28 protein-coding genes and 1 pseudogene are annotated in these 45,809 nt (G+C 66.9%); 9 read left to right on the top strand and 20 right to left on the bottom strand.

Annotated features, from left to right (window positions below):
* Positions 1-94: 94 nt before the first annotated feature.
* The 7 genes from DS837_RS29505 to DS837_RS29475 all read right to left on the bottom strand — a co-directional run bounded on the left by DS837_RS29505 (position 95) and on the right by DS837_RS29475 (position 12,093).
* Positions 95-673 carry an AbiJ-related protein gene (locus tag DS837_RS29505; protein WP_149168006.1) on the bottom strand — a complete coding sequence of 193 codons (579 nt, stop codon included), beginning with the start codon at positions 671-673 and terminating at the stop codon, positions 95-97.
* 153 nt (positions 674-826) lie between these two features.
* Positions 827-1,801 (bottom strand): recombinase family protein, encoded by a 975-nt coding sequence (locus DS837_RS29500; protein WP_149168005.1) that lies wholly within the window; start codon positions 1,799-1,801, stop codon positions 827-829.
* A 760-nt stretch (positions 1,802-2,561) separates the two neighbouring features.
* The gene (locus DS837_RS29495; protein ID WP_247890195.1) at positions 2,562-3,959 is read right to left on the bottom strand and encodes a glycosyltransferase; all 1,398 of its coding nucleotides are present in this window, start codon (positions 3,957-3,959) and stop codon (positions 2,562-2,564) included.
* Between the two features lie 473 nt (positions 3,960-4,432).
* Positions 4,433-5,320 (bottom strand): ParB/RepB/Spo0J family partition protein, encoded by an 888-nt coding sequence (locus tag DS837_RS29490; RefSeq protein ID WP_149168003.1) that lies wholly within the window; start codon positions 5,318-5,320, stop codon positions 4,433-4,435.
* A complete protein-coding gene (locus DS837_RS29485) occupies positions 5,310-6,317 on the bottom strand; it encodes an AAA family ATPase (protein ID WP_247888480.1) in 1,008 nt (335 codons plus the stop codon). The genes DS837_RS29490 and DS837_RS29485 overlap by 11 nt, the downstream gene beginning before the upstream one ends.
* Positions 6,318-6,484: 167 nt before the next feature.
* Positions 6,485-8,797, bottom strand: a complete 2,313-nt coding sequence (locus tag DS837_RS29480) for a DUF4347 domain-containing protein (RefSeq protein WP_149168002.1) — start codon at positions 8,795-8,797, stop codon at positions 6,485-6,487.
* 431 nt (positions 8,798-9,228) lie between these two features.
* Positions 9,229-12,093 carry a DUF4347 domain-containing protein gene (locus tag DS837_RS29475; RefSeq protein WP_149168001.1) on the bottom strand — a complete coding sequence of 955 codons (2,865 nt, stop codon included), beginning with the start codon at positions 12,091-12,093 and terminating at the stop codon, positions 9,229-9,231.
* Between the two features lie 560 nt (positions 12,094-12,653).
* Between DS837_RS29475 and DS837_RS29470 the strand changes: the two genes are divergently transcribed.
* Positions 12,654-13,772 carry an NAD(P)/FAD-dependent oxidoreductase gene (locus DS837_RS29470; protein ID WP_149168000.1) on the top strand — a complete coding sequence of 373 codons (1,119 nt, stop codon included), beginning with the start codon at positions 12,654-12,656 and terminating at the stop codon, positions 13,770-13,772.
* A 27-nt stretch (positions 13,773-13,799) separates the two neighbouring features.
* Here DS837_RS29470 and gmhB read toward each other — a convergent pair whose 3' ends face one another.
* From gmhB to DS837_RS29430, 8 genes are all read right to left on the bottom strand, one after another.
* Positions 13,800-14,339, bottom strand: coding sequence for an HAD family hydrolase (gene gmhB, locus DS837_RS29465; RefSeq protein WP_247890194.1), 540 nt, complete (start codon positions 14,337-14,339; stop codon positions 13,800-13,802).
* Between the two features lie 390 nt (positions 14,340-14,729).
* A complete protein-coding gene (gene rfbA, locus DS837_RS29460) occupies positions 14,730-15,593 on the bottom strand; it encodes a glucose-1-phosphate thymidylyltransferase RfbA (RefSeq protein ID WP_211102437.1) in 864 nt (287 codons plus the stop codon).
* A gap of 27 nt (positions 15,594-15,620) precedes the next feature.
* Complete coding sequence (gene rfbD, locus DS837_RS29455; protein ID WP_149167997.1) at positions 15,621-16,520, bottom strand: dTDP-4-dehydrorhamnose reductase; 900 nt, start codon at positions 16,518-16,520, stop codon at positions 15,621-15,623.
* Positions 16,517-17,572, bottom strand: a complete 1,056-nt coding sequence (gene rfbB / locus DS837_RS29450) for a dTDP-glucose 4,6-dehydratase (protein ID WP_149167996.1) — start codon at positions 17,570-17,572, stop codon at positions 16,517-16,519. The genes rfbD and rfbB overlap by 4 nt, the downstream gene beginning before the upstream one ends.
* Before the next feature lie 19 nt (positions 17,573-17,591).
* The gene (rfbC, locus tag DS837_RS29445; protein WP_149167995.1) at positions 17,592-18,143 is read right to left on the bottom strand and encodes a dTDP-4-dehydrorhamnose 3,5-epimerase; all 552 of its coding nucleotides are present in this window, start codon (positions 18,141-18,143) and stop codon (positions 17,592-17,594) included.
* Between the two features lie 84 nt (positions 18,144-18,227).
* Positions 18,228-20,072 (bottom strand): glycosyltransferase family 2 protein, encoded by a 1,845-nt coding sequence (locus DS837_RS29440; protein WP_149167994.1) that lies wholly within the window; start codon positions 20,070-20,072, stop codon positions 18,228-18,230.
* Between the two features lie 25 nt (positions 20,073-20,097).
* Positions 20,098-21,213 carry a CDP-glucose 4,6-dehydratase gene (gene rfbG / locus DS837_RS29435; RefSeq protein WP_149167993.1) on the bottom strand — a complete coding sequence of 372 codons (1,116 nt, stop codon included), beginning with the start codon at positions 21,211-21,213 and terminating at the stop codon, positions 20,098-20,100.
* Positions 21,210-21,578, bottom strand: coding sequence for a glycosyltransferase family protein (locus DS837_RS29430; RefSeq protein ID WP_149167992.1), 369 nt, complete (start codon positions 21,576-21,578; stop codon positions 21,210-21,212). Before DS837_RS29430 ends, rfbG begins: the two co-directional genes overlap by 4 nt.
* 775 nt (positions 21,579-22,353) lie before the next feature.
* Between DS837_RS29430 and DS837_RS29425 the strand changes: the two genes are divergently transcribed.
* The 8 genes from DS837_RS29425 (at position 22,354) to DS837_RS29390 (ending at position 39,841) form a co-directional block, all read left to right on the top strand.
* Complete coding sequence (locus tag DS837_RS29425; RefSeq protein ID WP_170296043.1) at positions 22,354-23,220, top strand: ABC transporter permease; 867 nt, start codon at positions 22,354-22,356, stop codon at positions 23,218-23,220.
* Positions 23,210-24,634: an ABC transporter ATP-binding protein gene (locus DS837_RS29420; RefSeq protein ID WP_149167990.1), complete on the top strand. Its 1,425-nt coding sequence runs from the start codon at positions 23,210-23,212 to the stop codon at positions 24,632-24,634. Before DS837_RS29425 ends, DS837_RS29420 begins: the two co-directional genes overlap by 11 nt.
* 96 nt (positions 24,635-24,730) lie before the next feature.
* Complete coding sequence (locus DS837_RS29415; protein ID WP_170296042.1) at positions 24,731-33,142, top strand: rhamnosyltransferase WsaF family glycosyltransferase; 8,412 nt, start codon at positions 24,731-24,733, stop codon at positions 33,140-33,142.
* Positions 33,143-33,336: 194 nt separating this feature from the next.
* Positions 33,337-34,419: a lysylphosphatidylglycerol synthase transmembrane domain-containing protein gene (locus DS837_RS29410; protein WP_170296041.1), complete on the top strand. Its 1,083-nt coding sequence runs from the start codon at positions 33,337-33,339 to the stop codon at positions 34,417-34,419.
* 82 nt (positions 34,420-34,501) lie between these two features.
* On the top strand, positions 34,502-36,385 hold the full coding sequence (locus DS837_RS29405) for a hypothetical protein (protein WP_149167987.1): 1,884 nt from the start codon (positions 34,502-34,504) through the stop codon (positions 36,383-36,385).
* 254 nt (positions 36,386-36,639) lie between these two features.
* Positions 36,640-37,677, top strand: a complete 1,038-nt coding sequence (locus DS837_RS29400; RefSeq protein WP_149167986.1) for a glycosyltransferase family 2 protein — start codon at positions 36,640-36,642, stop codon at positions 37,675-37,677.
* Positions 37,674-39,107 (top strand): FAD-binding oxidoreductase, encoded by a 1,434-nt coding sequence (locus DS837_RS29395; RefSeq protein WP_149167985.1) that lies wholly within the window; start codon positions 37,674-37,676, stop codon positions 39,105-39,107. The genes DS837_RS29400 and DS837_RS29395 overlap by 4 nt, the downstream gene beginning before the upstream one ends.
* Positions 39,104-39,841, top strand: a complete 738-nt coding sequence (locus DS837_RS29390; RefSeq protein ID WP_149167984.1) for an SDR family NAD(P)-dependent oxidoreductase — start codon at positions 39,104-39,106, stop codon at positions 39,839-39,841. The genes DS837_RS29395 and DS837_RS29390 overlap by 4 nt, the downstream gene beginning before the upstream one ends.
* 30 nt (positions 39,842-39,871) lie before the next feature.
* On the opposite strand, the gene DS837_RS29385 is transcribed toward DS837_RS29390, so the two are convergent.
* The 5 genes and pseudogenes from DS837_RS29385 to DS837_RS29365 form a co-directional block, all read right to left on the bottom strand.
* Positions 39,872-42,301 carry a hypothetical protein gene (locus DS837_RS29385; protein ID WP_149167983.1) on the bottom strand — a complete coding sequence of 810 codons (2,430 nt, stop codon included), beginning with the start codon at positions 42,299-42,301 and terminating at the stop codon, positions 39,872-39,874.
* A 27-nt stretch (positions 42,302-42,328) separates the two neighbouring features.
* The gene (locus DS837_RS29380; RefSeq protein ID WP_247890193.1) at positions 42,329-43,435 is read right to left on the bottom strand and encodes a glycosyltransferase family 4 protein; all 1,107 of its coding nucleotides are present in this window, start codon (positions 43,433-43,435) and stop codon (positions 42,329-42,331) included.
* Positions 43,436-43,629: 194 nt separating this feature from the next.
* Complete coding sequence (locus tag DS837_RS29375; RefSeq protein ID WP_149168007.1) at positions 43,630-44,568, bottom strand: replication protein RepA; 939 nt, start codon at positions 44,566-44,568, stop codon at positions 43,630-43,632.
* A gap of 120 nt (positions 44,569-44,688) precedes the next feature.
* Complete coding sequence (locus DS837_RS29370; protein ID WP_170296040.1) at positions 44,689-45,387, bottom strand: hypothetical protein; 699 nt, start codon at positions 45,385-45,387, stop codon at positions 44,689-44,691.
* A gap of 302 nt (positions 45,388-45,689) precedes the next feature.
* Positions 45,690-45,809 (bottom strand): annotated as a pseudogene (locus DS837_RS29365) (IS5/IS1182 family transposase); the annotation flags it as partial.

Here is a 45,809-nt window from a genome sequence, read left to right as displayed (position 1 = left end):
AACGACTCGCCCGAGCCCGTCCCCGTCGATCCCATCCTCGCCTCCCGCAGCTGATCGGTACGCGCGGAAGACTACGGACCGGCTGAAACCTGGGCTACGTGGGGAGGCGATGCCGGATACGATGAAGCAGAGCCTCCAGGAAACGGAAGAACCGGCGTTGCGAGCAGGTATAGGCACCAACGGCCTCCAGGGCCTCATCGTTGTCCATGTCTGCGTTTCGGCGCATGTGGCGCTCAAGGTCATCCTGCACCGTTCCACCGGAATAGAGACGGGACGGCAGGCGGTCGATCGGCCAGATGTCCCGCAGGAACTCGAATATTGGCACATGGCCGGAAAGGTCGAATGGGATAAGCGCCCGGCCGATCGATCGCCGAAGGAGTTCGGAGATCAACCGCTCGCCAGCCTCCTCAACCCGCCCCACGGCCTCTTCCAGCTCATAGTTTGGGCCATCCTGCAAAAGCTGGTACGCAAGCTGAAGCAAACGCTCACGTGATAATCCGCTGATCCGCCCCTGCACATAGTTGCGCTTGCTGGCGAACGCCTCCTCGCGGTCGCCGGACGCGAGCCCCAGTCCCTCACACACCACCGGCAGGATGTTGGCGCTGGTCGGATACAGGGCTTCGACGATGGCACTGCGCAGCGGAGCAAGCGGGGCGGAGGGAGGCGGTGGCATCAGGACAGTCCAACCGTGAGGGGAATACGAAGCTTAAGCTGAAGCCATGCTACCAACAACGCCGAGGTATCAGCCCGTCATGACCGTGTCGCTTGGGAGATACGGTGAAGACGCTCGGGCTGCTCCCCTGACCACGGGTATTGACTGTCACTGTTATGGGATGCTTTGCAGGCCTTTGAGCGATTTGGGCGGACGCCCGCGCCGGCGAGGCGATTCTGGTGCAGGGAGAGGCCGATCTTCCAGAAGACCCTGTGCGACGGCCTGACCCAACAGGTTTTGAACCGACGAGACCGACCAGCGCGTTTCTCCGCGGGGCGTCCGGCAGTGCAGCTCTTCAAGGTGCCGGGCAATGTTGGTCAGGGTTGGGTTGTCCAGCGTCTTTACCGCCGAAGCGACCAGGGTGACGAGGTCGTCGCTGTCCCGCCGCCGCGGCGTACGCTCCAGCACCCGGTCGTCCACGAACCCGTCCCGCGCGAGGCGACGCACGGCACGCGCCAGGGCCGGCCCGGTCCAGGGGCCACCGTCGGGGCGCCGCGAGCCGTTTCTAGCCAGGCTGCGGGCCACGGTTGCCCAGGAATAGCCGGGCCGCATCGCGCGGACGTGCGGCAGGATGTCGTCGGCCACCCGCAGCACATCGGCGTCGCGCCGCGCCTCGCGGGCGTCGTTGACGGCGCGCACCGCCGCCGCGGAACGGAAGCGCAGGCCCGGATTACCGCCGATCCGGCCACGCTCCCTGGCGGCCTTCAGCCCGGCCTTGGTGCGCTCACGAATGAGCGCGCGTTCGAACTCGGCCACCGCGCCGAGGATCTGCAAGGTGAAGCGGCCCTGCGGGCTGGTGGTGTCGATGGGATCGCCCAGCGAGCGGAAGTCCGCCCCTTGGGCGTCGAGCGCCTCAATGATCTCCAGGAGATGGGCGAGCGAACGGGCCAGCCGGTCGATGCGCACGACGACCAGCACATCGCCGGCGCGGCAGCGCGCGATGGCACGCTTCAGCTCCGGGCGCGACCGGTCGCCGCCGGACCCATGCTCCCGGTGAATCGTTGAGCAACCGGCCGCCTTCAGCGCGTCGAGCTGCGGGTCGGTGGTTTGCTCGTCGGTCGACACGCGGGCGTACCCGATCAGGGCCATGAACCTCTCCCAGCGCAGCGGTCCGGAAACGGTGCACGCCGCCGAATTTTACCCGATTAAGCTTCAGACACCCTCGCCCGGCGTCCGCCTGGGGCGTTTTACCAAATACGCAAACGTTACGTAACGGTCGTTTGGTAAAATATATAGGCGTTGCGGGCCGCCGTGCGCTCCGCTGATCGCCCGGAGCCGTCAGCCGGCACGAGACAAGATGCCAAGCGGCGCCGGCCCCCATAGCGTTGGGACATCAGGCAATGAACGGCCCTCAGGCGGAGCGCGTCTTCAGCTGCCTTCCTGAAAGAACGTCGGCTTTTCAACGACATGAGGCGACGCCCCGCGCGCCGACAAGGAGCTTTTCGCATGAACCGCCCACATTTCGCACGATCCGGTCTGCAAAACGGGGGCAGGCAGCGTGTCGAACCCCTTGGAATCCGGCTTTTCGCACGAACCACCCGACAACGACACACTGCACCGCACCGCAGGACGCGATCGTGAACAACGGCGGACAGCACCGGCAGACCACCCACTGACGGAAGTAAAGATGGGAAACAGTATCGCCACCTGTGACGACGAACGCTTCCGGGCTCGGCTCCGACATGCCGAAAGCAGCCGAGAGTGTCGACACTTCCGTGATAACCGGATGGACGGGCAGCAAGACGCACCGCCGTGACGATACGCCCCGCTCCCGGTGCGCAGTCACACGCGCGATTCCTCGCGCCCGCCCCTCCTCAGAAGGGGCAGGTCCTCGCCTTGCCGGGGATGATCAAAGCGCCTTCAGCTTTTTCCAGGCGAACAGCACCATCCGCAGCAGCAGCCAACCGTGGGTGAAGCGGCTGATCTGCGTCTCGCCATAGCTGCGGTCGGCGTAGCGGATCGGCACCTCGACGATCTCCAGATTGAGCTTCGACGCGCCGAAAATCAGGTCAAAATCGCCGAACGGATCGAAGTTGCCGAAGTAATGGCGATTGGCGACGATCTGGTCGTAGTCGCGCCGCCAGAGCACCTTCGTGCCGCACAGCGTGTCGGTGAAGCGCGTGTTCAGCAGGAAAGAGAAGATGCGGGCGAAGGCGCGGTTGGCGATCCAGTTCAGGAAGCGCATGGCCTCGTCGTCCATCGGATAGACCAGCCGGGTGCCGTTGATGAACTCCCCCTGCCCGGACGCGATGGCGCGGTAGAATTTCGGCAGGCTTTCCGGCGGCACGGTCAGATCGGCGTCGAGGATCATCAGAATGTCGCCCCGCGCCGCGGCGAAGCCGGCCCTCACCGCGTCGCCCTTTCCCTTGCCCGGCTGCTTCATGACCTTGATGTCCCAGTCCGGATAGGCGGCCTGGACGCGAAGACATTCCTCGTAGGTGTTGTCCTGGCTGTTGCCCTCGACGTAGATCACCTCCACATCCGGGCAGAAGCGCGGCATGCGACGGATGGCGTTCTCTATGTTGCCGCGCTCGTTCCGGCAGGGGATCAGCACGGTGCAGGACGGCTGCCGTTCCTGTGCCCTGGCAATCGGGCGTCCCACGACATAATTGCGCAGGCAGAGTTTTCGGACCCCCGGCAACGGGGCGATGCTGCGATTGATGAGCGTGCCGAGACCGAGCAGCCGGCGCGGTACGAGCTGCCGCCATTCCCGCTTCACCGGCTGCCAGCCAGCGAGGGTCAGCAGGCCGGCGATGTCGGCGCTCGACAGCCAATTCATCTGCCCCTGTGGCATCTTCAGGCCGAACCGCTCGGCGGCGGCCAAGACTGGCTCCCACAGGCGGGAATGGTAGCTGACGATGATGCGCGTCTGCGGCGTGGCGAAGCGATGGAGCTGGCGCAGCGTCTCCTCGATGTCATCGAGGAAGCCGACGGTGTCGGACAGCAGGATGACCTCGAAGCACCCTTCGATCTCCGCCAGGACGGCGGGGTCCTCCGCGTTGCCGGTGTGGAATTCCAGCCCTGGATGGCGCTGCCGTGCCCGTTCGATCATCGCCGGGCTGAGGTCGATGCCCACCCCACGCGACGGCTCCAGGAAGGCCAGCGTGTCGCCCGTGCCGCAACCAATCTCCAAAATCGACGCGTTTTCCGGAATGAGGAAACGCAGATAGGCGCGGTCGGCCTTATGAAAGGCCCTGTTGCGCTCGACCCAGCGGTCGCGCTCGGGAGCAAGGCTGTCGAACAGCATCCGCACGCTCTCCTGACGGGGCGACAGGGAAGCTGCGTCACCGGTTCGGGTGGGAGCACCGGCTGCAGTGTCCTCGAAACTCTCAACAGTCATGAATAGGGTCCGTGACAACGTGTTCGGAAGCAACCGGGCCTCCGCCGAACAGGGCAAGCCAAGCGCGGCAGCCGGCAAAGGCCGGTGGTCCGGACGACAGTCCAACGGGCGGGCGCCACAGTGATACCGATCCCAGCAAAATGCAACCGGGGTGTGGAGGCGCTTCCCAGAGGACACAAACGGGGATTTCGTCACCCGGCGGCAGCGCGGACCTCCTGGAAAGTGACGCGCTGCGACAAGCCCCGGTCATAAGGTCCTCGCCCTTGAACCGGAGCATTGGTCAAAGATCATCGCCGCCGGAAAAGGCGGTCTCCGGACGGTGAGAATTCTCACCGCTATGTCCACAAAGGAATAACGGTGAGAATTCTCACCACCGCATGTCACTCCGGATCGTCGTCCAGGATGGCGTCGATGGTGCTGCGCAACGCGCGCAGAACCTCGCGGTCCACACCATCCAGCCGCTTCGGCTTTTCCTGAAACGCCTGCAGAGCGTCCCGTGTCCGCAGGATGTTGCGGGACACGCGCAGGCTGAAGGCGCTCAGCACGACCTCGGGCTCGTCCTCCCGGCGGACCGGCCGCTGCATCGGTGCGCCGGCATCCCCGGCTTGGGGCGGGACGGCGGGCAGGGGATCGCTGACCAGCATGTCCCACAGGCGCAGCTGCGCATCCGGATCGTCGAGGGCGGCGACCTGATACAGCTTGTAGCGCGCGAGCTTCCTGGGAGCGGTTTCATACCGCTCGCGCACCGCGGCGGACACCTTCGTCAGGGCGATGGTCCGGGTGATCTCGGCCCGGTCGCGCCCCATGATCTGGCCGAGGTCGGCGTGGGAGTAGCCATGCCGCTCGACAAGCGCCACGAAGGCATCCGCCTCTTCGAACGGTGTCAGCTCGGCGCGCAGCACGTTTTCCACCACCGCCACCTCGGCGGTGTCGATGCCGTCCGGCACCAGGATGCAGGGGACTGTCTGTTGGCCGAGCGCGCGGACCGCACGCAGGCGCCGCTCTCCGAAGACGAGCTGGAAGCGGCTCGGTCCCAGCTCCCGCACCCCGATCGGCTGCTGCAGGCCGTGCTTGCGGATGGAGTCCGTCAGCGCGGCGAGGTCCGCCTCGTCGAAACGGCGGCGCGGCTGGTCGGGGTTGGCCTCGATCCACTCCACGTCCGGGTAGACGAGCCGGACGCCCTGCTCGGGCTCCGCAAAGACGGCGAGCGCGCCGCGGCTCATGGCGTTCAGCCGGGCGAGGTTCCCGGTCCCAAGTTTACGCGACATGGGCCACCTCCACACGCTTGTGGCGCTCCGCGGCGATGGCGTCGGCGAGCGCCCGGTAGGAGGACGCTCCCGGCGCGTCGGGCACCGCCTCCAGAGCGGCGCGGCCGGCAAGGGCGGCGTCACCGTAAATGGTCGCCCGCGGCACCGGCGGGAAAATGCGCAGCGTGCCGCCCAGCGCGCTGTGAAGCTGCTCCAGGGTCACCTGATGCTGGTTCAGCCGGGCATTGTGCATGGTCGGCAGGATGCCCAGGACGGCGAGGCTGGGGTGGCAGCGCCGCTTCAGCTTGTTGATCGTCTTCAGCAGATGGTTCACGCCGATGGAGGACAGATACTCGGTCTGGCAGGGGATCACGATGACGTCCGACGCGACCAGACCGTTGGCCGTGCACTGGCCCAGGTTCGGCGGGCAGTCGATGAAGATGAAATCGTAGGCAGCCCGCGCGTCCTGCAGCCGCTCCCGCAGGGCCATCGGGCCGCTGGGATCGGCGGTCAGCTCCACCTCGACCGACGCCAGCTCGATGCTCGACGGGGCGATCTCCAGCCCGATGTCGCCCACCGGAACCACGATGTCCTCGACGGCGACCTCTTCGCGCAGCACGTGGGCGAGCGACTTGCGCCGGCCCTCCTCATACTCGATCAGGTCGATGCCGAGATGCGCCGTGGCGTTGGCCTGCGGGTCGGCGTCGATGATCAGCACGCGGTAGCCTTCGCGCGCCAGGATGCTGGCGGTGTTGACCGTGCAGGTGGTCTTGCCGACCCCGCCCTTCTGGTTGGCGAGGCAGACGACCAGCGCCGGGCCGTGCTTGCCGTCCACCACCGTCGTCTCCTTCAGCAGGAAACGGACCACCGCGTCGGGGATCTTCTCGCTGTTGCTTTCCCAGCGGGAGATCTTGGACCGGTCGTAGCGCCGCTCCAGCCGCTCGTTCAGCCAGGCCGCGAAATCCGGCTGTGAAAGTTTGCGCTCCTCGCGCAGGAGCCTCATGTCTTCGCCACGCACGTCAACCTCCACAGCGAATGCGCTTGCCGTGTTCAACCGATACGACGGAGCCCCGAATCGGTCAAGGTTGACAGTCATCCCTGTTGCATCAACAGCTGGCATCAACAGAAAAAAGCCGACCTGGGGGATAGCGTCCCCCGGGTCGGCGCGTTTGGAACCGCCTCGCCTTACAGATTGATGAAGGCGACGTAGTTCTGGCCGTCCACCGAACCGGTGGTTATGCTCATCGCGCCCACGGCCTTGCCGGTGAAGGTCATGCTGGCGTCGATGGTGCCGTTGCCGTCGATGTCGCAGTGGACCGTGGCGCCCTTGTAGCCTTCGGCGCCGCCCATCTCCTCCCAGGACAGCTTGGAGACGCCCTCCTGATAACCCCAGAGGGTGGACCACTCGCCCTGTTCCAGATCGGTGACGGTGGACCAAGTCGTCGCGCCGCCGCGGCCATCGACGAAGAAGGTGTCCTTGCCCGAGCCGCCGATCAGCCAGTTGGAGCCCGCGCCGCCGTCCAGCACGTCGTCGCCCGCCCCGCCCCAGGCCGCGTCGTCGCCGCCCAGCAGGTTGAGGAAGTCGTTGCCGTCGGAGCCGCCCAGCACCTCGCCACGGTCGTCGCCCAGGAAGCTCCACTGCAGACCCGAGAACGGACCGTCGTAGGCGTAGGCCTTCACGTCCTCCGTCACGCCGTCCACCGTGCGCTGCAACGACGCGAAGGGACGGTCGTCCACCGGCGGTTCGGTGCCGGTCGGCGGGGTGGTGGTCGGCGGCTCCGTCGTCGGGGGAGTCGTGGTCGGAGGTTCGGTGGTCGGCGGCTCCGTCGTCGGAGGAGTCGTGGTGGGGGGTTCCGTGGTCGGCGGCGGCGTGGTGGGCGCATCCACCAGCGTGACGGTGCTTCCGCTGATCTGGAACTGCCCGGCGGTGAAGCTGCCGGCAAAGCGCAGGGTGACGTCGGCGCCCGCTGTGGCGTCGGTGCCGATGTGCAGCAGGGTGACGCCGTCCACCGTCTCAGCCTGGACCTGCCCGGTGGTCAGCTGGCTGCCGTTGCCGGCGGTCGTCGTCCCGGTCATCGCCGTGCCGGTGATGGTGAAGGCGTCGCCCACCATGGCCCCGGTGATGCCGCTGGTGAATCCGTTGGCCTGGGCGTTGGTCATCGTCACCGTGTGACGGGCACTGCCGACCAGATCGAGATTTTCCACGCTGGTCAGGGTCATGCCGGAGAGGTCGATCTGCGGCGTCGCCGTGGTGATCTTGCCTTCCGGATCGGTCACGTCGTCGGAGCTGATGCGCAGCGTGTCGGTGCCGGTGCCGCCGTCGTAGGAGACCGTGCCGGCGTCACCCTGGGCGGCGATGATGAAGGTGTCGTTGCCGGCCCCGCCCTGGATGACGTCGGCCTCGTCCATGGTGCCGTGTTCACCGCTGTAGAAGACGTCGTCGCCGTCGCCGCCGATCATCGTGTCGGCGTCCCAGTCACCGATCAGCGTGTCGTTGCCGGCCCCGCCCATGAGGCTGTCCTTGCCGCCGCCGCCGACCAGCAGATCGTCGCCGTCGTCGCCGTAGAGCATGTCGTCGTCGGCGCGCCCGAAGATCTGGTCGTTGCCGGCGCCGCCATGGACGGTGTCGTTGCCGTTGCCGCTCTCCAGCGTATCGTTCCCGGCACCGCCGGTCACCGAATCGGCGCCGTCATGGGCCCAGAACCACACGGGGTCGTTGCCGGCCACCATGGTGTCGTCGAAGTTGCTGCCGACCCAGCGCTCGATGTCGATGAAGGTGTCGCCCGCGGCGTCGCCCGTGCTGTTCCCCGGAGTTAGCAGGTCGAGCACGAGGCCCGTTGTGGCGGTCTCGTAGGACGCCTCGTCGAAGTCGGCCCCACCGTTCAGCACGTCGGCGCCGGCACCGCCGATCAGCGTGTCGTTGCCGCCACCGCCGACCAGCGTGTCGTTGCCGGCGCCGCCCTCGATGACATCGGGCTCGTCGTCGCTGGTCAGCAGGTCGGGCCCCGCCGTCATGGTGCCGGTCACGGCCAGCACATGGGACCAGCCCTCAGCGCCGGCGAAGGGGGAGGGGGTGACGACGGGCGCGGTGCTCTGGTCGAGGGTCCAGGACGCGCCCAGCGCATCCGGGCCGACCGGACCCGAGGCGGCGGCGACCGTGGCGCCGGTGGCGGCGGCCAAGCGGTCGAGGAGCAGACGGCCCGCCGCGCCCGCGCCGGCATGGCAGGCGTGGATGTGGATCTCGGTGCCACGCGCGTCCGGCCAGGAGCGGTCGAGCAGCGACCGCGCGTCCAGCGGGCTGGAGCCGATCAGGACTCGCCCCGGCTCGCCATGGGCCACCAGATGCAGGACGGACGGACGCGCGGCGAGAGCCGCGGCCAGCACGGCATGGCCATCGTCGGCGGCGGAGACGAGGGTGACCTGGACGTCGGAACGGCGGCGGCTGAGCAGCCCGTCGAGATCCTCAAGTCCAGCGTCCGCGATGATGACTTCGGTCAAGGGAGACTCTCCGTGGATTTTGTTGTGATCGCTGGGGCGCCCGGTCGCATCGTTCACGGATACGGGGTAGCGCGACACCCATTCACATGCGCCTTCGGAGATGCATCCTGCAATTGCCCAAGAGGAAATAACACATCCTCGTAGTGACAACTTAATTTGTGCGTTATCTTACTTGATAACAAAAAACTCGTTATTCATATGATCAGCATGTTCTTTATGATGAACAGATAGTTGATTTATCCATCAAGGTTTGATTGAGGGAAATATGGCGAATTCGACCTGGATTTTTGGGGAATGATGCCCACAAAGGAATTAACCCCAACCAGGCGGAACGACGAAAAAAGCCGGCCCGGAGCGGTCTCCGGGCCGGCCCTTTCGAACCGTCTCATGGCGTCGAGCGTCAGCGAGGGCTGACGCTCGACGGTCGCTGATCACAGATTGATGAAGGCGATGTAGCTCTGGTCACCCACCGAACCGGTGGTCATGCTCATCGCGCCCACCGACTTGCCGGTGAAGGTCATGCTGGCGTCGATGGTACCGTTGCCGTCGATGTCGCAGCGGACCGTGGCGCCCTTGTAGCCCTCGGCGCCGCCCATCTCCTCCCAGGACAGCTTGGAGACGCCCTCCTTGTAGCCCCAGAGGGTGGACCACTCGCCCTGCTCCAGATCGGTGACAGTGGACCAAGTGACCTGACCGCCACGGGCGTCGACGAAGAAGGTGTCCTTGCCTGCGCCGCCGATCAGCCAGTTGGAGCCGGCGCCGCCGTCCAGCACGTCGTCGCCGCCGCCACCGGCCGCCGCATCGTCGCCGCCCAGCAGGTTGAGGAAGTCGTTGCCGTCGGAGCCGCCCAGAACCTCGCCACGGTCGTCGCCCAGGAAGCTCCACTGCAGGCCCGAGACCGGGCCATCGTAGGCGTAGGCCTTCACGTCCTCGGTCACGCCGCCCACCGTGCGCTGCATCGGCGTGAAGGGACGGTCGTCCACCGGCGGGGTGGTGGTGGGCGGAGTGGTGGTCGGCGGTTCCGTCGTCGGGGGAGTCGTGGTCGGAGGTTCGGTGCTCGGCGGGGTCGAGGGCGTCCCGCTCAGGGTGATCCCGCTGCCGCTGACCTGGAACTGGTCCGCCGTGAAGCCGCCGGCGAAGCGCAGGGTGACGTCGGCGCCGGCCGTGGCGTCGGTGCCGATGTGCAGCAGGGTGACGCCGTTCACCGTCTCCGCCTGAACCTGCCCGGCGGTGAGCTGGCTGCCGTTGCCGGCGGTGACGGTGCCGGTCATCGCCGTGCCGGTGATGGTGAAGACGTCGCCGCCGGTGGCCCCGGTGATGCCGCCGGTGAAGCCGTTGGCCTGGGCGACGCTCATCGTCACCGCGTGGCGGACGCTGCCGACCAGTTCCAGCCGCTCCACGCTGGTCAGGGTCATGCCGGAGATGTCGATCTGCGGCGTCGCCGTGGTGATCTTGTTCTCCGGATCGGCGACGTTGTCGGAGCTGATGCGCAGCGCGTCGGTGCCGTCGCCGCCGTCATAGGAGACCGTCCCGGCGTCGCTCTGCGCCGCGATGATGAAGGTGTCGTTGCCGGCGCCGCCCTGGATGACGTCCGCCTCCGGCAGGGGATCGTGCGCGCCGCTGTAGAAGACGTCGTCGCCGTCGCCGCCGATCATCGTGTCGACGCCCCAATCGCCGATCAGCGTGTCGTTGCCGGTGCCGCCGTCGAGCATGTCGTTGCCGCCGCCGCCGGCCAGCAGGTCGTTGCCGGCCTCGCCGTACAGCATGTCGTCGTCGGCCCGACCGAAGGCCCGGTCGTCGCCGCCGCCGCCGTAGATCGTGTCGTTGCCGATGCCGCTTTCCATCGTGTCGTTGCCGGCGCCGCCGATCTCGAGATCGTTGCCGCCGTGGCCCCAGAACCAGACGCCGTTGTCGTTGCCGATCAGCTGGTCGTCGAACTCGCTGCCGATCCAGCGCTCGATGTTGGTGAAGCTGTCGCCCGCGGCGTCGCCCGTGCTGTTCGCCGGGTTGCGCAGATCCAGAACGATGCCCGCGGTCGAGTTCGCGTAGGTCACCTCGTCGAAGCCGTCGCCGCCGTCGAACACGTCGGCCCCGGCGCCGCCCTCCATGGTGTCGTGGCCGATGCCGCCGATCAGCGTGTCGTTGCCGTCACCGCCGTACATCAGGTCGTTGCCCTGGCCGCCGTCCATGCTGTCGTCGCCGGCGCCCCCGTACATGGTGTCGGTGTCCCCTTCACCGAACAGGGTGTCGTTGCCGGCGCCGCCGTCGAGCATGTCGTTGCCCCAGCCGCCGTAGATCAGGTCGTTGCCGTCCTCGCCATAGAGAACGTCGTTGTCGGCGCGGCTGTAGATCTGGTCGTCGCCGGCGCCGCCATAGACGGTGTCGTTGCCGTCGCCGCTCTCCATCGTGTCGTTGCCGGCGCCGCCGATCTCCACATCGTCGCCCGCGTGCCCCCAGAACCACACGGGGTCGTTGCCGGCCACCATGGTGTCGGCGAAGTTGGAGCCGATCCAGCGCTCGATGCCGGTGAAGCTGTCGCCCGCGGCGTCGCCCGTGCTGTTCGCCGGGTTGCCGATGTCGATCACCATGCCCGTGGCGGCGTTCTCGTAGGTGACGACGTCGAAGCCGTCACCGCCGTCGAACACGTCGGCACCGGCGCCGCCGTCCATGGTGTCGTGGCCGACCCCGCCAATCAGCGTGTCGTTGCCGCCGTTGCCGAACAGGATGTCGTTGCCGACCCCGCCGTTGATGTTGTCCGCCGCGTCGTCGCTGGTCAGCGTGTCGTTGCCGTCGGTCGGGGTGCCGGTCACGGCCAGCTCATGGGCCCAGCCGCGGGCGCCGGCTCCCTGGACCCCGGCGAAGGGGGAGGGGGTGAAGACGGGCGCGGTGCGCACGTCGAGCTTCCAGGAGGCTCCCCGCTCCGCCGGGCCGACCGGCCCCGAGGCGGCGGCGACCGTGGCGCCGGTGGCGGCGGCCAAGCGGTCGAGGAGCAGACGGCCCGCCTCGCCCGCACCGGCATGGCAGGCGTGGATGTGGATCTCGGTGCCGCGCGCGTCCGGCCAGGAGCGGTCGAGCAGCGACCGCGCGTCCAGCGGCCGGGTGCCGATCAGGACCCGTCCCGGTTCGCCATGGGCGACCAGATGCAGGACGGACGGGCGCGCGGCGAGAGCCGCGGCCAGCACGGCATGGCCATCGTCGGCGGCGGAAACGAGCGTGACCTGAACGCCGGGACGGCGGTGGCTGAGCAGTCCGTCGAGATCCTCAAGGCCAGCGTCCGCGATGATGACTTCGGTCAAGGGAGACTCTCCGTGGATTTTGTTGTGATCGTTGGGATGCCAGATCGCCTCCTTCGCGGACATTGGGAAGGCGGCGACATCCTATGACATGAATTTTGATGGTGTATTCCTGCAATCCTCTAAGAAGAAATAATCCAAGCTCCTCCGTATTACGGTAAGATGCCAAAGGAAAAGGCCATCCAAAGTGAGTTCATCAGTCGCATAATTTTTATTTTATTGGTGACACCCGGATAATCCGGAACCTCCGGAAGGGGCAAAGGGAGGGGTTAACGCCCTCCCTACTCCGCATTTTCGAAGGGAGTGGACAGGCCGGACGACCGTCATACGGATGCGTCCACCCTCCCATCGCGGTACGCTCAACCCCTCTTCGGTACCCCGATCGCCGCGCCGCCTTCCGACCGGGCGGCGCGGGAGCGAAAACCCGCCATCCTCCGAGAGAGGGATCGCGCGTCGCCGGAACGTCGGTGCGCGACCTTCTATGGCCTTGTGCGGCTGGGCCGGTCTGGGCTTTCTATGGTCATGCCCAGTGGATCGGACACCGTGAATCGAAGGGAAACGCGATGGAGCGGGTGGACTGCGTGGTGGTGGGGGCCGGGGTGGTCGGGCTGGCGGCTGCCCGACGGCTGGCCCGTGCCGGTCGGGAGGTGGTGATCCTGGAGGCGGCCGACGCCATCGGCACGGGCACCAGTTCGCGCAATTCAGAGGTCATCCACGCCGGCATCTATTATCCCACGGGAAGCGTCCGGGCGCGGCTGTGCGTGGCCGGGCGCGACGCGCTGTACGCCTACTGCGCGGCGCACGGAGTCGAGCACAAGCGCATCGGCAAGCTGATCGTCGCCACCGACGAGGCCCAACTGGCCAGGCTGGCGGCCATCAAGGCGCAGGCCGCGGCCAATGGGGTGGATGACCTGTACGAGATCTCCGCCGCCGAGGCGATGGCGCTGGAACCCAACCTGCGCTGCGTCGGCGCCTTGATGTCGCCCTCCACCGGCATCATCGACAGCCACGGGCTGATGCTGGCCCTTCAGGGCGACGCGGAGGAGGCGGGCGCCATGCTCGCCCTGCTGAGCCCGCTGGACCGCGCCCACCGCACCGCCGACGGTTTCGAGCTGGAGGTCGGCGGGACGGAGCCGATGCGCATCGCCTGCGCCACCCTGGTCAACGCCGCCGGGCTGGGCGCCTGGACGGTGGCGCGGAACCTCGACGGGTTTCCCGCGGATCGGATCCCGCCACGCGTGCTGGCCAAGGGCAACTACTACGCCCTGGCCCAGGGGCGTTCTCCCTTCTCGCGGCTGGTCTACCCGGTTCCGGTGGAAGGGGGCCTGGGCGTCCACCTGACGATCGACCTCGGCGGCCAAGCCCGCTTCGGCCCCGATGTGGAATGGCTCGCCCCCGAAGCTTACGACCGCATTGACTATGCGGTCGATCCCCGGCGCGCCGACGGCTTCTACGGCGAGGTCCGGCGCTACTGGCCGGGCCTGCCCGACGACGCCCTCGTGCCGGCCTACTCCGGCGTCCGTCCGAAGCTGAGCGGTCCCGGCCAGCCGCAAGCCGACTTCCTGATACAGGGACCGGAGACGCACGGAGTCCCCGGCCTCGTCAATCTGTTCGGCATCGAATCGCCGGGCCTGACCTCCTGCCTCGTCATCGCCGACGAAGTGGCGGCGCGGCTCGCCTGAGCCTGCCACGGCCGGCGCCCGACACCATCAGGACAGGTGCGGGATCAGGTCCGCGGGACGGGCGATCGTCAGGGTCTCCGCCGTTCCTTCGAGGCCTTGGGCAGGAACGTGGCCAGCCTCCGCCAGCAGGATGCGCCGCCCCACGCCGGCCGCCAACGCCGCCGCCATGTCGGTCGGTTGATCGCCCAGGAACGCCGAACCGGCCAAGGCAAGGTCGAGCCGACGGGCCGCTTCCAGGATCATTCCAGGGTTCGGCTTGCGCCAGAAGCTATCCCGGGCGTAGCGCTCCACCACGCCATCGCGGTGATAGGGGCAATGGAAGACCCCGGCGAGTTCCACGCCATGGCTTCGGAAGACGTCCCCCATCCAACCGCTCAGATTTAGGAAATCCGCTTCGGTGTAGCGGCCGCGAGCGATACCGGACTGGTTGGTGATCACGGCGATGCGAAATCCCCGGTCCACCGCGTGCCTGGCCAGAGGAAAGATGCCGTCCACGAACTCGAACCGGTCGCGATGGCCGACATAGCCATGATCGATGTTCACCACGCCATCACGGTCGAGCAGCAAAGCGCGGTAAGACATGCCCTTGTTCCCCTCACCTTAGGGCACGGACTCTTTGCGTGACCATGAAGCCTTCATGGTGGAGAGCCGATGAAACCGCGATTGGTTGCCCACCCACCCGCCGGCTCGTGTCGTCCATGCGGAAGAGGCTCGATTTGGCACCCCATATCCACACCGCAATGCACTTTCAATGACGAACACGTCGATCTGCCGCCCAGCATTCCCGGACCCGCAAGCGCCGAGTCGTCGACGGCCGCCGTGGAGGCGGCAGCGATCGCCTAGGTCGTCCGATCCGCCGGCACCGCGGTTCGCCACGAGCCGCTGCATGTGCTCCGACATCAAGCTCAACACCAGCCCGCCGCCCTGGTCCGAAACGGACCGGGACGGTTTTTGGAGTCACTCGGTCAGGCTCAGCAGGTAGCGGCCGTATTCGTTCTTCTTCAGCGGTTCGGCGAGGCGGCGCACCTGCTCGGCATCGATCCAGCCGGAGATGAAGGCGATCTCCTCCGGGCAGGCGATCTGCAGCCCCTGCCGGTGCTGGATGGTGCGGACGAACTCCGCCGCTTCCAGAAGACTGTCGTGGGTGCCGGTGTCGAACCAGCCGTAGCCGCGCCCCATCTGCTCGACCGACAAGCGGCCGGCCTCCAGGTAGGCGGCGTTGACCGAGGTGATCTCCAGCTCGCCGCGCGGCGACGGCTTCACCGCCGCGGCGATGTCCAGAACGTCGTTGTCGTAGAAGTACAGTCCGGTGACCGCCCACTTGGAACGCGGGTTGACCGGTTTCTCCTCGATGCTGAGCGCGCGGCCCTGCTCATCGAACTCGACCACGCCGTAGCGCTCCGGGTCGCGGACGCCGTAGGCGAAGACGCGGGCTCCCTGGGTGTTCTCGCCGGCCGCGCGCAGCAGGCTGGTCAAGCCGTGGCCGTAGAAGATGTTGTCGCCGAGCACCAGCGCGCAGCTGTCATTGCCGACGAACTCGCGGCCGATGATGAAGGCCTGGGCGAGTCCGTCCGGTGAAGGCTGCGCCGCGTAGGTCAGGTTGATGCCCCACTGCGACCCGTCGCCGAGCACGGTCTGGAACAGCGCCTGATCGTGCGGCGTGGTGATGATCAGGATATCCTGAATCCCCGCTAGCATCAGCGTGCTGAGGGGGAAGTAGATCATCGGCTTGTCGTAGATCGGCAGGAGTTGTTTGCTGATCGCCCGCGTCACCGGATAAAGCCGGGTGCCGGACCCGCCGGCCAGGATGATGCCCTTCATGATCACGTCGCCTGTCGTGGAATCGTCTTAGGATGCGGGGGGTGAAAGCAGCTCGTCGAGCACGCGGTCCAGGCTGTCTTCCCAGCGTGGTGCCTCGATGCCGAAAGCGGTCCGGATGCGGGTGCAGTCCAGGCGGGAGTTGGCCGGCCGGCGGGCCGGGGTCGGGTAGTCGGCCGTGGCGATGGCCTGCAGGCGCGGGCGCCGGCCGGTGGCCGTCTCCAGCCGCTGAAAGACGCGCTCAGCGAAGCCGTGCCAAGTCGTCTCGCCCGTTCCGGTGAAGTGGTAGGTACCCCAGGGAACGTCGTTTCCGGTGTCCTTGGTCACAGCGATCCGCCCGGCGATGGCCACGATGGCGGCGGCGATGTCGGCCGCCGCCGTCGGCGCGCCGTGCTGGTCGGCGACCACGCGCATCTCGTCGCGCTCGCGCCCGAAGCGCAGCATGGTCTTGACGAAGTTGGCCCCGTGCGCGGCGTAGACCCAGGAGGTGCGCAGGATGACGTGATGCGGCAGGGCGGCGCGCACCGCCGCCTCGCCGGCCTCCTTGCTGGCGCCGTAGGCGCCGAGCGGAGCGACCGGGTCGTCCTCCGTGTAGGGCGCCGGCTTGGTGCCGTCGAACACGTAGTCGGTGGAGATGTGGACCAGCGGCACGCCGCGCGCGGCGCAGGCCGCGGCCAGCCGGGCCGGGCCGTCGCGGTTGACGGCGAAGGCCGCCTCGCGGTCGCTCTCCGCCTTGTCCACGGCGGTGTAGGCGGTGGCGTTGACGACGAGGTCGGGAGCGTGCGCCGCCACCGCGGCCTCCACCGTCTCCGGCCGGGCCATGTCGACGTCCGGCCGGGCCAGCCCGACCAGCTCCGTGCCCGGCGGCCAAGCGGCCCGCATCAGCTCGGTGCCGACCTGCCCGCTGGTGCCGAGGATCAGGATCTTCATGCCGCGTCGAGCCCCAGACGTTCGCCGCGGTAGGAGCCGTTCAGGATGGCCTCCCACCAGGACCGGTTCTCCAGGTACCAGGCGACCGTCTTGCGCAGGCCGGTCTCGAAGGTCTCCTCCGGTTTCCAGCCCAGCTCGCGGGTGATCTTGGAGGCGTCGATGGCGTAGCGCTTGTCGTGGCCCGGCCGGTCGGCGACGAAGGTGATCAGCCGGTCGTGCGGCGCGCCGGCCGGGGCCAGCTCGTCCAGCAGGGCGCACAGCGTCCGCACCACGTCCAGGTTGGTGCGCTCGTTGTAGCCGCCGATGTTGTAGCTCTCGCCGATCACGCCCTTCTCCAGCACCAGCCGCAGGGCGCGGGCGTGATCCTCGACGTAGAGCCAGTCGCGGACGTTGTCTCCCTTGCCGTAGACCGGCAGCGGCTCCCCCTTCAGACCCTTCAGGATCATCAGCGGGATCAGCTTTTCCGGAAAATGGTAGGGGCCGTAGTTGTTCGAGCAATTGGTCAGGACCACGGGCAGGCCGTAGGTCTCGTGCCAGGCGCGCACCAGATGGTCGGAGGACGCCTTGCTGGCCGAGTAGGGCGAGTTCGGGCTGTAGGCCGTCGTCTCGGTGAAGAAGCCCTCGTCACCCAGCGTGCCGAACACCTCGTCGGTGGAGATGTGGTGGAAGCGGAAGGCCGCTCGCTCGTCGGCCGGCAGCCCCATCCAGTAGCCGCGCGCCGCCTCCAGCAGGCGGAAGGTGCCCACGACGTTGGTCTGGATGAACTCGCCCGGCCCGTCGATGGAGCGGTCCACATGGGACTCCGCGGCCAGGTGCATGACCGCGTCCGGCCGGTGCTCCGCGAAGACGCGGCGCAGCTCGTCGCCGTCGCAGATGTCGACCTTCTCAAACGCGTAGCGGGGATTCTCGGCCGCGCCCGGCAGCGAGGACAGGTTGGCGGCGTAGGTCAGCTTGTCGACGTTGACGACGAAGGAGTCGGTCTCGGCCAGGAGTTGACGGACGACGGCCGATCCGATGAACCCGGCCCCACCCGTGACGAGAATGCGCTTCATCAAGACACCTGCCCCTTCGTCAGAAACACTCGCCGAGTTCGGCAAGCCGCGGATGCTTGAGATCCTTGTCGGAGAGCAGGGCCTTGTCGGCCGCGACACGCCAATCAATCCCCAGATCCGGATCGTTCCACAGCAGACCGCGGTCATGCGCGGCCGAATAGAAGTTCGTCACCTTGTATACCACTTCGGTATTAGGTTCCAGCGTGCAGAATCCGTGCGCGAAACCGATCGGGACGAGAATCTGGTTCCATTCCTCGGCGCTGATCACCGCGCTGACGTGCTGGCCGAAGGTGGGCGAGCCCCGGCGGATGTCGACCGCCACGTCCAGGATGGCGCCGCGGACCACGCGCACCAGCTTGTCCTGCGCGAAGGGCGGCAGTTGGAAATGCAGGCCGCGCACCGTGCCCACCTCCGCCGAGAGGGACTGGTTGTCCTGCACGAAATCGTAATGCAGCCCCGCCGCCTCGAACGTCTTCTTGTTGTAGGTTTCCGAGAAGAAGCCGCGGTGGTCGCCAAATTTCTTCGGCCGGATGATCTTCACGTCGGGAATGGAGAGAGCGACGACATCCATGGTCGGTGACCTTTTTGGTTCAATGTTTCGGCGTTCGGGGTTGCGGCGTTCGGGGCGGAAAAGGGCTTCGGTCAGCAGAGGGGGTCAGCAGAGGGCGAGATCGAAGTTCGGCGGCCGGGCGGCGAAATACGGGCTGTAGAAGGGGTCCGTCTTGACGCGCTCGCCCCAGCGTTCCAGGAAGATGGCCTGTTCGTGCGCTGCAACGGACCGCTCACGGTTGCGACTCTCGAAATGGAACAGCTCCGCCTGCGCCGTGTAGACGATGCGCAGGCCGCGCTCCCAGACTTTTAGGCACAAATCGATGTCGTTATAGTTAACGGCGAGCGCCTCCTCGAAGCCGCCCACCTCCTCGAACAGCGCGCGCCCCAGCAGCATGCACGCCCCGGTCACGGCCATGTAGTTGCGCTGCCCCACCGTGCTGAAGAAATAGCCGGGATCGTCGCCGCTGAAGCCGCGCCGGATGTGGTCCGGCAGTCCGGCGCAGAAGGTCACGCCCACATGCTGGAGGGTACCGTCCTCGAAATACAGCTTCGCCCCGACCACGCCCACGCCCGGCCGCTGCGCCAGGCTCAGCATGGCCTCCAGCCAGTCGGGGTTGATGACTTCCGTGTCGTCGTTGAGGAACAGCACGTAATCGCCCGTGGCGGCCCGCGCGCCCAGGTTCATCTTGACGGCGATGTTGAACACCGGATCGGTGTAGTGGACGTACACCACCCCGTAGGCGTCGAGCGCCGCCACCGTCTCGGGCCGCAGGTCGCCGTTGTGCACCACGATCAGTTCGAGGTTGCGGTAGCTGGACGTCTGCGCGATCGAGCGCACGCAGTTCACCACCAGGTCGACCATGTCGCCCCGGATTTCGCTCGGCCGTCCGGCCGACGGGATGACGATGGAGACTTTCGGCTCGCCCTCGACCTGGCGGCGCACGTCGAAGCAGCCGCCATAGCGGTTCGGGCGCACGAAGGCCAGGCGGCCGGTGCGCTCGATGTGCTCGGTCAGCGCGCGCACCGCGGCGTCGATGACGTAGTCCTTGTTGTCCATCGAGGCCGCGGTCGAGCCGGGGATGGCGCGCCAGTGATAGAGGATCTTGGGAATGTGCGCGGCCTTGCCGATGTGCTCGACGAAGCGCAGCACGAAGTCGTAGTCCTGCGCCCCGTTGAATTCCTTGCGGAAGCCGCCGACGCGCCGGACGATGGACGTGCGGTAGCAGGCGAAATGCGCCGTGTACATGCAGGATTCGAGATACTCGGGCGACCAGTCGGGCTTGAAGAAGGGCTCGTAGCGGATCTGGCCGTCCGCGGTGATCTTGTCCTCGTCGGAATAGATGAAGTCGAGGTCCGGATCCGCGTCGAGGGCGAGCGCGAACTCGTAGAGGGCGTTGGGGGCGATGGTGTCGTCGTGGTCCATCAGGCAGATGAAATCGCCCGAGGCCATCTCCAGGGCAGTGTTAGTGGCCTCGGCGATGTGCCCGTTCGTCGGGCGGACGGTGACCTTGATCCGGGGGTCGCGGGCGGCGTAGCGCTCCAGCGTGGCGCGCACATGCGGCTGCTTTGACGCGTCGTCGGCGATGCACAGCTCCCAGTCCGGATAGACCTGGGCGAGAACGGAGTCCAGGAAGGGCGTGAGCACCTCCGGCGCCGTCTCGTAGGTCGGCACCACGATGGAAAAGCGCGGACGCCGGGAGAGGGCCGCCACGTTCGCCCGCATCGCCTGCAGGCTGGCCGGATCCAGGCACTCGTGCGCCGCGATCCAGCGCTCGTACGGAACCTTGGTTTCGAACTGGCGGAGGAAATCGTCGAGCAGCAGGTCCGTGTGCTTGGCGTGGGCCAGGCGCGACAGGTTGCGCGTCAGCCAGCGGGGATCCCACACTTGCGCGGCGATGTGACGCAAGGCCTTGCGGGAGGTCAGCAGGCGGCTCAGGGGTTTCAGCATCGCGGTTGCCGGCGGCGGCTCTTGCTCACGGGGTTCTTCCGTCCATTTGCACACTCGTCCGCCCAGCCATCCCCTGGTAGCGTTCGATCTGGTCGAGGGTGACGCGTTCGATGTTTTCGCCGGCGTGATAACGGCGGAACCACTCGACGGTCCAGTCCAGGCAGTCGGCGAGGCCGAGCCGCGGCTCCCAGCCAAGTTGCATCCGCGCCTTGGAGGAATCGACGCGCAGGTAGGTGGCCTCGTGCGGGTGGTCGCCGCCGATCAGCTCCCACGCGGCGCCATCGCCCCAGCGCTCCACCACATGGGAGGCGATCCAGGAGACGGGGCGCGCGTCGCTGTCGGAGGGACCGAAGTTCCAGGCGTCGGCGTGGTCCGCCGGATCGTCCCAGAGCTTCTCGGCCAGCAGCAGGTAGCCGCCGAGCGGTTCCAGCACATGCTGCCAGGGGCGGATGGCGTGCGGGTTGCGCACCGGGATGGTGCGCCCGGCCATCAGCGCGCGCATGCAGTCGGGAACCAGCCGGTCGAGCGCCCAGTCGCCGCCGCCGATCACGTTGCCCGCGCGCGCCGACGCGATGGCCGCAGACCCCGGCTTGCCGAAGGCCCCCGGCTTGCCGAAGAAGGACCGCCGCCAGGCCGAGGTGACCAACTCGGCGCAGCCCTTGCTCGCGCTGTAGGGGTCGTAGCCCCCCATCGGCTCGGTCTCGCGGTAGGGCCAGGGCCACTCCCGGTTCTCGTAGCACTTATCGGTGGTGACCACGACGCAGGCGCGCAGGCTGGCGCAGCGGCGCGCCGCTTCCAGGACATGCACCGTGCCCATGACGTTGGTCGCGACGGTTTCGACCGGCTCGTCGTAGGACAGGCGGACCAGCGGCTGGGCCGCCATGTGGATGAGGATCTCCGGCTCCGCCGCGCGCACGGCGGCGTCCACGGCGGCCGGGTCGCGGATGTCGCCGATGCGGGAGTCCATCCGGCGCTCCAGCCCGGCGAGCGCGAACAGGCTGGGCTCCGTCGGGGGATCGAGCGCCAAGCCGGTGACCTCGGCGCCCATGCTCAGCAGCCAGAGGCTCAGCCACGAGCCCTTGAAGCCGGTGTGCCCGGTGACGAGCACCCGCTTGCCGTTCCAGAAGGCGGGGTTGGTCATTGCCGGACGTTCCAGGGCGTCGCGCAGCCAGGCCATAACTCTTGCGAGTGAACCCGGTTGCCGGCAAAGCCGTGCACGCACCGGTCCGCGGCGGCGCCATGGCCCAGGGCGGGCGAAATTCCGGCTGGATCGGACTTCTCCCCCGCCATGTGCGGGCAATCGTTCGAGAAACAATCTTTAATAAGATAACCTTCGCCACCCCGACAATTGGAGAAATCTTCAAACGGGAATTTTGAGCAGATTTCCTCAATATGCCTGAAAAACAGCGCCCCACCATTCTTGACTAGCGGCTTCGGCTTGATTTTCATTTCCACAGCCAAGCGGGTGCCCGTGCCGCCGGCGAAAACCCCCGCTTCCCAGACCATGCTCCCTCACAAACCCCCAATCACGTCTTCAACACCGGGACTGCTTCCAGTGCCGAGCGGCCTGTGGTTAGCACAAACCGCCCTTAAAATGGATAGCGCTTTGTTCAGACCCGCGTGATTCACTCCATCCTGCGCAACCTTGGTCACCATCACAGATGCACCCGGATATTCATCGCGCTCAAGCCGGGATCATGATCAGGATCGCGACATTTACGCACAGCCATACATCCTCCGGCAAAAGGGATGCGCCCCAACCCGCGGTGTTTCCGAGCCGGCGTTGAAAGCGTCCACCCGTTCCGGAAAAGCCGGCCGTCCCACAAGGGATTGGTGCCGTTGGAGTTGATCCCCAAGCTTGACCGAGATAACTTCGGCCGCCTGCACGCCGCCATCCGGCCGTCTCGTATTCCGGCCCCGTTCAACCAAAGGCAGGTACCTTTGCAAAATGGTTCATGGTACTACCCGCGCCTCGAATTGATGGGACACCAGGTCGTTTCGCTTGGGAATTCCCTCGCTCTCATGGTGGATCGGCACAGGACCGGAGCTTGCACCACGATGCGTCCCCTTTCGCTTTTGATCGCGTCCTTCCTCTGGAAAAAGCCAGCCGCCCACAACAGCATTCCACGCCCCGCTTTCGGGGCCGGGACCGGGGCAGGACGGCGCTTCGGCGGGACCGGGCGGAGGGTTTGATGGACGCTCCAGGCCGACCCGGCCTCTGTGACGGCGGGGCTCCGCACACAGGTCCATGCGCACGCTTTCAGGATTGGCGCCTCCCGGAATGACCGACAGAAAAATTGAAATCGTCCACTCGGCTCGCCGCAGCGAGTTCTCGTCCGGGATGGGGAGCATCGCCCGCACCTTGTTCCGTTACCGGTCCCTGACCGCCACCCTGGTGCGCAAGGAACTGGCCACGCGGTTCGTCGGCTCGGTCTTCGGTCTGCTGTGGTTCGTGATCACCCCGGCCATCCAGATCGCCATCTACACGCTGGTGTTCGGCACCGTGTTCCAAGCGCGGATGCCGTTCCGCGCCGCGGCTGAATCCTCGCAGCAGGAGTTCGGCGTCTATCTGTTCTCCGGACTGCTTATCTTCGGCCTTCTGGCCGACGTGATATCGCGCTCCCCGTCTCTCATCGTCACGAACCCGAACTTCGTCAAGAAGGTTATTTTCCCGATCGAAATACTGCCGGTCGTCGCGGTCCTGAGCGCGCTGGTCAGCGCCGGGATCTCCTTCCTGCTGCTGGTCGCCGCCCTGTTGCTCATCATGGGCTCGATCCCGCCGTTCATCCTGCTTTACCCGTTCTGCGTCCTGATCATGGTGCCGATGCTGCTTGGACTGTCGTGGTTCATGGCCGCGCTGGGGGCTTTCGTGCGCGACATCGCCCAGGTCGTCGGGCTTGCCCTGACGGTCCTGATGTTCATCAGCCCGATCTTTTCGCCCATCACGGCGTTCCCGCCCTGGCTCCAGACCTTCATCCTGTTCAACCCGATCTCGCTTCCGATCGAGTTCGCCCATCAGGTCCTGTTCCTGAACCAATTGCCCGAGCCGGTCGCCGTGGCCGGCTATCTCCTCGTCAGCGTCGTCGTCATGGCGGTCGGCTGGAGGTTCTTCCAGAAGACCCGCGGAGGGTTCGCCGATGTCCTCTGACCCGATGTCCTCTGGCGCCATTCCCGTGATCGAGGCGACCGGCCTTGGCAAGGTCTATCACATCTACGACCGGCCGGAGCTTATGCTGCGCCAGATGCTCGTGGGGAACCGGAAGACCTATTACCGGGAGTTCTGGGCGCTCCGCGATGTGGATTTCTCCGTCCATCGCGGCGAGACCGTGGGATTCTTGGGGCGCAACGGGGCCGGAAAATCCACCTTGCTCCAGCTCGTCTGCGGAACCCTGACGCCGAGCGAAGGGCAGGTCGTCGTCCGCGGGCGCATTTCCGCCCTCCTGGAACTCGGCTCCGGCTTCAACCCGGAACTGTCGGGCCACGACAACGTCTACATCTACGGCGCGCTTCTGGGGCTTTCGCGCAAGGACATCGACGAACGCTACGACCGCATCCTCGGCTTCGCCGACATCGGCCAGTTCATCAACCTGCCGGTCAAGACCTACTCCAGCGGCATGATGGTGCGGCTGGCCTTCGCGGTGGCCATCAACGTCGATCCGGAAATCCTGGTCGTCGACGAAGCGCTCGCCGTGGGCGACGCCCGCTTTTCCGCGCGGTGCATGACGCAGATCCGCCGGATGCAGGAAAGCGGCGCCTCGGTCCTGTTCGTCGGGCACGACACGCAGGCCGTGACGCGGCTGTGCAGCCGGGCCTTCGTCCTGCACGACGGCCGGCTCGTCCGGCAGGGGCAGCCCGGCGAGGTCGCCAGCTGGTATCTGGCCCTGTCCTCGGCCGACTTCGACCTCGCCCGGATGAGCCGGTTCGACCAGGACCCGGGATTGGAGAGTTCCGATGAGCCGGCCATCGACGCGGCGCCCGACGACAACGAAGCTTTGATCGGTGCCGAAAGCGCCTCCTCCATGGAGGGCGGCAATGCGCCCACCGATTTCAAGCTGTTCCGCTACGGCGACGGCACCGCCGCGATCACCTCCTGCTCGATCCGGAACCTGAAGGGACAGCGCATCCAGCAGGCGGTCATCGGCAGCAAGATCGTCGTAGAGATTGCCGTTGCGTTCCATGAGGAACGCTTCGAGCATCTGATCGGCTTCTACATCAAGGATCGCTTGAACATCGAAGCCATCGGCATCAACACGCACCAGGAAAAATTCGCAACACCTTTCGTGAAAAAAGGGGATACCCTCATGTATTCCTTTGAAATCAACATAGATCTGCGACCGGGTTTTTACTCGATTTCTCCGTCCATTGCCTACAATCAGACAGAAGGCCGATGGATGGATTACATCGAGAACGCAACAATATTCCAAGTCATCGACAAGGATCCCGGGCGGACGGTGTTCGGCGTCTGCCTCCCGTCCCACCGCGTGGTCTCGGTCAAGGCTGCGAACTCCACACCGGCTCCGGCCCGCTCCGATGCGGGGCTCGGGGTGCAGGATGGCCGATAACGTCGAGTGAAACACATGTCCTCTATGTTCGATCTCAAATCACTTCAGCACGACATTTATATCCGTTACGCCTTTCTTGGAGACGTTGTCCGGGCCGTGTTCTTCTCCGGGAAGACCGTTTCCGAGAGCGAACCGCCCAAGCCGCTCCGCATCCTGGACCTCGGGTGCGGGCCGGAACGGCTCACCGAGCGGTTCCTGCCGGACGGGATCGCGATCGTCCGCGCCGACGTCGACAGGTTCAGCGACGACAGCGTGGTCCTGCTCATCCCGGGAGAGCCGCTCCCGTTCGAGGACGACGCGTTCGACATCGTGCTGGCGATGGATGTGCTTGAGCATGTGCCGCCCGAAGGCCGGGACGCCCTTCTGGCGGAGTGCCGGAGGGTGGCGGCGCGCGCCGTTATCCTGTGCTGCCCGACGAACGATTCCGCCGTCGTCCAGGCCGAGCGGGACTTTCAGGACGCGGTCCGGCACCTCACGGGAACCAACCTTCCCTTCCTCGACGAGCATGCCGGGTTGGGCCTGCCGAACGCGGAAGCGGTTGCGGCACGCTTTCCCGCGGACTGGCGCGTCCATGTGCTGGAGAACGCCCCGCTCGACCAGTGGCTCCTGTTCAACCTCGTCGACTTCATCTACGCCATCGATCTCGGCAACGGTCCGCAAAAGAACGCGTACAACGCAGCGGTCAACGGCGCCAGCTGCTTCCAGGCTCGGGGCCAGGCCCACTACCGGCGCTTCTTCTGCGCCTTGCGGGACGAGACGGACCGCGCCGCGATGGCCGCGCATCTCCAGGTCCTGGAAGAGGCGGCTGCGGCCTGCGATCCCGCGGAGGCGTCCCATGTCTTCGCGCGCCACCTCCCGATCTTGCGCAACGATCTGCGCAACGATCTGCTGGAGGCGCTGGTGAGGAAGGAGAAGGAGCTGGCCGCGGCGCTCATCGACCGGAAGCCGGCGTCCGGCCCGGCCGACGCGCAGGCGTCCATCCCGCCGGAGGATGCCGCCGGCACCGCGGCGGACGTCCTCCCTGATCCGGTCCCCGCACCGGAGCGGCGGGGATCCCTCATCGAGAGGGTGGAAAACCGCCTCAACCGGGAGGCGCGCCACGCCAGGACCTTCGCGCGGTTCGCGTTGCCGATCCTGCACAGCCGCAACGGTGTGCGGGGCTGCTGGGGCATCGCCCAGGCGCTCACGGCGCTCGGGGACAATCCGCTCTTCCAGGAAGACTATTACCGGGCGCAGAACCCGGACGTCGGCGCCGGCGGCGTGCACCCTCTCGTCCATTACCTCCAGCACGGTTGGCGCGAGGGGCGCAAGCCGCACCCGCAGTTCGACCCGGCCTTCTATCTGCGCGAGCACCCCGACGTCGCCGCCAGCGGAATCGAGCCGCTGGAGCATTTCACCCGGCTGGGGTGGCGCGAAGGGCGCCGTCCGGCTCCCGTTTTCGCGGCCGCTCCCTTTGCCCCCATGGACATCGGCGCCGCGCTTTCCGACGAACACGTTCCGGTGGAAGCCCCCCCGTCGCCTCCCAAGTTCATCTACCCTCCCGATTGGTTCCAGCTGTACCCGGGAGCGCAGATCATCACGAACTCGGCAAGCCTGGCCCGCGGAACACGCATCGAGGTCCTGGAACGTGTCGATTTCCTTGAGAACCGGCACGACACCCCGGCCGCGATCCTGTCCATATCCAGGCGCCTCGGCGACAACGCCGTGGAATGGCGCCTTGGGGAGGACCTTCCGGCGGGCGAGTATGTCCTGAAGCTTGTCGAGGACGGGCAGGCGCTGGACTGGCGCGGCGTCATCGTGTCGGCCCCGCGCGGCCGCTGGGCGCAGGCGTTCAACAGGCGGACCCGCCGGACGGAAACCCGCCCGCCGCCTGCCCGGGCGTCGGCACTGCCGCTCTTCTCCATCACGACAACGGTGTACGACACGCCGCCGCTGTTCCTGCGGGAACTGGCCACCTGCATCCGCGACCAGGATTTCGGGGATTTCGAGTGGCTGCTCCTCGACAACGGGTCGAAGGATCCGCAGGTCGTCGATGCCGTCCGGAAGATCGCGGCGAGCGATCCCCGCTTCCGGTATTTCCGCGTCGAAGACAACATACACATCATCCCCGGCAATTATTATCTGCTGCAGCGCGCGGCCGGGCGCTACATCGTCCCCGTGGATTCCGACGATTACCTGTATCCGTTCGCGCTGAGCACCCTCGCCGCACGGCTCGACGCGCCCAACCCGCCGAAGATCCTGTTCAGCGACGAGGCCAAGCTGTCGCCCACCGGAGAGCCGGCGGAACCCATCCGGCGACCCGAATATTCGCGCACGACGGCGCTGTCCACCTGCCCGGCGGCCCATGTGCTGGTCTTCGACCGGCTGCTCGCCCGGACGCAGGGCGTCTACAGCGAGGTCTACGCCCAGGGCAGCCACGACTGGGACACGATGCTCCGTCTCACGGACGCCGGCGCCTCGGTCGGGCAGGTGCGCGCCTGCCTGTACGGGTGGCGCATGCACGCCACGTCCACGTCGCTGAGCGACGGGACAAAGGAATACATCCGATCCTCGCAGGAAGGCGTGATCGAGGCGAGCCTGCGCCGCCGTGGTCTCCTGAACCGTTTCCGCATCGCCCCGCTCAGCGCGCTCGGCTACTACACGCTGCACCGGCTGCCGGTGCAGCCGGTGCCCGTCGAGATCGACCTGCTCCTGCGCAGCGCCGATGAGACGGTGATCGGAAACGCCAGTGCAAACATCAGGGCCTGCCGGTACCCGATGGTCACGCGGGTCCGGATCCTGTGCTCCGGCACGCTTCCGGACGACCGGTGCCGCCAGATCCTGGTCGACGAGGCCGCCGCGGCCGGGCTGCCGCAGCCGGTGTTCGGCGTTACCGACGCGCCCGCCAGCCTGCTCGGCGAGCATTTCCCGGTTTCGATCATCAAGCTGGTCATCGGGACCGACGGTCGGATCGCCGGCCCAGACGACTGGATCTGGGAGGTGGTCGGCACGCTGGAGCTGGACGAGCGCGTGGGCGTGGTGGGCGGTGCCCTGCTCGATGAAACGGGCGGCGTCCGCCACATGGGCTGGCACGCGGACGCGGGCGGCTATGCCCCGCTTCCCCCGCTCGGCCTGTTCCCAAGCCTTCGCCACGCCGTCCTGGCCGTCTGGGGCGGCCTGGTCGCCGTGCGGTGCGCCGCCCTCGCCCAGTTGGGCGGGATCGGCGGCGTGGACGCGGACGAACAGGATCTGCACGGCCTCGAATACGGCCTGCGCGGCCGCAGCGACGGATGGCTGAGCGTTTTCCATCCGTCGCTGGCCGTCCAGTCCGGCGGCGCCCCGCAAGCATCCTCCGCCCGGGAGGATGCCGGGAAGGCTCTCGCGCTCCACATTGCGGAGCATTACCGGGACCTGCTGCAGGAAGACCCCTATTGGCGTCCGGAACCGTCCGCGGACGATGCGCGGGAGGAGAGCCGGGACGGGCAGGATGAGCCCGCGATTCTTCCCCAAGCCGGAACGGCAGAACAGACCGTTCCGGCGACCGCCGGAGCGGAGGATGGAACCGTCCGGCGGGCGACGGACCTGCCGATCGCCACCGCCCGTCGCGTCAAGCGCCTCGTGCAGCGCCTGGGGCTCGTGGGGGCTGCGAAATTCCTGGCGCGCCGGAACCGGTCCCCGGCCCTGGAGGTGCTGCCCGGCAACCCGCTCTTCCAAGCCAGCTACTACCTCAAGCGCAACCCCGACGTCGCGGCGAGCGGGATCGACCCGCTCATCCACTACGCCGTCCACGGCTGGCGGGAAGGGCGCAAGCCGCACCCCCTGTTCGAACCGCGCTTCTACCTCGAGGGAAACCCCGACGTCGCGGCGAGCGGGACCGACCCGCTGACCCACTACGTCGTCCACGGCTGGCGGGAAGGGCGCAAGCCGCACCCCCTGTTCGAACCGCGCTTCTACCTCGAGGGAAACCCCGACGTCGCGGCGAGCGGGACCGACCCGCTGACCCACTATGTCGTCCACGGCTGGCGGGAAGGGCGCAAGCCCAACCCCGTCTTCAACCCGCCTCCGCAGCTGTCCGGCGGGCGAGGGCCCGACGAGGGCGACGTCGAGTGGATGGAGCAGCTCCTCGCGCCGGCGCAGCCGGGAACCCTTCCGGCCGATCCCGACGGGACCGAGGATCCCGGGGACACCGGCTACTGTCCGCCGGCAGGGCTCCTTCCATGGTTCACCCCGCTCAACATACGGGTCTCAAGGGCCCTGGCCGACCGGCCGCACCTGAACGTCCTGGTGCCGGGCCTCGGGATGAAGCAGATGTCCGGGGGGCCGAACACGGCGATCAACCTGGCCTACCGGCTCGCCGCCTGCGGAGTCCCGGTCCGCTTCGTGGCGACCGACGTGCCGATCGACGCGGACCCGGCCCCGTTCTGGCAGCATGTCCGCGCGCTCAGCAACGTCCCCGACATGCTGCCCCACGCGAGCCTGGTGGACGCCTCGAACCGCGCCCAGCCCCTTGAGATCGGGGCCAACGACGTCTTCATGGCGACCGCGTGGTGGACCGCGCAGATGGCCAAATACGCGCTGCGCCACACGAACCACAGCCGCTTCGTCTATCTGATCCAGGACTACGAGCCGATCCTGCACCCCGCCTCGACCCAGCTGGCCTTGGCCGAGGAGACCTACGGGCTCGACCACATCCCGGTCATCAACACCAGCCTGCTGCACCGCTTCCTGGCGGAACGGAAGATCGGCCGCTACGCCGATCCCACCTTCGCCGAGAAGGCCATCGTGTTCGAGCCCGCGATCGACCGGTCGCATTTCCGGGCCGGGGACGCGCCCGGCGAGCGCCGGAAGCTGCTGTTCTACGCCCGCCCGAAGACCGGGCTGCGCAACCTGTTCGAACTCGGCGTGGCGGCGCTCCAGAAGGCGATCAGCGACGGAGTGTTCGATCCCGCCGAGTGGGACTTCATCGGCATGGGCGAGGATTTCGCCGCCATTCCGCTGGGCGGCTCCGCCTGGCTGCGGCCGGCGCCGTGGCTGGACTTCGCGGGATACGCGAACCAGATGCGGACGAGCGACCTGCTCCTGTCGCCGATGCTGTCGCCGCACCCCAGCTACCCTCCCATCGAGATGGCGCTGTGCGGCAAGCCCGCGGTGACCACCGTCTTCGCCAACAAGACCGCCGAGCGCCTGGCCGAGGTGTCGCCGAACATCATCGGGGTTCCGGCAACCATCGAGGCCCTGAGCGAGGGGCTTGCCGAAGCGCGGCGGCGGCTCGACGACGGCGCGCTCGAACACGGCCCGCACGGCGCCTATCCCGGCGACTGGAGCATCAGCTTCGCCGACACCGTGCCCCGGCTGTTCCAGGAGCTGCTCACCCTGTTCGGCGTCCCGCCGCTGCCGCCCGACGCGCGGCTCCCCGCGACCCCGCGGGCCGAGGCCGGCGCCTTCCCGGGCTATCGCCGCTGGCCCGCCAGTGCCTACGAGCGCCTGCGCCTGACGTCGCTCGCCGAGCGGAAGGACGCCTACGACCAGGCCGACCCCGGCCTGATCAGCTTCCTGACGACCGTCTGGAACACCGACCCGGTCTTCGTTGCCGAACTCGCGGAAAGCGTGTTCGGACAGGACAGCGGTCCCGGGTTCGAGTGGATCATCCTGGACAATGGCAGCGTGCGCGCGGACACCATCGCGCTGCTGGAAGAGCTGGGCCGGCATCCCTGCGTCCGGCTGCACCGGGTGGAGCGGAACCTCGGCATCATCGGCGGGATGCGCCATTGCCTGGAGCGGGCCAGGAACCGCTACATCGTGCCGCTCGATTCCGACGACCTGCTGACGCCCGACTGCGTGCGCGTGGTGACCACCGCCCTGGCGCGGGCCGGCTACCCGGCCCTGGCCTACACCGACGAGGACAAGGTCCTGGGCTGGAGCTTCCGCGACCCGTACTACAAGCCGGACTGGGATCCGGTGCTGTTCTCCAACTCCTGCTACATCGCGCATCTGTGCTGCATCGACCGAGAGCGGGCGTTGAGCCTGGATGTCTACGGCGACGCGCGGACGGAAGGCAGCCACGACTGGGACAGCTTCACGCGCTTCCACCGCGCCGGCCACACGCCCTTCCACATCCCCGAGCTGCTCTATACCTGGCGGATGCACGAAAGCTCCACCGCGTGCAACATCAACTCCAAGAGCTACATCACCGACTCCCAGCGCGCGGTGCTGGAGAAGTTCCTCGACGACCGGAAAGGCCGCTACACGGTCGAGCCATCCCCGCTGTTCACGAACACGCCGGACTGGGTGTTCCGGCGCACCCGCGAAGCGCCATCCCCCGTGACCACCGTCGTCCTGCACGCCGGCGACACGGCCCCCGCGCCGCAACTCGATCCCGCCATCCCCCACAACGTCGTCCGCCTTGCCCCCAAGGCCAGCCTGACGGACCTGCTGGAGATCGCCCGCTCCTCTGCCGAACGCGGAGCGCTCGTCCATCTCCAGTGGGCTGGGATCGAGGCCGAGGGGGATGAGTGGCCATGGGACGCCATGGCCTGCTTCGAGCTGTTTCCCGACACGGCGATCGTCGGTGGCCGCATCCGCCAGGGCGACCGCGTCACGGCGGCGGCCGCCCACTTCGGCTTCGGGCGGGGCTGCGACACGCCGGACGCCGGACGACATGTGGGCGATCCCGGCTATTTCGCCCAGATGTTCAAGATGCGTTCGGTCAGCGCGGTGCCGGTGCAGCACTGCGTCGTTTCGGCCGCGTTCCTTGCCGAGGCTCTGCCCGCGCTGGTGCGGGCGGGGGTCGGCTTCGCTTATCTCGGCGCCTGGCTGGGGGCCGCCGCGCACGACCGCAACCTCCGCGTTGTCTATTCGCCGCTTTTCCTTGGGGGGGCGGATGGCGCGGCGGCCGACCTGGAGTCCCTGGTTCCGGACGTCGAACGCGAGGCGTTCCGCATCGCCTACGCCGGGATCATGCCCGACCGCGCTCTGTTGTCGCCCCACCTGGGGCTGACGCCCGAGACCGCCTACCGGCCCGTACTCCGCGTCGAGCGCGAGCGGCAAGACAGCAAGGCGCGCTCGCCGCGCGCCGCCTCCTACCAGGAGGAAGCCCAGGCGGCGTTGATCGCCCGCTTGGTGCGGCATCCGCTGCCGACGCAGCCATTCAGCCTTTCGATCCTGACGATCGTCTATGAGAAGACCCCGATCGAGTGCTTCCGGGAACTGGCGCGCTCCCTGTTCGGGCAGACCGTCCCCTTCACCGAGTGGGTCGTCCTGCGCAACGGGCCGGTGCCGGGTGACCTGGGCGCCGTCCTGGCGGAGCTTGACCGCGACCCGCGTGTGCGGCGGCTGGACAGCGACGTCAACCTCGGGATCATCCAGGGGCTGAGGCGCTGCCTGGAAGGGGCGAGGAGCGATTGGGTCCTCCCGGTGGACGGCGATGACCTTCTGGTCAAGGATGCCTTGCAGCAGATTGCCTTGGCCGCCGAAAGGACACAGCCCGCGTTCATCTATTCGGATGAGGACGTCATCCGGGGAACCACGGTGGAAGCGCCCTACCGGCGTCCGGACTTCGATCCCGTCCTCAACGTCGCCGACTCCTACATCTGGCATGCCTGCGCGTTCCGGCGCGACAAGGCCATGGAACTGGGGGTGTTCCAGGATGCGGAGACCGAGTACTGCCAGGATTGGGACACGGTCGCCCGCTTCGCCATGGCGGGCGAACCGATCGCCCACATCCCCGAGGTTCTTTACCACTGGCGCCATCATCTCAACTCGTTCAGCAACAGCGGCACCACCAACACGGGCTCCCGGCGCTCCGCCGAACGCGTGATGGCCAAGGTGATCGCCGCGCAGGCGGACCCCGGGCTTTACGAGATCGGCACCTTCCCCATCTCCCGCGGGCAGGAGCAATCGGCCATCCTGCGCCGGCCGGTGTCGCCCCTGCCGATGGAGGCGATCCTCCTGGCGAACGGCACGGGGGACGTCGATGCCGGCCGCTGGCTCGATGCGGCAGCCGGCCTGTGCGGGTCCGCTCATCCCGTGGCCCATGCCGTCACCGATGCCGGAGCGGCATGCTCGACCAGCCGGCTGGCCAGTGCGCTCGCCGCGGTGTCCGCCGCCCACGTCCTGGTCCTGCACGAAGGTTTGCGGGTGGAGGACGCCACGGCCCTGTGGGAAGCCATGCGCCTTTTCGAAATGCACCCGGACGTCGTCCTGGCCGGAGGACGTGTTCTCGACGCCAGGGGGCGGGTCGCGGAATGCTGCGCTTTCGCAAGCCCCGACGGGACCATGTCCACTCCGTGGCTGAACCTGGACCGGAACGATCCCGGCGTTTATGCCCTGGCGCTGAAGCCGCGAAGCGCGGCCACCGTGCCCGACGGCTTCTTCCTTGCCCGGACCGCGTTCCTGCGCGAGGCGTTGAGGGACGGTGCGCCGGCGAACATGCACGCCACCGGCCTGGGCGGATTCCTGGGAACCGCCGCCCGGCGGCGGAACCGGCGCGTGGCCTATTCTCCGCTGATCGAAGCCTGGATCCGCCCATAGGCGGATGATCGCGTGCGGTGCCGATGCGCCACACGATGGCCGGGATGGGCCGGTGGGGGGCCAAGGTGACATGCGATGGAGTTCCCGAGCCTTCCAGCCCTGTGCTAAGCAGGTTTCTCCGCGCCCGCCCACCTGCGTGGGCGGGCGCGGAGAAACCGACCCGGGCAGTGCGGAATCTGTGTGGAGTGACGGACATGACTGAGGCGCCCGATCATCGGCCCGGCGGGAGTTCCACTGTGGACGGCGAAACCATGGGCGGGGCGCCGGATGCACCGTCGGCGAGCCGCCCGCTACAGCGCGCGTTCGTGGCGTTGAAGGTCGCCGTCACCGCCGGGATTCTGTTCGTGGTGGCCAAGCAGGTCGATCTGGCGGCCCTGGGCAAAAGCTTTGCGTCGGTCGATCCGGGGCTGCTGGCGGTCGCCATGCTCCATCTGCTTCTGATCCCGGTCCTGGGCGGCGTCCGTTGGAAATTGATCTTGGAGGCCATGGGACAGCGTTTCAGAGTCGGCGCGCTCACCCGCGTCTTCTGGGTGGGCATGCTGTTCAACCAAATCCTGCCATCCTCGTCCGGTGGCGACGCCGTGCGCGTCTGGATGATCTGGCGGGCCGGGAGCAACCTGGGCACCGCGGTGAACAGCACGCTTCTGGAGCGTGGGTCGATGGTCCTCACGCTGGTGGCCATGGCCGTGGCCGTCCAGCCGCTCTTCGTCCAGCGCGTCGATCTCGGCGGGGCCCAATGGATCATGCCGGGCCTTTTGGCGGCCGGCCTGCTTGGCCTTGCCCTGCTGGTCCCGGCAACCCGGCTTCTGGTGCGCTTCCGCGTCTCCCGCCCGGCCCAAGTCCTGCTCGGCATGGCCAACGACGCACGGCGGGTCTTCCTGTCGCGACGCGTCCTGCCCCTGCTTGCCACCTGCCTGCTGACCCACCTGAACCTGTCGGTGGCGGCCTGGTGGATCGGCCAGTCCCTGGGGCTGCCGCTGGCCTTTGTGGATTATCTGGTCTTCATACCCATCATCACCATCCTGACCATTCTCCCCATCTCCATCGGCGGCTGGGGCGTGCGCGAGGGCCTGACCGTCGCGCTGCTCGCCACGGTCGACGTGCCGGAGCACGACGCTCTCGCCTTTTCGGTCCTGTTTGGCCTCTCCATGGCTGCGTCCAGCCTGCCGGGGTTGATTCTCTGGTGGCGCAAGCCGGAAAAGGTCGGCACGGGAAATTTTCGGAACCACAGAGAGGAGCATGACAATCTGACCCTCGCGTCCAATTCGACGGGCTGATCTTCCCTGGCAGGGTTGTTCTGGAAACAGCTTGCTATCGACGACAGGCCGAAGAAAAACATTTCCCTGAGGAGTTTTATTAATGACGAATGTCTTTCGGAAAGCCTTTAATTTTGCCTTGATCATTGGCATTCTTCTTCCAGCAATATTCATCATATTCGCCATCCAATACAGCGCAATCACCTTCCCATTCTGGGATCACGTTGAGCTTATCCGATTCATTAATAAATACGCCGATGGCACCCTGACTTTTTTTGATCTTGTCTCGCCTCATAACCAGACAAGGCCATTGACCTACCGGTCGATCTACATCGTAAATGCAATACTAACGAATTGGGATATTCGATCGGAATATATTTTCGTATATGCTTCTCTTCTGGCAAACTGGGTTATTCATATTCTCTTTCTGTGGAGAATCCTTGATCGGAAGATCGACACTCATTTCCTGGTTTCTTCTCTGATTGTCAGCATCATTCTCTTCTCGCCGGTGGGCCACAACAATCACTGGTGGTCCATGATGCTGCAGCTGGATCTGACCAACGTCTTGATTGCCTTGGCGCTCTTTGCCGTGGCGCTGCGGCCGCAGGCGTGGTCCGCCCATGCGGTCGCCGCGGTTTCGGCGTGGCTCGCGGCCTACACCCTGACCAACGGCATCTTCGCCTTCATCGTGATCATCGTTGCGCTCAAGCTGACCGACCGGCCCTTCTACAGCCCGAAGATCAGCCGGTTCCTGGCGTTCTGGATCGTGAACACGATCGTTCTGTCCATCTTGTATTTCCCGGGAATTCCCGTTTCGGAGGGGATTCCGCACCCAAAGCTGATCGACCTCATCCATTTCACCCTGGCGTATCTGGGCAACCCGATCGGATCTCTGCTGTGGTACCCATTCGCCAAGCAGTTCGACGTTCCGGCGTCCACGACGTTGAACACGACGCTGGGCGTCGGGTTGGTTGTGGCGGCGTTGGTGTCGGCACGGATGGCCTGGGACGGTCTTCGGCAGCGCCGCGCGGACGCCCTTGTCCTGTTTCTGTTCGTCGGCCTTGCGGTCATCTCGGCCCTGGCCACCGCGTGGGGCCGCGCCGCGTTCGACGCGGCCGGCGTTTCCAACGCCAACTCGAGCCGCTACAGCATCTTCGCCGCGTATCTGCCTTTGGGGCTGCTCCTGTACCACACGGCACGGTTCCGGACTGACGCCCACCCCGGCGCCCACCCCGGCGCCCATCCCGTCGACGGACCGCGGCGGGGCTTCGCGCTGGGCGCCCTGGCGGTCTTCGTCGCGGCCTCCGCGGTCAGCTACGCAAGGGCCGTTCCGATTTACAAGGACTCACGGGAACTCAACCGCCTGCTGTCGGAAGCCTACGCCCTCGACAACTTCGGGAGCGAGTACAACTGGGTGATCTACCCGGTCCCGGCAATGGTCCTGAAAACGAAGATGGACCTGCTGCTCCGCGGCCTGGGGCCCTACCGCTACAGCCACGGGGAGAGCGTCCATCTGACCACCCCTACCACCGAGACGCTGCGCGCGGCGCCCGGCCGGACGGTGACTCAGAGTTTCGCGCTGGACACCACCGGGCTTCAGGCTCTGCGCATCGCGACCTCGGCCGGCGCGCCGCTGCCGGACGGCCAAGCCTTGGACTGGACGCTGCTTGCACGGACGGACGGTGGACGGGAGGAAATCGGAAAGGGCCGGATCGTTGTCCAGAATGGGCTGCCGGTCATCGTTCCCCTGAAACGGATGCCGTCCTGCCGGCCCTATGCGTCCCAAACCCCGGCCGCCTGCCGCAGCGCCCTGGAACTCGTGCTCCGCACCGACATGCCCGAAGGGGCCATGAAGGGCGAGATCCCCTTCGCGCTTCACCAGTCCCCAGACGCTGCCGCGATGCCCGCGGCGACGCTCGACGGCACGGCGCTTCCGTCCGGCGCCGTGCTCGGCATCGATGCGATTTACGCGCGGTCACGGACCTGATCAGGCTGCCGGTCGAACCGGCCCCGAACGGGTCCGGGCACGGCAGGGAATGCCGTCCTTCAACCGACCCTCACCCGACGAGGCTGGCGGGAACGGCGCGCTTGCCTTCTTCGGCTTGTTCGGTCTATCCATGGCTGAATTCGGCCTTTTGGGCCCTCTGTCTTGGAACACGCGAGCCTGGTCGGCGGTGCATGGTTTGAGCATTACGTGGAAGAGCCCCAGGCATTGAAGCCGGTCTCCGGTACGGTCCGCTGATGATCAGCCAACCCACATTCCTGTGCGTCGCCTCACCTGAAAACCAGTTCCATAGAAGGCTGCCGATGAAACGGCTTACGATCATGGTGCCGGTCTACAATGAACAGGACGTCATTCCCCTGTTTTATTCGAGAATTCGGCGGGTCATTGAGACACTCTCTCACCATTATCATGTCGACTTGCTTTTTTTGAACAACGCATCGACCGACGGCACGTTGGACAAGATCGCCTCCGTCAGGGAGGATTTCGCGAATACCTACGTGATTTCCCTCAGCCGGAACGTCGGATACCAGCGTTCCCTGGAATGCGGGCTGCGCAACGCGAAGGGGGACCTGTTCGTCTTCATCGACGTGGACTGCGAGGATCCGCCTGAAATGATCCTCCAGTTCATCGAGAAGCACGAACAGGGCTACGACATCGTCTTCGGCGAACGGGTGGACCGGGAGGAACCGGAAACCATCAAGGCCGCGCGCAAGGCTTTCTACCGCATCCTGCAGAAGGTCGCCGACGAGGACATCATCCTCGACATGGCGGAATTCTCCCTCTTCACGGCGGAGGTGCGCGACGCCCTGGTGCAGGAGAACACCTCCTTCCCCTTCGTCCGCTCTTCGATCAGCCGCGTCGGCTTCCGGCGCACGGCCATTCCCTTCAAGCGCGACAAGCGGATTGCCGGGGAAACCCATTACAACCTGTTGGGCATGACGGTCTTTGCGGTCGCCGGGATCCTGTCGGCGTCCACCCTGCCGTTGCGTCTGCCGCTCTACACGCTTCCCTTCATGCTTGTGGGGCTGGTCGTCTTCGGGGCGCTATACGTGGTCACTGCCTCGCCCTGGTTCGCTCTAGCCGCCGCGGTCCTGGCGATCGGGCACATGGCGACCAGCGTGGCCTTCATCGCCCTCTACGTCGGCCGCACCTACAAGAACGGCCTGATGCGCCCGAACGCGTTCATCGACCGGCGCAGCAGCATGCTGCAACCCGATCCCGTCCCCCAGGACAAGACTCCAACGCCCCCCCTCATCGCCCCGGCGCTGCCGTGAGCGGCCTCGCCCCGGTGCCCCCGGTGCCGTTCAGCGCCCCCCGATCCGACGATACCGGTTTCGGCGCCAGAGTCGGAGCCGCCTGGCCGGACGCACCCCAAGCCGCCGTCGAACTGGCCAGCTTCGACGGCGGCTTGCGGGCCACGGCCTCGCTCCAGCGACCGGACCGTTACAGCTTCTTCCAACCCTCGAGCGCCTCGCCGCGGCCAGCCATCCCCCGGGGCAGCGGCCTATCCTACGCCGCCGCCAGCTTCGGCGCCGGTTCGACCTCCATCACACTGGACCGCTTCGACCGCGTCCTCGACTTCGACGGCGCGCAGGGCATCGTCGAGGTGGAGGCCGGAATCACGCTGCTGGCGCTCTTCCGCTTCCTGGCCGGGCGCGGCTATCACCTGCCGGTGCAGCCGGGGCATGGCCGGATCAGCGTGGGCGGCTGCATCGGCGCCGACGTGCACGGCAAGAACCACGCCCGCGACGGGACCTTCATCTCCCAGGTGGAAAGCCTGCGCCTCTTCCATCCCAGGCATGGGATCGTGGAACTGAGCCCCTCCCGCGAACCGGAGCTGTTCCGCGCGACCTGCGGCGGCTACGGACTCACCGGCGTCATCGTCAGCGCGCGCCTGCGTGCGAAGCCGTTGCCCGGGATGGTCGCGCGCATGACGGCCCACACCATCGCCGATGCCGCGGCCGCGGCCGCGCTTCTCGGCACGCTGGCCTGGGAAAGCGACGGCGTCTATTCCTGGCATGACTGCGCCGCTCCGGGGCGCGGGTTTGGTCGGGGCCATGTCGTCTCGGTGGCGTTCACGAACGACGCTCCGCCGGCCGGCGACGTCCGCCCCGTCCAACCAGCCGCCCTGTCCGCGTCATGGCGCAGCGTGCTTCCCGTCGGGCTCCTGACACCTGTGACGACCCGGCTGATGACGGCAGCCTACGGCGCCTTACAGCGGCGCGCGGCAACCCCCCGCGCGATCGACGTCGAGCGGTGCTTCTTCCCGCTGCACGGCAGCGAGGCCTATTTCCGCCTGTTCGGGCGCGCCGGCTTCCACGAAAGCCAGGTCATCGTCCCGATGGAACGGTTTGCCGACTACATCGAGGGGGTGCGCCGGGCGTCAGCCCACGCCCGCATTCCCATCGCGCTCGCCTCGGGAAAGCTGTTCGCCGGGGAGTCCGACCTGCTGCGCTTCAGCGGCACCGGGCTGTGCTTCGCCATCAACCTGCCGCGACGCCGGGGATCGGCCGGGATGATGGAGCGCCTCGACGAGCTGACCCTCGAACTGGGCGGCCGCCCGAACATCATCAAGGACTCCCGCCTGCCGCGCGCGGTGGTCGAAGCGACCTATCCGGGCTACGACCGCTTCAAGGCGATCCTGCGGCACTGGGATCCCGACCGGACGTTCCGGTCCGAACTGTCGGAAAGGCTCGGGCTATGACGACGCTCATCGTGGGGGCCTCGGCGGGGCTGGGGCGCGCCCTCGGCCGGGCCTTGGCGCGGCACGGCCACAGCCGCCTGATCCTGGTCGCCCGGGACCCCCGGGATCTGGACGCCGAGGCGGCCCACCTCCGCCACGTCCACGGCTGCGACGTCCGCACGGTCACCGCCGACGCGACGGACTTGGCGGCGCTGGTCGCGGGAATCCGCTCCGCGGTCCCTCCGGACGCCCCGGTCCGACATATCCTGTTTCCCATCGGAGCGTCGCGAAGCGACGACGACGGGCGCATCCCTCCAAAGGCCTTGCAGGGGCTGGTCACCACCAACCTGACCGCGGTCATGGCCACGGTCCAGAGTTTGCTGCCCGACCTGCTTGCCGCCGAAAGCGCCGACGTCGTCGGGTTCGGCTCCATCGCCGCCATCCGCGGACGCGGGGCGAACATGGCCTACGCCGCGGCGAAACGTGGTCTGGAAAGCTACTTCGAGAGCCTGCGCCACAAGACGGCGCGCAGCGGGGTGCATATACAGTTCTACCGCCTGGGCTACCTGGACACCCAGCAGGCGTTCGGAAAGAAGCTCCTTTTCCCCGTCGCCTCGCCGGACGCCATCGCCGAGCGCGTCGTCGGCAACCTGGGCCGCGACCTGGGCACCGTCACCCTGCCGGCCTTCTGGCGCCTTGTCGGTCTTCTGGTCCGCGCCCTCCCGTGGGCCTTCTACAAGCGGACGGCCTTCTGAAGCCACGGCCCGTTTCCCTTCCGGCGCCTCCTACGGCCCGTCCATGGTGAACGCGACGCTCGAGACGTAGGTGTGGTCGTAGCTTGGGTCGCCGTGCGGCCCTGGGCTGAACGCGATGCGGACGTCCCGGACCTCACGGCCAGGCCACACGAGCCTGAGCGCCTGCTCCGAGCAATCGGCCGGCCGGTTCGCGGGATCGAGGACGTGTCTTTGCGAAAAGACCAGATCCCCGGATGGCCCCAGGCCGGACACCGTGAGTTCCGCCCCGTCAGACGCCCCACCGAGTGGGGCGCAGCGGAGCCCATAGGACAGCGTCATGCCGCGGGCCTGCGGCGGCACCGGAAGCCGTGCCGCGCACGGGGCGTGCAGGATCGAAACCGATTTTGCGAGTTCCGGATCCGTCTCGATCGACGGAGGGAACAGGCAGCTTTCCACGTTGGCCCGCAAGTCGGCGAGCAGGATGCCGGTGGCGAGGCGATCGGGAAGGCTGCGGCCCGCCCCGTCGACGGACAACTCGAAAAGATCGAGGCCGACCTCGGGAGACCAGAACCAGTCCGTGCCGGGCTCGGTCCTGATCCGAAGCGACGTCACGACGTTGGCCGGATTCACCGGGCTGGCGACGGTGGCCTGCATCAGGCGCGCGAAGGACGGCGTATCGGCGACCAGGGGAGAGAGCAGGAAGCCGGCTTCGCCCAGCGCCGGAACGATCTGGTATTCCCGCTTGCCGCCATTGGCCAGCGTCTCCTCCAGGAAGGCGTGGGGTGCCTTGTAGACCGCCTTGACGATGCGCCCGATCGGGGAAGGGGCGATGTGCAACCGCGCCCACAGGAGCTTCGGCCCGGCGTCCAGACGGATGTCCTCTCCCCACCGGATCCGCCGCGTCGGCAGCGGAACGAAGCGGTGCGAAATCGCATGTTCCAACCTCCCGAGGACGAGGAACTCGTCGGTCGCGTTGACGATGCCGTAGCGGGTGAGCAGTTCCGGCCAGGAGAGGCCATCCGCCGTCGCCGGATGCCGGTTGTCGACCGCCCGGCTCGGGTTCAGGATCTGGAAGAGAACGACCTGCGGCGGGTCGTCCCGCAGGTGATCGGCATTCCGCTCAACCAGCCTAGCCGTGTGCGCGTTCAGCGACAGATAGGCGGGGCGCGGGGCATAGCGAAGCCGGGGATCGGCGATGACCACGGCGGTGTGCTGGGGGTAGATGTCCGCCGTTCCCTGTACGTCCACATCCACCGGGATGTTCCGACGAATGCCCGCCATCAGCGCATCCCACGGATCGGGGCCGGAGAAGAGGCGCCCGTCGATGGCCGAAACGGCCGCGGTGACCTTCCGGCCCAGGCCGTTCTTCAGTTCGGCCATGATGCTGAAGCTGGACCAAACGCCGATCAGCAGGGCGAAGAGACCGACGGTCACCAGCGGAAGAGCGGCCGCCGGCCACCACAGGTGGGCGGCCCCCCCCGTCCGCCAAGTCGCCATCGCGACGAGGAACCACACGGCGACGAGGACCTCGCCGACGGCTTGCTCCATCTGATTGCCGCCGATGGCGTGCTGCCAAGCCACGCCCGCGGCAAGGACGCACACCGCGGAAACCGCAACCGCCGCGGACCGGTTCTGCAGCCGTGCTGCAATGCTGAAAGCCGTGGCCACGAAACCGAGCAGCGCGCCGGCCAGCACCGCCACCACTAGGGGCGGGTACGGTGTGAAGAAGCCCTTCGCCATGGCGTCGGCATAGCCGCCGGACAGGTCCATGCAGGCGAGGACCCAACTGGGCAGGTTCGCCAGACGCTGTCCCGCCGCAACCCACGCCGCGGCGGTCGTGGCCACCCATATGGCAAAGAGCAACGGCAGGCGGCGGGCCGCAAGGTCGAGGCACAACAGGATGATCTGGACGCACAGGCCGAGGACGAAGAAGTTGAACTTGATCAGTCCGATCCAAGATGATGCCATCACCGCCAGGACGACGAGTGCGACGCCGCTTCCCGTCTCCCGCGGATCACGGCGCACAATGCCGACGATCCCGACGAAAAACGTGGGGAAAAGCCAGAAAGCCTGATCGAGCCCGGCGATCCAGAAGGCGGACAGGACGAGCAGCCCGGCGGCCAGAACCGTTTGGGTGCTGCGGGACGCGGCGTTCCGGACGATCAAGGTCGCCGCGATGTGCGCCGCGATCAGGGCAAACGCCGCCCGCAGGAGCAGCACGACCGTATGGAGGTCCTGCGGAACGACAGCGGTGGCGAGAATACCCCATGGCCCATAGGTGAAAACCACGTCTGGCCCGTACTGCGCTCCGGATTTGAACAGCTCCGGAAGCGCGATGATGAACGCAGCATCAACCGACAGCACATCGATCGATGAAATTTCCTTGTGAAAGGGCTCCCACGGCACGAACAGGAAGAGCGCAAGAAAATAGGCCAGGACGAACGGAGCGCCGCACCACAACCGGAGGGAAAGACGGTTCATTCGCACATCCAGATCACGTTGCTCCACTCACACCGTTCCGTGGCCGCTGGTGGCGTCCCGCAAGGCCGCAGCCAGCTGCGGCGCGGTGACGGACAGCGCGTAGCATTCCTCCACCAGCCGCCGGCCGGCCGCCCCCATGCCGGCGCGCAGGTCAGGGTCGGCGGCCAGCCGGCCGAGGGCGTCGGTCCAGGCGTCCTCGCCTTCGGCCAGGAAGCCGTTCACCCCATGCTGCACCAGGCTGGTGTTGACGCCGACCGGCGAGGCGACGACCGGCCGGCCGGCCGCCATATACTGGATGAGCTTATAGCCGCACTTGCCGCGTTCCCACGGGCTGTCCGGCAGGGGCATGATGCCGATGTCGACGTGGCCCAGCTCCTCGGTCTCACTCTCCTCGCGCCATGGCACGCAGGTCGCCGGCACCGGCAGGATCGGGGACAGGGCAGCCTCGGACGCTCCGATGACCCGCAGCCGCACCGCCGTCCCGAGCCGGGCGAGCGCCCCACCGACCATGCCGAGGTAGCGCGCCGTGGACGGCGAGCCGATCCACCCCACGGTGGCCGGGCTGTTTGCGGCGTTTCCGGATCCACCGGGGAAAGGAAGCAGCGGGTAGCGCGCAGGATCCACCACCGTCGGCAGCAGGCGGACGTCCGGACAACCGGCGCCGCGCGCCCAGTCGGCCAGATAGGGGTTGCCGGCCAGCAGGATCCGCGCGTTGCGGGCGAGCGTTGCGAACTTGCCGCCGAGCAGAGCCCGCACCGGTGCCAGCCGATGCCCGGCGTAGCGTTCGAACCAGGCGTCGTCGATGTCCATGACGTAGGGAACGCGGCCAAGCCCCGCGACGGCTTCGGCCGTGAAGGGCAGCCAGGGCAGGGCTTCCTTCTCCAGCCAGACCAGGTCGTGGGACCGCGACGCCCGCAGCGCCGCGATGCGCTGGGCGTAGGCGGCGGCGATCCGGCGCCGGTCGGCCGGTCCCCCGCCGTAGAGCCTGCGCAGGTAATCGTCGTCGAGCAGCGGGGCTTCGGTCACCCGGAAACCCGCGTCGCGCAAGGCCGGCAGGTAGGCGAGAAAGCGCAGCCGGCTGCTTGCCCCCAAACGGCCGTAGCGGGTCAGCATCAGGACCGAGGGACCAGTCACCGGGAGCGATCCCGGTGCCGTCCGTTCCGTTGGACGCGGCGTTTGGCCGTCATGGGAATCGGGTGGAATTTCAGTTGGGGAGGGTGGCGGGACCGGCGGAGGTGGTGGCCGGTTTGGGCGGCTGGTCTGGAATGTTGTCGCGACCGGGCGGGGGGAGCGCTTGGAGTCTTGTCGCGTCCCCCCGAGGGTCGGCGTCAGCGCATGAGCTGCGTCATCTTGCGCTCCGGGATCGGTGGCGGCGAGGGGTGCAAAAGGAGGCCGTGCTCCTCTACGTCCACCCGCGCGTCTGGGTAGACGGCAAGCGCCAGTTGCAGAGCCTCGATGAAGCGCTTCCGGAAATCGCGCAGCCGGGCGTAGCCGGCCCCGAACTGCTCGAACACCGCCGGCCAGGTGATGGTCGTCGACTTGCTCAGGCTGTGCAGCCGGTAGGCCAGCCAGATGTAGATGTCGATGCTCGTGCTGTTGTTCTGGATGTGCCGCAGCGCCGGTTCCCAAATGGGCACCGGATGAGCCTTCAGTTCGCGGAAGAAGGCCTCGGAGAGCAGGACGCGGTCTTCCCACAGCGTGCCTTGCGGGGAATTGTGCTCCGACGAGAAATGGATGCCGCCCTTGACGATCGAGTCCTTCTCGAAGCCCAGGCTGTTGGCGTCCTCCCAGGCGAAGGTCAGGTTGCAGGCGGCGATGCGCGAGGCCTGTTCGCGGATGTCGCGGTAGGTCTGGCCCCCCACAGACAGGCCCATGCGGTCGAGCCAGTCGTGCATGCTGCGGCCCAGCTCGACTTCGCGGCTGTCGGTCTGAAGGGCGCGGGTTTGCAGATAAAGCAGGATCATTCGCGCGCGGCTTCCATAAGGAACGCCGTAGAGCTTGAAGCCGCCGCCGCGGACCGGCAGTCGACCGGGCTCGATCAGCAGACGAATCCGGTGGCCTCGCCTTTCCCAAGGCTGATCATCCGGCAGACGGCGATGCGGAAGAGCGGTCAAGGCAAAGCCTGAATAGGTAATGCCAAGCTCTTGCCGTTCTTCCTCCAAGACCGCCGCAGCGATGTCGATCAGCGAGCGCTGCTCCGGATCGGTCTGGAGTGCTTTCGCCTGCTCGCGACCCACCTGACTGATCAGGCGATGCAACTGGCCCATAGCGCGCTGTTCTCGCCGTTTGTTCCAGGTCAACTTAGGTTTCGATCCATAACACGGCAGGTTGACGGCGGCAATTTGGAATCTTGTCGCGCAGACTATTTGTAAGGTTACTAGATTCACCTATTTGTTTGAGCGACAAGACTCCAGTAGAGAATCGCGAGTCGCGCGACAAGAGTCCAGGAATCCCGCGACAACACTCCAGGGGATAACTCGTTCCACTTGTGGAAGCTTGGGATGACGCGACAAAACTCCAGATTTAGCCTTGCGAATCGCGGGTTTGCGGCGACTCGGGCGGTCCGGCGATTCGCTGCGCGACTCGCCGGGGCGGGAAACGGGCCGGAAAGCGGCCTTGCCGGGCCGAATATTCCGCGGGGGTGGCTTCGCCGGACTGGGGAGACGGGGTCGGGAGCGCGACAAGACTCCAACCGTTGGTGATTGCATTCTCAGGCGCGTCATGGCCCGGCCCGCCGCGTATTTCAGTTTCCCGATGACCGACGTGAACACGGGGTTCACTGCGTGCAGATCAACACCATCGCGTTTGCAGCGCGCCTCCAGCGCCTTGTAGAACGCCTTGTAGGCGAAGATGGACAAGCGACGGGCGTGCTTGCGCCCGTACTCCTTCAGTGCGGCCTTCTTGCGGCTGAAGTCCAGCTTTTCCACGGCCAGGCCCGCGCCGTGCTGAGTGGCCAGTGCACAGAGGCCGCGCACCGCGTCCCCGGTTTTCGCCGCTGCCACGCCTTCCTCCGTTCCCGCTTCGGGGAATGGCAGGCGCACCCGCGAGATGGGGTTGCCAAAGTGGTCGCTGACCACCACGGCCAAGTGATCGACGTTCAGATCGACGCCGACGCACGCGGCCCGCAGGTCGGTGACGGGCGTGGTCGGTCCTCGCCGAATGTGGCGTGGGCATGCCAGCGGTCCTGCTCGTCACGGAACAGTAGCCAAGTCAACGCGACACCACGCTCCACCACCGCTGCCATCAAAACGATCATGTCATGGACGTTACGGTCCAGCGCCAGACGGCCAGCGTGCTGATCCCGAGCTCCGCAGCCCATTCCGAAAGCTTCATCGCCCGTTCCATGATGGACTCATTACCGAGCGTTTCATGAACAACCTTAGAGCGCCTAACAGAACCATTTCTGGACGAAGCGCCAGCAGATGAGGCTGGCAGCGATGTGGTGAAAGGCGGTGAAGATGTCGGCGCGCCGCTCGTAACGGACGGCGAGGCGGCGGAAGCGGGCGAA

It is taken from the genome of Azospirillum brasilense (assembly GCF_008365405.1).
GTDB classification, from domain to species: domain Bacteria; phylum Pseudomonadota; class Alphaproteobacteria; order Azospirillales; family Azospirillaceae; genus Azospirillum; species Azospirillum brasilense_D.
This window is presented reverse-complemented; position numbering and strand designations above follow the sequence as displayed.

Bases quoted from the DNA above. Each gene is read 5' to 3' on its own strand.
- DS837_RS29425 (WP_170296043.1), top strand. From the start codon at position 22,354: ATGACCGACAGAAAAATTGAAATCGTCCACTCGGCTCGCCGCAGCGAG.
- DS837_RS29405 (WP_149167987.1), top strand. From the start codon at position 34,502: ATGACGAATGTCTTTCGGAAAGCCTTTAATTTTGCCTTGATCATTGGC.
- DS837_RS29400 (WP_149167986.1), top strand. From the start codon at position 36,640: ATGATCAGCCAACCCACATTCCTGTGCGTCGCCTCACCTGAAAACCAG.
- DS837_RS29375 (WP_149168007.1), bottom strand. From the start codon at position 44,568: ATGGGCCAGTTGCATCGCCTGATCAGTCAGGTGGGTCGCGAGCAGGCG.
- rfbD (WP_149167997.1), bottom strand. From the start codon at position 16,520: ATGAAGATCCTGATCCTCGGCACCAGCGGGCAGGTCGGCACCGAGCTG.
- rfbG (WP_149167993.1), bottom strand. From the start codon at position 21,213: ATGACCAACCCCGCCTTCTGGAACGGCAAGCGGGTGCTCGTCACCGGG.
- DS837_RS29470 (WP_149168000.1), top strand. From the start codon at position 12,654: ATGGAGCGGGTGGACTGCGTGGTGGTGGGGGCCGGGGTGGTCGGGCTG.
- DS837_RS29385 (WP_149167983.1), bottom strand. From the start codon at position 42,301: ATGAACCGTCTTTCCCTCCGGTTGTGGTGCGGCGCTCCGTTCGTCCTG.
- DS837_RS29490 (WP_149168003.1), bottom strand. From the start codon at position 5,320: ATGTCGCGTAAACTTGGGACCGGGAACCTCGCCCGGCTGAACGCCATG.
- rfbC (WP_149167995.1), bottom strand. From the start codon at position 18,143: ATGGATGTCGTCGCTCTCTCCATTCCCGACGTGAAGATCATCCGGCCG.
- DS837_RS29440 (WP_149167994.1), bottom strand. From the start codon at position 20,072: ATGCTGAAACCCCTGAGCCGCCTGCTGACCTCCCGCAAGGCCTTGCGT.
- DS837_RS29420 (WP_149167990.1), top strand. From the start codon at position 23,210: ATGTCCTCTGACCCGATGTCCTCTGGCGCCATTCCCGTGATCGAGGCG.
- rfbA (WP_211102437.1), bottom strand. From the start codon at position 15,593: ATGAAGGGCATCATCCTGGCCGGCGGGTCCGGCACCCGGCTTTATCCG.
- DS837_RS29500 (WP_149168005.1), bottom strand. From the start codon at position 1,801: ATGGCCCTGATCGGGTACGCCCGCGTGTCGACCGACGAGCAAACCACC.
- DS837_RS29430 (WP_149167992.1), bottom strand. From the start codon at position 21,578: ATGGTCTGGGAAGCGGGGGTTTTCGCCGGCGGCACGGGCACCCGCTTG.
- DS837_RS29390 (WP_149167984.1), top strand. From the start codon at position 39,104: ATGACGACGCTCATCGTGGGGGCCTCGGCGGGGCTGGGGCGCGCCCTC.
- DS837_RS29410 (WP_170296041.1), top strand. From the start codon at position 33,337: ATGACTGAGGCGCCCGATCATCGGCCCGGCGGGAGTTCCACTGTGGAC.
- DS837_RS29495 (WP_247890195.1), bottom strand. From the start codon at position 3,959: ATGCTGTTCGACAGCCTTGCTCCCGAGCGCGACCGCTGGGTCGAGCGC.
- rfbB (WP_149167996.1), bottom strand. From the start codon at position 17,572: ATGAAGCGCATTCTCGTCACGGGTGGGGCCGGGTTCATCGGATCGGCC.
- DS837_RS29505 (WP_149168006.1), bottom strand. From the start codon at position 673: ATGCCACCGCCTCCCTCCGCCCCGCTTGCTCCGCTGCGCAGTGCCATC.